A 56,308-nucleotide genomic window follows, 5' to 3' on the forward strand; every position below is an offset into this window, starting at 1 on the left:
AGAGTAAGTCATCGCCAGCTCATTATTCTAAACACCCCCTTCAATAGAAGGGGGTGTTTTTTTATATATAAAAATCGAATTTAAAATAATTAAACCCTTGTAACTGAATAAGAAGCTCCAATCAGTTAATTTATGCCAAAAGATTGATGATTCTTGCAATTAAAAAAACAACAATAAATGTCAGTATGCCTATGAGGATTTAAATAATTTCAGGGACATAGTTGATGCAATACAATCCGATCTATTACACAGATGAACACTTTGCATTTGCAGATGCAGTAAAAAAATTTGTAGAAAAAGAAATTATTCCCTATGTAAATGAGTGGGACGAAGCTGAAACTTTTCCACGAGAACTCTACAAAAAAGCTGCAGAAGTTGGATTGATGGCATCAGGTTTTGATGAAAAATACGGTGGTATCCCAGATACAGATGCATTCTATACTTTATTGGGATGTGTGGAGTTGGCAAAGGCGGCATCAGGTGGGTTAATCGCTTCATTACTTTCACATATGATCGGTGCGCCACCAATTAATAGCTTTGCAAGTGAAGAGGTGAAAGCAGAGGTTTTGCCACAAATCTTATCAGGTGAGAAGATTTCTGCTTTAGCAATTACAGAACCAGGCGGAGGTTCTGATGTTGCAGCACTTAAAACAAAAGCAGTAAAAGAAGGTGATTACTATATAGTCAGTGGTGAAAAAACATTTATTACTTCTGGTATTCGTGCTGATTACTATACTGTTGCCGTTCGAACTGATCCTGAAGGAAAGGGACCCAATGGTATCTCAATGCTACTGATTGATGCCCATACGCCAGGTATTACAAAAACGAAGTTAGATAAAATGGGATGGTGGGCGTCTGATACCGCTCATTTGCACTTCGATCAAGTTAAAGTGCCTGCAAAAAATTTGATTGGTCCTGAGAATATGGGCTTCTTTGTGATTATGAATAACTTCAATATGGAACGTTTTTTCTTGGCTGCGAGTAGTTATGGTTATGCAAAAGTTTGTTATGAAGAAGCTCTAGATTGGGCTCAACAGCGACGTACTTTTGGTAAACGCTTGGTAGATCATCAAGTTGTTCGTCATAAATTGGTAGATATGGCAACACGTTTACAAACGACTCGCGCTTTACTTGAAGATACGGCATATAAAATGGGTCGTCCTGAACTTCAAGGGAATGAAATGATTGCACAAATTTGTATGCTCAAAAACGTAGCAACGCAAACTATGCAATTCTGTGCTGATGCAGCCGTTCAAACACTAGGTGGCATGGGCTTTATGCGTGGCATGAAATCTGAACGTATATATCGCGAAGTTAAAGTGAATATGATAGGCGGTGGAGCTGAGGAAATTATGAAAGATTTGGCAAGCCGACAGCTGGGCTTCTAAAAGAAATAAAAAGGTGGATTAAGCCACCTTTTTTAATTGATCAGATATAAAGTTAAGCATTCATTGCCATATCCCAGACGATATTGGTTAACTCATCAAGTGACATTTTCCCTTCTGGATTGTACCAAGTTACGGTCCAAGCGATTGAACCACCAATCAGTCTTCGCCAGATAAAAGGATCGTGCTTAATTTTGCCTTTGTCATGTAATACCTTGATGACACTCAGCCATATCCCTTCATAATCATTTCTTAATTTTAATAGTTTCTTCTGATTTTCCTCAGAAAGTGAAAACCATTCATAGACCAATACAGCCATAGCGGAACCTGTATCCCCAGAGATCGCATCGAGTTCAGCTTTAATCAGAGCCTTGAGTTGTTGCTCTGGATGGTCTGAAGTGGATATGGCACTTTCAAGGCAAGCGTGATTGTAAATGATGGTTTGTTCCATCACATGCGCCAAAATATCGTCTTTGGTTTTGAAATGATGAAATAAACTTCCAGATTGGATACCAATAAACTGTGCGAGTTCACGAACAGTGGTTTTGGCATAACCTTGTTTATGGAATAAATAAGCTGCCCCCAAAAGTAAACGACCACGTGGTGTATCGTCAAAGCAGGCTATTGGTTGAATTTGGTCAATAGAGGTCGCGATCATCTTGTTATTTTATCCTATTTTGTTTTCTAAACGCGTTGCTTCCATGCAAATTTTAGCGCAATAAGCAGATTTGCAAATAATAATAACATTTTGCACTTTACAAACCAAGCGCTTGCTTGGTAGATTAAGCTCAAATTCTAAACAGAATAATGAGATGGTTATGACAAATATTCAGGACGAACAAAAAATTGTAAAAATTGGCTGTGCTTCAGGTTTCTGGGGAGATACCAACACAGCTGCATTTCAATTGGTACACATGTCGGATATTAACTATTTAGTATTTGATTATCTTTCAGAAATCACCATGTCTATCATGGCAAAGGCCAAAATGAAAGATCCTTCTCATGGATATGCATTGGACTTTGTTAGTCGTGTTATGACACCGCTCATCAACAAAATTGCGGACAAGAAAATCAAAGTTGTAAGTAATGCTGGCGGTGTAAATCCATTGGCATGCCGTGATGCACTTCAAGAAGTGATCAAAAATGCTGGTTTAGATTTGAAAGTTGCGGTGGTACTTGGTGATGATTTAATGGATCAGCACGTTGAACTTCAAAAACAAAATATAAAAGAAATGTTTAATGGTGAGGATCTTCCTCCACATGTCGCAAGTAGTAATGCTTATTTGGGTGCTGTAGGGATTCGTGACGCTCTGGATTTAGGTGCAGACATTGTGATCACAGGTCGTGTCGTGGATTCGGCTGTGGTGATTGGGCCTTTATTGCATGAATACAAATGGGATTTAGCGGATTACGATAAATTGGCACAGGCGGCACTTGCAGGTCATGTGATTGAGTGTGGTGCACAATGTACTGGCGGTAACTTCACAGATTGGCGTTTGGTTGAAGGCTTTGACAATATGGGCTTCCCAATTGTTGAAGTGAAAGCAGATTCATCATTTGTGGTGACTAAGCCAAATGGTACAGGTGGTTTAGTATCTCCGGGTACGGTAGGCGAACAAATTGTATATGAGATTGGTCATCCACAAGCTTATCTATTGCCTGATGTAACGGCTGATTTTAGCCAAGTCAAACTTGAGCAAGTGGGTGTGCATCGTGTACTTGTGACAGGTGCAAAAGGTACAGCGCCAACACAACACTACAAAGTAAGCACGACCTATCCTGATGGTAACCGTGTATTAGTCAGCTTCTTACTTGCAGGGCAGGATGCAGAAGAAAAAGCGTATGCAGTATCAAACGCAATTTTAAATAAAGTTGAGCGTGTAATGGCGCTTCGTTCGATTCCACCATTTACTGAAAAATCAATTGAGATTTTAGGTACAGAAACAACCTATGGTGCAAACCGCCGTGTAGAAAAACCACGTGAAGTTGTAGTGAAAATTGCCGTTAAACATATGTTTAAAGAAGCATGTATGTTCTTTGCTTCTGAGATTGCACAAGCTTCTACAGGTATGGCACCTGCATTAACAGGTATTGTCGGTGGTCGTCCAAAACCATCTCCAGTGATTAAATTATTCTCGTTCTTGGTAGAGAAATCTCAACTAAATGTTGAAGTGGATATCAATGGTGAGCGTCATAAAGTTTCTGTACCACATGGTGAGCTACTTGCTGAAATTCCAACCATCCCAGCAGGGGAAGTGGCAACTTTAACTGGTAACGAAATTGAAGTGCCTTTAGTTCAAGTTGCACATGCACGTAGTGGTGATAAAGGTAACTACAGCAACATCGGTGTACTTGCACGTAAACCAGAATTTTTACCTTGGATTCGTGCATCTTTAACTGAAGCCAATGTTGCGGAATATATGAAGCATGTGTTTGAAGGTGGTAATGGTGGCGAAGTACGTCGCTATGAATTGCCGGGCTTAAATGCACTTAACTTCTTGTTAATTGATGCGCTTGGTGGTGGTGGTGTTGCGAGCTTACGTATTGATCCACAAGGCAAAGCATTTGCACAACAATTATTAGATATACCGGTAAAAGTTCCTGCAAATTTATTGTAAGCCAGCGTACGGGCATCATCTGATGCCCAAGCAAAATAAAAAAAACAATTGATTCATATATGGAAGTGTAAGTAATGGGTTATCAGTCGATATTTAGAAATGATGCATTTGCTGGCAAAGTCGTGATTGTCACAGGTGGTGGCTCGGGCATTGGTCGTTGTACGGCGCATGAGCTTGCATCACTTGGTGCGCAAGTGGTGATTACAGGTCGTAAGATCGAAAAACTTGAAAATGTGATTGCTGAAATCACTGAAGATGGTGGTCGTGCACATGGCATCGTGTGTGATAACCGCGAAGAAGAACAAGTTAAAAAAATGATTGCGGAAGTGATCGAAAAATTCGGTCGTATTGATGGTTTAGTGAATAACGCAGGCGGTCAGTTCCCATCAACATTAGAAAGTATTTCTGCCAATGGTTTTGATGCTGTCATCCGTAATAACTTACATTCGACCTTTTATCTTATGCGTGAAGCCTATAACCAGTGGATGGCAAAAAATGGTGGTGCCATCGTCAATATGGCAGCAGATATGTGGGGCGGTATGCCGGGTATGGGGCACTCAGGTGCAGCACGTTCAGGTGTTGATAACCTGACCAAAACGGCTGCGGTGGAATGGGGTAAATCAGGTGTGCGGGTAAACTGTGTGGCACCTGGTTGGATTATCTCATCAGGGATGGATACCTATTCAGGCCCTGTCGCAGAATTCATTATCCCTAACCTTTCTAGCAATGTGCCTTTACAACGTATGGGAACAGAGTCGGAAGTATCTTCGGCGATTGTTTATCTATTATCTGACGCTGCCAACTTTGTTTCAGGGATGACAGTACGTATCGATGGTGCGGCTTCACAAGGTACACGCGTATTCCCATTATCATCTGCAGAAAATAGTGAGTCTTATAACGGCTTCCACCGTGCATTTATTCCAGATGTACTAAAGAAAAAAGACGAAAAGAATTAATCGAGATTATAAGGAACAAGGAGGAAACGGAATGGCAGTGATTCAGTCCGAAGTTGCAGTAGGAAGCGAAGTATTTGAACAGAATAAAGCGAAATTGCTCGAGCAAATCGAAGAGATTCGAGCGATTCAAAAAAGTGCGCTAGATCGTTCTTATAAAGCTAAGCCTAAGTTTGATAAAAAAGGAAAGATTTTACCGCATGAGCGTGTACGTATGTTGCTCGATGCAGATTCTCCATTTGTAGAGTTGTGTGGTCTTGTGGGTTACAAGATGCATGATGATAAAGATGGTTCAGAAGCAGGTGGCGGGATCATTGCAGGGATTGGTTTTGTAAATGGTACACGTTGTATGGTGGCTGCCAATAACAGTGCGATCAAAGGCGGTACGATTGCTCCAATGGGTGTACACAAAAGCCTTCGTTTACACCAAATTGCGTTAGAGCAAAAATTACCAATCATTACTTTAGCAGAAAGTGGTGGTGCAAACTTAAACTACGCAGCAGAAGTATTTACTGCTGGTGGTACAACATTTGCCAACCAAGCACGTTTATCTGCAAAAGGGATTCCACAAGTTTCTGTAGTCCATGGTAACGCAACAGCAGGTGGTGCATACCAACCGGGTCTTTCTGATTATGTGATTACTGTACGTAAGCAAACTGAAATGTTGCTCGCAGGTCCGCCATTGTTATTGGCTGCAACAGGTGAAGTCGCAACTGCTGAAGAATTGGGCGGTGCGGAAATGCATGCTCAAGTGGCAGGTACAGCAGAATACTTGGCAGAAAATGATGCCGATGGTATCCGAATCGCACGTGAAATCTTTAAGCATTTAAACTGGAAAGAGCAAGTTAAGCTTGAAACACCAGAATATAAAGAGCCACGTTATTCAGCAGAAGAATTACTTGGCATCATTCCATCAGATCCAAAACAACCTTTGGATATGAAAGAAATCATTGCACGTATTGTTGATGATTCTGATTTCTTCGAATTTAAAAATGAGTATGACTCACATACGGTATGTGGTTGGTCGCAAATTGGTGGTATGCATTTAGGCATTATCACTAATAATGGTCCAATTACCCCACAAGGTGCAGCAAAAGCAGCGCAGTTTATTCAGTTATGTGAACAAACACGTCGCCCGATTTTATTCTTGCACAACACCACAGGCTTTATGGTGGGTACAGATGCAGAACAAAACGGCATCATCAAACATGGTTCTAAGCTGATCCAAGCGGTTGCCAACTGTACAGTGCCGAAGATTTCGATCATTGCTCATGGTTCATACGGTGCAGGTAACTATGCGATGTGTGGTCGTCCACTTGGCCCACAATTTATCTTCTCATGGCCGAACTCTCGTGTTGCGGTAATGGGCGGTGCGCAAGCAGGTAAGGTACTTCGTATTGTTGCGGAAGCGAAACAACGTGAATCTGGCATGGAGCCAAATGAGCAAATGTTGGACTTCTTAGAACAATCGACAGCAATGAAATTAGAGTCGCAATCGACTGCATTATTCAACACAGCGATGTTGCATGATGATGGCATTATCGACCCACGTGATACACGTAAATTGCTGATTTTCTTATTGCAAACCATTAATGAATCACAAGCACGTGAGTTGAATCCAACACGTTTTGGTGTGCCAAGATTCTAATCAATCCCTCTTGCGGAATATATTCCTCATCCCTTTAAAAAGTGAGGAATACCCCCTCTTTTTAAAGAGGTGAGAAGCATGGATTCGCAAGGTATATTAAAGATTAAAAAACAAATATTGAAATTTTAAGGAAGACAAAAAATGAAATTTACTGAAGAACATGAAGCGCTACGCCGTACAACACGTCAATTTGTAGAAAACGAAATCAACCCATATACAGCAGAATGGGAAAAAGCGGGTCAATTCCCAATCCACGAAGTATTCAAAAAAATGGGTGATTTGGGTTTATTAGGTATTTGTAAACCTGAAGAAAACGGTGGTTTGGCACTCGATTATTCTTATAACCTTGTTGTTGCAGAAGAATTAGGTCGTATCAACGTGGGTGGTGTTGCACTTGCGATGGGTGTACAGACTGACATGGCTACTCCTGCAATTGCACGTTTTGGTAGCAAAGAATTACGTGATGAGTTTTTAACGCCAGCAGTTGCAGGTGAAAAAGTTGCAGCTATTGCAGTATCTGAAGTTCAAGCAGGTTCTGACGTTGCAGCACTGAAAACCACAGCAACTAAAGATGGCGATGACTACATTATCAATGGTCATAAAATGTGGATCACAAACTCTCTACAAGCAGACTTTTTCTGTTTGTTAGCGAATACATCTGATGGTAAACCACACTTTAACAAGTCAATGATTGTTGTTCCTGCAAATACACCGGGTATTACATTCTCTGAGCCATTAGAAAAGTTAGGTATGCGTTCTAGTACCACTGCACAAGTGTTCTTTGACAACGTACGTGTGCCACAACGTAATTTGGTGGGTCAAGAAGGCATGGGCTTTATGATGCAAATGCTTCAGTTCCAAGAAGAGCGTATGTGGGGTGCAGCTAATGCAATGGGCGGTATGTTGCAATGTATCGAAAAAACAATTCAGTACACTAAAGAGCGTACAACTTTCGGTCAGCCATTAATTGATAACCAATATATCCATTTCCGTTTTGCTGAGTTAATGACGGAGATCGAAGCACTGAAAGCATTAACCTATCGTGCTTGCCAATTGCATATCGAAGGCGAAAACGTAACGCAAATGGCATCTATGGCAAAACTAAAAGCGGGTCGTTTAACGCGTGAAGTTGCAGATAGCTGCTTACAGTTCTGGGGTGGTAATGGCTTTATGGCTGATAACCCAGCTGCTCAGTTCTACCGTGATGGTCGTTTAGTATCTATTGGCGGTGGTGCGGACGAAATCATGCTTGGCATTATCTGTAAGATGATGGACATCCTTCCTGGTAAGAAAAAATAAGCAGGAGATCTGATATGACATTATCAAGTTCAATTGCCAATTTAGAGGTTGATGGCAGCATCATCCTAGAGCAAGACGGTGGCATTTTAACCTTATGGTTAAACCATCCTGAAAGCCGTAATGCCATGAGCCTAAAAATGGTGGAATCCATTCAGGCTGTATTTACAGCAATTAAAGATGATGTGTCTGTACGTGCAGTGATTTTGCGTGGTAAAGGCGGTCACTTCTGTGCAGGTGGTAACATTAAAGATATGGCAGCGATCCGTGCTAAAGCAATGGAAGTGGGCAACAACACACCTTATACCGAATTTAACCGTACGTTTGGTGCGCTGATTGAGCAAGTCGATCAAGCACCACAAACGGTTGTGGCTGTACTTGAAGGTGCTGTACTCGGTGGTGGTTTCGGTTTGGCATGTGTCTCTGATGTTGCAATTGCGCATGCAGAAGCACAATTTGGCTTACCTGAAACTGGCTTAGGGATTTTACCTGCACAAATAGCACCGTTTGTGGTGACACGTGTTGGCTTAACTCAAGCACGTCGTTTAGCCTTATTAGGTATGCGCTTTAAGGGTCAAACCGCTTTAGAGGTGGGGATTGTGCATCAAGTGGTTGCAGATGAAGTTGAACTTGCATCAGCACTTGAAGAAACCATTACCCAAATTAAACGCTGTGCGCCATTGGCATCGCGTGCAACCAAAGCATTATTACATCGTACCACCAAAGAAGAATTGGGGCCGTTACTTGATGATGCAGCACGTCAATTTGCAGATGCCGTGGCAAGCGCAGAAGGAATGGAAGGCACAATGGCGTTTATTCAAAAACGCCAACCAAGCTGGGCAGAATAAACCACATTCCAACGCCTGTATGAATGTGAATTAAAAAGGATACGCTCCTCAAGATCAGAGGAGCCTAAAAAATTGGTGGAACTATGGCGTTTACAAAAGTATTAGTTGCAAACCGTGGTGAAATTGCTGCTCGTGTGATGCGTACAGCAAAAGCCTTAGGTTACGAAACCGTTGCTGTGTACTCAGATGCCGACAAAAATGCGCGTCACGTACAAGTCGCAGATGAAGCGGTTTATATCGGTCCTTCAAAAGTATCAGAATCTTATTTATCGATTCCAAATATTATCGAAGCATGTAAGAAAACTGGCGCAGATGCGGTGCATCCGGGTTATGGTTTCTTATCAGAAAATACTGATTTTGCTGCAGCATGTGCAGAAAATGGCATTATCTTTATCGGTCCACCTGCAGGTGCGATTGAGCTCATGGGTAGCAAGCGTTTGTCTAAAATCGCCATGATCGAAGCAGGCGTACCATGTGTACCGGGTTATGAAGGCGACCAACAAGATATCGACTTTTTAGCAGATCAAGCGAAGAAAGTAGGCTTCCCACTGATGGTAAAAGCATCAGCAGGTGGTGGTGGACGTGGTATGCGTCTTGTTCACCAAGAAGTGGACTTGCTTGAAGCTTTAAAAACGGCACGTTCTGAAGCAGAAAATGCCTTCGGTTCGGGTGAGTTGATTATCGAGAAAGCAGTGATTGCACCTCGCCACGTGGAAATCCAAGTGTTTGGTGATACGCATGGTAACTACGTGTATTTATTTGAACGTGATTGCTCGATTCAACGTCGTCACCAAAAAGTGGTTGAAGAAGCACCATGTCCAGTTCTTACAGAAGAAACACGTCAAGCGATGGGTGATGCAGCAGTTGCAGCAGCCAAAGCTTGTAACTATGTGGGTGCAGGTACGGTTGAATTCTTGCTAGATCAATCAGGCGAGTTTTATTTCTTAGAAATGAACACACGTTTGCAAGTAGAGCATCCTGTAACAGAAATGATCACAGGTCTTGATCTTGTAGAATGGCAGCTTCGTGTGGCAAACGGTGAAACATTACCGCTCAAGCAAGAAGAATTGACTATGAATGGTCATGCCATTGAAGTGCGTTTATATGCAGAAGACCCACGCCAAGACTTCTTACCACAAACAGGCAAAGTATTACGTTGGCAACCTTCGGATTTAGAAGGCGTACGTATCGATCACGGTATGATGCCAACTGATGAAGTTAGCCCATTCTACGATCCAATGGTGGCTAAAATCATCGTACATGGCAAAACACGTACCGATGCGATTCGTTTACTTGCACGTGCTGTAAATGATTCTGTACTGTTAGGTGTAAACAGTAATAAGGAGTTTTTAGTTAACTTATTACGTCATCCACTTGTGGTGGAGGGTGATGTGAACACTGGTTTTATTCAACAGCATTTCCAAAGTGATGTGAGTTTGAATAAACAGAGTCTAAATTTAGAAAGCTTAGCATTGATTGCAGCGTTGTTGATAAATGCATCTGCGCAAACAGATTGGAACACAGGAGTTTCTTCAGCATTACCACTGAAACTTCGATATGATGATCAAAAGTTAGATCTCATTGTGCATCGTGATGGTCGTTCAGTGAGTGTTGAAACCTGTGGTGAAAGCCAGTCGATTGAGGTTGTAGCGCAAAATACACAGCAATTGATTTATAGCATTAATGGAATTCGACGTCGAATCGACTATGTTCTTGATGGTAATTTTGTTTATTTAGATCGCGCGAATGGCAACGTCATGGTGGAAAATATTACCTATTTACCACCTGAGACTGCCGATGTGGCAGGGGATGGTAAAATTCGTGCCCCAATGGATGGTGCAATTATAAATGTCATTGCTCAACCTGGAGAGCGTGTAACTAAAGGGCAAACATTATTGATTCTTGAAGCGATGAAAATCCAACAGCAAATTAAGTCAGATGTCGACGGTGTTGTGGGTGAAATCGTAGGACAAGTTGGTCAGCAAGTGAAAAAACGTCAAATCTTGATGAATATTGAGGTTGATGCTGAATAAGCAATAAAAAAAGCCATCTAACGATGGCTTTTTTTATGACCGGATTTATGCAAATACTGTTTGTACGGCACAGTAAAGCACCCAAAGAATTGCAATCGCAACTACAGGTTCTAAAACTTTTGCCCAAGTTGGTGTAGCCACTACTTCTGGCTCAGCAACATCGTGGTGATCATGTTGAACTTGATTGACCATGTCATGAAACTCCTTCATCGTTTGGTCTAATGATATCTCTTCTTGAATGACAGGTTGAGAACCAATCAACTCATTTAGGTTATTTGTTAGCCAAACCCAATCTTTTGCTTTACCAGAGAGATGTTCAACTTGACCCTGAAGTAATTCATTCATGCCTTGTAGTTGATAATGACCTGTTACATCAAGTTGTTTAAGTTCATTAAGCTGTAAGGTCAAAATCTCTGATGTCGCAGTTTCAAGTTCTTGATGAGACAGCGTAGACTGATTATGTTGAGATGTCGTCAAATGCCGTGCGACTTCTTGAATATAAAGTTGGTCAGCGGCATGAATTTCTTGGTATATTTTTTTTTCGTCTTTACGCCATAGGCTGATGAGTTTACCTAAAGCTAAGATATTTAATTCATTGAGATATTCATGCCGTTGTTCAGCTGGATACTGTTTCAACAGCTGAGGCTTTTGAATTTTGGTCTGCTCAGCAAAATATTGTACTAAATCAAAAGCCATTCAACTCTCCTGTAAGTTTTTTCAATCCAAAATTCTTAAACTCGGTTTTTTCTTTGGTGCTTCATTTTCTTGATTTTGTTGCTGTTTAGATTCTATCGGATTTTCATCCGTTTGTGCATTGGCATATTCATCAGGATCAAAGAATAATCCTTGACCATTTTCTTTTGCATATAACCCGAGTACAGCATTGATTGGCACATAAATATCTTTGGAAACACCACCAAAACGTGCAGAAAAGGTAATCGCTTCATTGCTCATGTGTAGTTGATGCACAGCATGTGGCACGATATTTAAAACAATCTGACCGTCTTGAACGAACTGTGTAGGTACATCGGTATAAGGCTGTGTGGCATCTACCAGTAGATATGGGGTGAGATTGTTATCGCAAATCCATTCATAAATCGCACGTGCTAAATACGGGCGAGTTGGACTTAATTTGATTTCTTGATCAGACATGTGACTCACTCTTTTGCTTTTTTAAGCGGATTTTAATTCAGGACTATAACGATTTTTTTCCTGAACCGTCATGGACTTAATGAAGGCTGGACGACTGAAAACACGCTGGCAATATAAATAAAACGGGCGGCATTGTTGCTTTGGAAGCTCAATACCCATCGTTCTTAACCGTATAAAAATCGGTGCCAACATGCAATCTAAAATTGTAAATTGTTCAGACATGAAATAAGGATAGTGCTGAAACAAAGGTGTCAGCGAGATAAGCGTATCTTTTAACTTTTTTTGGGCTGCCTTTTGTGCGTCAACATCAAGTGTGTCTGGGTGGCGCAACATATCATCTGCAAGTTTTAACCAGTCATTTTCAAAACGCCATATATATTGGCGTTGTTCTGCACGTGGAGCAGGAGCATCTGCATATAACTTATTCTGACGATAGCGATCATCTAAATATTCAGAAATGATGGATGTATTGAAAAGTTTTAACTCATTTTCAATCATCATCGGGAGTCGATTGTATGGATTTAAACTCGCAAGATCCTCGTTGTCTTCGTCGACAATAAATAAATTATGTTTAATTTGTTTTTCTGCCAGTAAGAAGCGAATCCAATGCGATCGAAAGTCATCTGCATGACTATAAATGGTGATGCCTTGTAATGGGGTGGTTTCGACTGACATATTCCAATCAAAGTATTAATGAATAGATAAGGATACTAAAAATGCACGCTAAAATCATCGTTTAATGAGCGATGCATATTAAAACACTTGAATTTTATATTGAGTCGTATTTATGTCTGGAACGTTTTTTTTAATTTTTATCCTTGTATTGTTGAAATTTAATCTTTAGCTTTTTATCCAAAGCGATATAAAAAGCCGATCTTTAAATCGGCCTTGTGCACTAATGTATGATTCCACTCCACCATTGACGGACGTCGCGATTGTTAGTTAATGCACTTGTGTCGCCAGGTCTAAGTTTATAGCCACACTTGTAAACCATTGAGAATTTTTGACCTAAAGATCGATGTACCAGACTGTTATTTTGTACAGGATATCCATCTGAGCATCCAACTAACTCTAATGCTTTATTTATGTTTTCATATGAAGACATTAATCTTTGTATGGGTCCATCACAAACATGCTTACCCGTATTGGATTGCCAACACACGGCTAAAGCATCTATCGATTGTGAGTTATTTGCTTGTGCAATATTGGATGTACCTAATATTGTAGCGGCTACGGCGAATGATAAACATATTTCCCTATTTAACATTTTTATCCCTTTAATTTAAAAAACTGCATGAAAGTATTTTTTAATAAAGTTGTAAAAAGTTAACAATCCTCAAATTGGAGATGATTAAGCATATATTTGTTTAAGTCAGTCAAAATAGAGCAATAAAAACTAGCGTCTTTTTATTGATATCAGCGTTTAATATTCATTTTAAAGTATCGTGTACGACTGATTTTCATGAGTAAGGGAAAATATAAAGATGAAAAAAAAACCTTGGCATAAGCCAAGGTTTTTTTGTCCGAATTCGGAAAACGAATTAACGTTTAGAGAATTGTGGACGTTTACGAGCTTTACGTAAACCAAGTTTCTTACGTTCAACTTCACGAGCATCACGAGTAACGAAACCAGCTTGACGAAGAGCAGGTTTTAAAGTTTCATCAGCAGCGATCAATGCACGAGTAATACCGTGACGGATTGCGCCAGCTTGACCACCGATACCACCACCAGCAACAGTGATGTAAAGGTCATATTTCTCAGTAGCATCTAAAAGCTCTAGTGGTTGACGTACAACCATACGAGCAGTTTCACGACCGAAGTATTGTTCTAAAGAACGGTTGTTAATAACGAGTTTACCAGTACCAGCAGATAGGAAAACACGTGCAGTTGCGGTCTTACGGCGACCTGTACCATAGTTAGTAGCCATGTGCTGTATCCCTTAGATGTCCAAAACTTGTGGCTGTTGAGCTGTGTGAGGATGCTCAGCACCAGCATACACTTTCATTTTCTTGATCATAGCATAACCAAGAGGACCTTTTGGCAACATGCCTTTTACAGCGCGTTGGAAGATTTCTTCTGGCTTGTGAGCAACTAATTTTTCAAAGTTAGTTTCACGGATACCACCAGGGAAACCAGTGTGGCGATAGTATTTCTTATCAAGTGACTTATTACCAGTTACTTGAACTTGCTCAGCATTGATAATTACGATGTAATCACCAGTGTCAACGTGAGGAGTATAAGAAGTTTTGTGCTTACCGCGTAAACGACGTGCGATTTCAGTCGCAAGACGACCTAAAGTTTTGCCAGAAGCATCAACAACGTACCAGTCGTGTTGAACTTCAGCTGGCTTAGCGCTGAGAGTTTTCATTAACCACTACCTATTATAGTTGGTTTGGACGGTGGAATCTGTCCAAACAAAAAGGAGAGCGAATTCTAGCGGAAAAACACTAGAACCACAATCAAAATATTAAGATTTCGAGGGGCATATTCTATTTAATTTAGATTGAAAAGTATAGCGGTTTATTTAATCAATTTCGTTTGTAATGAGGAAATAATCATAATAATAGCTCGGAGTTTTGATGAGTTCACAAAATAATAATGATCGTTTCTCTCCTCCTGTTCGTCATTCAGATTTATCTTCACGCCATGATCAAATCAAAGTGAGCAAGGTGACGAAATTTTTGACCGGATTTTTATTCATTTTTCTCGGAATATATTTAGTGTTAGCATGGTGTTTGGCGCTATTTATGGAATCGATGTTTTAAGTGTCATTCTTATATATTCAATGTATGCACATTTTATGATTTTCCCTTGGATCATCTATTTAATCAGTGGCTTTGGTTTCTTGTGCATTAAAGATTCAGCATTTTATTCAGCGCGTTCAACGATTAGACGCATTCTTTTGTTGGGTTTGTTCTTCGTCATCGTGATTGTATGTGTATCCGAAGTCGCTCATGCTTTGGGTCTATTAGATGCAAGATTTCGTATGGATTGGCGCTAAAAGACTCAAAAGAACGATTAAAAAAATCAGAGGGCTAAGATTTTACCATTTTGGTATTGTTGAACATCGTACATTCGATCTGTATTAAAATAATAAAAATCCTTGAATGATGATCGTTATGCTTCCTTTGTATGTCACCAGCGGTGAGCCTGCTGGAATTGGTCCTGATATCTGTTTAAGCCTTGCGCAACGTTTGGATGAGCGTCCACTCGTCGTGCTTGCTGATATACAAATGCTCAAGCAACGTGCAGAAAAACTTCATCTTGAAGTTGAAGTGATTGAGTATCAAGGGCAACAAACATCGTCAAAAGTGGGTCAGCTTTTTGTGGAACATATTCCTTTAAATGAAAGTGTAGTACTGGGTGAGTTAAATGTTCAAAATGCGAGTTATGTCTTAGAACAACTCCGCCGTTCTGCAGACTATGCGATGTCAGGTAAAAGCGTTGGCGTGGCGACAGCACCTGTACAAAAGTCAGTGATCAATGAGGCAGGTATTCATTTCAGTGGTCACACTGAGTTTTACCAAGAGTTTGCTGGTGTATTACGCGTGGTCATGATGCTGGCAACCAAAACCTTACGTGTTGCACTTGCAACCACGCACTTACCCCTTCGTGCGGTTGCGGATGCGATTACAGCTGAGCGCTTGCATCAGGTCATCGACATTCTAATTCATGATTTAAGATCAAAATTTAAAATCGAATCTCCCAAAATTTTGGTGTGCGGTTTAAATCCTCATGCAGGTGAAGATGGTTATTTAGGAGTGGAGGAGATCGAAGTGATTAATCCTGTACTTGAACGCTATCGTGCGCAAGGGATAGACATGAGTTTATGTCTGCCTGCAGATACCTTATTTACACCAGAAAATTTAAAAGATGCCGATGCAGTTTTAGCCATGTATCACGATCAGGGATTACCTGTGTTAAAATCGCAAGGATTTGGTGAAGCCATTAATATTACTTTGGGCTTGCCGTTTATTCGCACCTCTGTCGATCATGGCACAGCACTCTCCCTCGCAGGTACTGGACTTGCGAAAAGCTCGAGCTTACATGTGGCTGTGGACTTAGCGCTCGATTTAGCGCGTCAGTGATCTTGTCTTAATTACACGTTGGAAATCTTTATGTATCAGATTAATGCCTTAAACCCGAAAGATGAAGGGCATCACACGCGTAAGCGTTTTGGTCAAAACTTCTTACATGACCAACGTGTCATTGCCAAAATTGTGCGTTCGGTGAACCCGCGTACTGGTGACAATATTGTTGAAATTGGTCCAGGTCTTGCTGCTTTAACATCGCCTTTAATTGGTGAATGTGATGCTTTGACTGTCATTGAATTAGACCGTGATTTAGCAGCTGGATTACCCGGTCGTGTACCGCATCCTGAACGTTTAACTATTGTGGAAACTGATGCTTTACGCTACGACTTCACTGAATTGTTTGATGGTCGTCCGTTGCGTGTTGTCGGTAACTTACCTTATAACATTTCTACGCCTTTGTTATTTCATCTCTTAGAGTTTGGTGACAAGGTCAAAGACATGCACTTCATGTTGCAAAAAGAAGTGGTCGATCGTATTACGGCATCACCAAATACCAAAGAATATGGTCGTTTATCAGTCATGATTCAGTACTACTGTAAACCGACATTCTTGTTTGAAGTGCCACCTGGTTCGTTCAACCCACCACCCAAAGTAACTTCTGCGGTATTTCGCTTAGAGCCGTATGATGTAAAACCAATAGTGGCGAAGAATGAAAAAGCCTTGGCACGTTTAGTCTCCCATGTATTTACACAACGCCGTAAGACACTTCGCAACAGTTTAAAAGGCATGTTGCAAGAGGAAGGATTTGAAAAAGCTGGTGTTGATCCAATGGCGCGTCCAGAAACATTAACACTTGCTCAATTTGTTGCACTTGCAGATCAAATGGTAGATGCATAAATGGCTGGTGAAAACATTCGATATAATTACGTGATTGGTGATGTTCAGGGCTGTTTTGAAGCTTTGAAAATGTTACTCAAGGAAATCAAATTTGATCCTGATCAGGATTTTTTATGGTTTGCGGGTGATTTAGTCGCACGTGGTGAAAACTCGATTGGCGCTTTACGTTTTATCAAGAAACTGGTCGATCGAGGCGTTGCTGCGACAGTCTTGGGTAATCATGATTTGACCTTGTTAGCGTGCGCAAGGGGCATTAAAGAGATTAAAGAGAAAGACAATACTCGTGATGTGATTGATGCGATTGACAGTGATGATTTAATCGACTGGTTACGCAAACAACCCTTATGTTTATGTCCAAATGAAAATATTGTCATTACACATGCGGGTATTCCACATATTTGGACAGTAGAGCAAGTGAAACAGTTTGCTCAAGAGGTTGAAACGGTTATTGCGCATGATGATTTTGATGTTCTGGATGCATTTTTGAAAGAAATGTATGGTAAAGAACCTACATTATGGTCAGATGATTTAACAGGACATGAGCGCTTACGATGTATCGTGAATTATCTAACCCGTATGCGTTTGACTGATCCAGAGGGTCGACTTGAATTTAGTTTTAAAGACGCTTTAGATGAGCCGATGCCAGCTGGCTATCAGCCATGGTTTGAATATGAGTCAAAAGCTGCTCAAACTCATCAAGTCATTTTTGGACATTGGGCTGCCTTACAGGGCAGAACAATATCTGCGCATATTCAGAATGTTGACGGTGGTTGTGTCTGGGGCAATCAATTAATGGCGTATCGTCTTGAAGATCAGCAAATGTTTGCTGTAGATAATCCTATGTTTGCATAGAATCATCTACTTTAGGTCGTTTTCGTCTAATAAAAAAGCCACTCATCAGTGGCTTTTTTATTTTCAATCGTGGGTAAATCAAGAGGTCGCTTTTAAAAAGTGAATAAAAGTAGGGAGCCAAACGGCTGTAAACGTTGCATTTACCGCCATACCAAATGCAGCATAACGACCAGCTACACTGCCTCGTTGCCAAGCTTGAGCTGTCCCAATCGCATGGGCTGCTAAACCGAGTGCTAAGCCTGAGGCACGCTCATCATTAATATGACGTAGTATGAGTGGTGAAAAAGCTGCGCCAATCACACCAGATAAAATAACGATTAAAATGGCTAAGCTAATTGGTGCATGGAGTAAGGTCGCAATATTAATTGCGATTGGTGTTGTCACTGCACGTGTAGCGAAAGCCATAATGGTCGAATCTGCCATATGCAGTAGATACGCTAAGCCCATAGGCAATGCGACAGCACTGACACTAGCAAACACTAATATTCCTAAAATGCCTTTTAGTGGTAAATCGTCATAACGCATTGCTGCAAGTGGGATCGCGAGAGCCACTGTGACGTATCCTAATAAATGATCAAAAATCGGATTGACATCTTTCATGTAGTGATCATAAGGAATACCAATAATCAGTAAGATGACGATCACAAAGAACATCCCGAATACAATTACAGGAATCTGTGGTACGACACGGTTACAGGGTTTTGAAATTAAATAGGCGAATAACGTAATAGCAAAGCCGATTAAAATTGCGAGCATATTTCTCTCCTATAACCAGCGTTTTGCCATTTTGGCGTAAACCCAAAGTGGAATAAGTGTACTTAACGTGAGTACGAGTAAAAAAAGAGGAATTTCTTTACCCATATGAACCAACATAACCAATGCCCCAGCACTAATTGGTAAAAATGCGAAAGCACTTTCTTTCATGATTTTATTATTTACATCGACAACTCTGGTTGGAAGAGTGCCAAATCTACGCCAAGCAAACAGTACAAGTAGTAAGGAAAGCAACCCGACAAGATTGCCCAGTTCGGGATGATTCAATTGAGTCATAAGCCAAACTGAACCTTCTCGGAAGCCAATAATAAGCACTATGGTGCCAATCCATGCTGGCCAATCTATCGTTTTCATCCACTGCATCATGATTATACTTTTAACATTATTTATCACGTTTTAACTGATTTATGATTTGATTTCAAACTCTTCTAAAGGTCTTTTAAATTGTTGCGCCTTATCACCAAGAATTTGATCAATTGGTAAATGTGCTTGTTTTATAAGTTGCTCTAATTTATGTGGCGCAATTTGAATATTTAAAATCAAATGACCTAGATCATCATAATGTTCAGACTGAATCACATTTAATTCATACAGTTGATTGCGTAATTTGCCATATTCAGGTCTGAGTGTGAGTTCAAATTGTTGTATTTGCCCCATTAAACACTCTTGAACGGCTTGTCGCAGTAAATCTAAACCTTGACTTGAGTGTGCTGAAACATAGACTCGATCAGGCAAATTGGGAGAAGCATAAATGATTTTAGGCTCTTCACCCGTTTGATCAATTTTATTGTATACGCGTAATATTGGCACCTGAGCCCCAATTTCTTTCAGGACTTTTTCAACAGCATCAATTTGCTCAAGCTTGTCTGGACTATTTGAATCGATAACATGCAAAAGCAAAGTCGCCTCAAGTGTTTCTTCAAGGGTTGCTTTGAATGACTCTACTAAGGAGTGTGCAAGATTGCGAACGAATCCCACTGTGTCAGCCAAGACCAATGTTCCAATGCCATCCCAATTTAATCTTCTTAAAGTTGGGTCAAGAGTTGCGAACAATTGATCTGCTGCATACACATCACTTTCAGCAAGAATATTAAATAGGGTGGATTTTCCTGCGTTGGTATAACCGACTAGAGACACTGTTGGAATAGACGCTTTTTGACGCGCTGCACGACCTTGGATTCGTGTCTGGCGGACTTTTTCAAGTTTGTCTTTAAGCTGGTTTATGCGGAGGCGGAGTAAACGACGGTCTGTTTCTAATTGTGTTTCACCTGGACCACGTAAACCAATACCCCCTTTTTGGCCATCTAAGCCCATGCGACCACCCACTAAACGTGAAGCGAGATGGTCTAACTGAGCCAATTCAACTTGTAGTTTACCTTCATGTGTTCGTGCGCGTTGTGCAAAAATATCTAAGATAAGGCGAGTACGATCGATGACCCGACATTGAATAACACGCTCGAGATTACGTTCTTGAGATGGTGTGAGGGAATGATCGAAAATGACAATATCAGCTTCTACCGCTGCAACAAATTCGGCGATTTCTTCAGCTTTACCCGAACCAATAAAAAATTTAGGGTCAGGTTTAATACGTTGAGCTTGTATATGTTCAAGAATCTCTGCACCAGCAGATTTGGCCAATAAACGAAATTCTTCTTGATCAAGATCTTCTAATATTTGGACATTAACACTCACCAAGACCGCACGTTCATTTGCTTGATTTTGTCCAGTAACTTCCACTCAGCTAATACTCCACATCAAAACTCTAGTGTAGAGGAAATTGAACAATTGAGGGAAATAGATTTAAATTAACCTAAAGCAGTTTTGAACATAAGTATAAACGCCAGCATAAATAAAAAGACGCCACCGACAATTGATGCCAATGAGAAGAGTGCCGACCAGATGGGAATGACTTGATTTGATGGTGATTGAGTTGTAGTTTGCATAATTTTTAAATCTATAAATTCGATTTAAAAATTATATTTTATTGGGTATTTGAATTGAAATTGAATTTTCAAATCTATGTATACGGTTTTTATAATCAATGCATCTCTGGTGAGCTCAGTATAGAATGGAGCTATAGTGGATAACGCCTGTTATTATTCAGTGAAATAATTTATGACAACATTAACGCCTAAAAAACTCAATTTATTTTCAAAAACAGCGCTATATAGCCAAAAAATCATCTCAGGTACTGCTGCTGTCACTGAAGGGTTTTATTTAATTTTTAGGCATCAAATGTATAAAAATCCGAATAATCCAAACAATACTCGCTATGTACAACATTTTTGCCGTCGCTTATGCAAAGTTTTTAATATCGATTTACAAGTACATGGCAACATTCCTCGTGAACCCGCATTATGGGTGAGCAATCATATCTCTTGGTTAGATATTCCTGTATTAGGTTCGAGTGCGCGTGTATTTTTCTTAGCAAAAGCAGAAATTGAAAATTGGCCGATTTTTGGGAAACTTGCCAAGGGTGGTGGAACACTGTTCATTAAACGAGGTTCAGGAGATTCGGTCCGTATTAAAGAGCAAATCACAGAATTTTTGAAGCAAAATATTCCTGTCTTATTTTTTCCAGAAGCAACCACGACTGATGGAACTAAAGTCAAAAAAGTGCATGGAAGACTTTTAGCTGCAGCTATCGAGGCTCAAAAACCAGTGCAAGTTTGTTTAATCTGTTATGTCAATCAAGAGGGGGAGTTAGATCAGGTTGCTCCCTTTATTGGAAATATTGGATTTACAGCGCATCTCAAAGCAGTATTGGAAATGCCTCAAGTCGTTGCACATTTAACAGCTTTGCCCACGATTGATGTTACTGGACATACAGTTGAAAGCTTAACGAGAGAAGTGCAACTCAGAATGCAGGAAGGATTGGAAGTATTACATCAAAAAGTACTCAAAGCTTAATCAGTAAAAGCAGGGATCATGATGATCCCTGCTTTTACATGAATCCTTCGATTGGCAACCAGGAGATAACTTTCAAGCTTGCTTTTTGCCACCATTTCATTTTTGGTTCTTTGGTATAGATTTTAATACCTTCAGGTGTCGCTTGTTTCCAATTAATATTATTTTGTGAATCTAGAACTAATTTATAGGCATATTTTTTTAGGTTCTGATCCATGGTTTTATGCACAGCTTGCGCTAGGGGCTGGCTGTTTAAAATGACGCCTATTTCAGTATTTAAATTGGCTGAACGTGGATCAAAATTAAATGATCCGATAAATACTTGCTTATCATCCAAAGCCATCATTTTTGCATGTAGGCTTGAGCGACTCAGCCCTTTAAGGCTCACTTTGGACTGCTTAGAAATTTCAATATTATTTTTATTTTGGAATTCTTCTGGCAAAGCAGGGAGGAACTCATATAACTCTACGCCGTTTTGCAGTAAATCTTGACGGTATTTCGCATAAAACGCATGTACAAGTGCAACATCATTGGCTTTAAAAGAGTTGGTCAGTACACGAACTTTAACGCCATCTTGTGCGATTGCACTTAAACGTTGCTCACCCTTGCGCTCAGGAACGAAGTAAGCGGAAATGATATCGACACTTTTTTCTGGTTTCTCTAAGCGTTCAACCAGTTGAAAGTTGAGATGTTCTTCTTTCTTAGCTTTCGCTTTGATTTTTTCAGGAGAATCTTTGATGACTTCTGCTTTCACCCAATCCAGCTTAATTTCTTGATTGAGCCAACGATCAAAATCATGAGATTCACGAGTAATTTCAACATAACTACGTACAGCACCATCATCAAAGTGCTCTTGCAGTTGCTGTTTTAAACCTTCATAGCGCAATGTATATTGTTGATGATTGACAATATTTTTAACTGGATAGGCATATTCATGATTCCAGTACTCATCAAATGAGTGTGTAATATCACTTACTGCATGACCGACAAGCATGACATCAACATCTGAAAATTGATATCGGTCACTGACATTGTAGTATTGATTACTCATATTTCGGCCGCCAATCAGGGTAATTTGATTGTCAGCTGTAAACGTTTTGTTGTGCATCCGTCGATTGATACGTTTCAGATCCAAAATCATATCAACGGGTCTAAGGCGTCGGAATTTATAAGGATTGAATAACTTTACGTCAATGTTTTGATGTTGATCCAGCGCGAGATAAATACTTTCCATCGTCTTAGCGTTATTGTCATCCATTAACAATCTGACTTTTACACCACGATCAGCAGCTTGAATGATTTTATAAAGAGCCAATGCACCTACACGGTCGTTATCCCAAATGTAATATTGAAGGTCGAGTGTTTTTTCGGCTTTCTCAATTAATTGAAAACGTGCAGCTATCGCTTCGATTGGATCATATAAAACATGAAAACCTGTTAATTCAGGATTCTTAATTTTCAAAGGTTCGACAATTTGCGCCAATGAAGTGTCATGAGTGTCGATGTCATACGCATATTGAGGTGCAACAGCTTGTTGAGTGGGTAAAGTTGAGCATGCGGGTAAAGCAAGAATCAAACATGAACTCATAATGAAGCGCATTTTAAAAGATGTTTTCTTTTGGCGATTCAATTGTTGAGATTGATTCTTTTCCATGTGATTTGCTTGCATAATCTATTCTTTGAACTCAATGTGCTAAAGTATAAAGAGCACCATTTAAAAGATAAATGAACCACTCAGATTATTCGTCTGATTTAATGAAAGAGATTGAATATGTGGACAACAAATAACATCCTTGCTGCGTTCTATATTATTTTCTCGCTCTTCGCTATTTGGGGAGTCACGCAAGCATGGATGAGCCAATCTCGAACTGAAACCATACATCCATTTAAAGCCTTTGTTCATCTCTTGGCATTTTATCTTTCTTATTTACTTGTTCCGTTGTGGTTTTTTAGTATTTTTGCTACTTGGCAAGGTATATTTTCATTGCATGAAGGTGTGTTTATTTTCTTGTTGAGCAGTGTATTGATTTATGCACGTTTCATTGAGCCACATCGTGTAGTAGTGAATAACCTGAGTTACAAGTTAAGTTCGGCGCAACCCTTTAAACATCCGATTAAAGTGGCATTAATTGCAGACTTACATATTGGATTGTTTTCTGGGCATGAAAGACAACTGAAAATTATCGTGAATAAGATTAATCAAGCTCAACCAGATTTAGTGGTTGTGGCAGGTGATTGGACCTATGAACCAGAAAATAAGCTGGCAGAAGAGCTCCGAGTATTAAGAGAAATTCAAGCGCCTGTCTATTCTGTGAATGGTAATCATGATGAGCAATATCCAGGTCCACCGATTCAGGCATTATTAAAAGATGCGCTAGCTTCAAATCAGGTGATGGATATTGAAGGTAAGATTGTTGAGTTTGATGAGTTTAGATTGATTGGTGTGGGGGATTTGTGGGCAGGTAAGGCTGACATGCGGGATATGCCTGATTTACCACAAGATAAGCCGTGGTTAATTCTGTCACATAATCCGGATACGGTGGATATGGTGCCAAAATTGCCAACTCATCCGTTGATGTTGTCAGGGCATACTCATGGGGGACAAGTGGAGCTTCCGTGGTTGACAGATTACATCATGAAAAAAGTGTCTATCTTGGGTCATAAACGTGGTTTATATAAGCATGAACATGCCAATGTTTATGTGTCCGTAGGTACTGGCATGGTAGGTGTCCCATTCAGATTCAGAGTACCACCGATGATTGATATCATTGAGCTCAGCTAATAAAAAAACCGGCTTAAGCCGGTTTTTTTATTAGCTGAAAGCATCAAATTTGATTATTCACATCATCATGTTTCGTTTCGCGAATCATGAGGAAAGCAATCAGCGAAAGGATTGATGCAGCCGTCAAATAATAGCCTACTGCAGACAAACCATATTCAGTTGCCAATTTCGTTGCAATCAAAGGTGCGAAAGATGCACCAAAAATACCAGCAAGGTTAAATGTTAACGCCGAACCAGTATAACGCACCGATGTCGGGAAGATTTCTGAAAGTACTGTACCGATTGGACCATAGGTTAAGCCCATAATCGCAAGACCAATACATAAGAATAAGAACACAATCAGTGTGCTTCCTGACTCCAACATGTCCGCAAAGAAAATACCAAAAATAGCAGAAATTACACACACCGCGATCGAAGTGGTTTTACGACCGAACTTTTCCGCAAAAATTGCAGAAAGGGGAATAAATGCTGCAAAACAAAGCGTTGCAACCAACTGAAGTTGTAGGAACTCTTCACGAGAGTAACCTAATTGTTTTGTACCCCATTGCAAAGCAAATACAGTGGTTAAGTAAAAAACTACGAAAGTACAAATGGCTGCAATCGTTCCGAGTACAAGCATTTTTGAATGCTTTTTAAAAACTTGTACAAAAGGAACATTCACTTCTTTTTGTTTATCAAGCACGTTTTGGAATGCTGGCGTTTCATGCAACTTTAAGCGAATCCACAAGCCTACAATCACCAATAAGGCACTTGAAATAAATGGAATACGCCATCCCCATGACATGAATGCTTCTTCACTCATGAATGCCCCAAGCGTAAGGAAAGAGCCTGTGGCAAGGATGAAGCCGATAGGTGCACCAAGTTGAGGGAACATACCGTACCAAGCACGTTTGCCTTCTGGCGCATTTTCAGTTGCGAGTAGAACTGCACCTGACCATTCGCCACCTAAACCTAAGCCCTGACCTAATCGGCACAAAGCTAAAAGTAAGGGTGCCACAATGCCAATTTGCGCATAGGTTGGAAGTAAACCAATCGCAACGGTAGAAAGCCCCATGGTTAGCAAGGCTGCCACTAAGGTTGCTTTACGACCGATTCGATCTCCCAAATGACCGAATAGTGCGGCGCCGATAGGACGTGCGATGAATGCGATTGCAAAAGTTGCTAATGATTGAATCGTTGCTGTCATAGGATCTGTGCTTGTTGGAAAGAACAAGTAGGGGAAAATTATGACCGCAGCTGTTGCGTAAATATAAAAATCGAAGAACTCGATGGTTGTACCAACGAGGCTTGCAGTTAATACCCGAGTTTTAGAGTTTGCGGGCTGAGCTTGTTGTGATGCTGTATTAGACGCCATGAGAGACCTTACACTTACTAAAAATAAAAAACTTAGATTTAATAGCGTAATCTTTTTAAAAAAGGCGTAATTTCTTAAAAAAATACGAAATACCAGCTTGCTCTACGGTGTTAGGGTTGCTAGACGATGTAGTTAAAGTGGTTATAGCACGTAAAGATAAATAGACAGGAAATGTGATCCTGCACCTATCAATACAAAAATATGCCAGATAGCGTGAGTGTATCTTACCTTTTTTAAGGCATAAAACAATGCGCCTATGGTGTAAGCAAGACCACCAACAATAAGGAAGGTTAAACTTTGATCAGATAAATATGTGCGCATATCATCGATCACAAGTAATGCTAACCATCCCATTGCGAGATAGGCAAAAAGCGATATTTTTTGAAAATGGTGAATAAATACCAATTTAAATAAAGTGCCAATCGCCGCAATTACCCAAAGTGCAATTAATAAATAGTGAGCTTTTTGCGTTGGTAAAGCTATAGATAGAAAAGGCGTGTATGTTCCTGCGATGAGATAATAAATAGCCGTGTGGTCCAATTTTTTAAACCAACCCCGACGCTCAGGTGTTTCCGCAAAATGATAAAGACTAGACGCCGTAAAGAGTAGAACTAAACTAAGTCCATAAACCCAAAGCCCGATCCATTGCGCCAAAGGATAAGCAGCACCTTTTATAATCAATAAAATGGCACCGATGACGGCCAAGACAGCACCAATGGCATGACTGATGAAATTAATTTTTTCTTCTAATGGATCATACGAAGCATGAGATGCTTTCATTGTTCACTTACACATTTAATTATACACCTGTATCGTAATTGAATTTTGCTTTTCGCGTAAGACGCATTAAAATTTAATAGCATTTCTTTTTTTGGCACTGTTTATGACCGTTTCGGCATCTTCTACCCCACAAGAGCAACAATTTCTTGAAGCATTTCATCAAGCTTTAGCATCTCAGCGTTTTGATCGTATGATTCTGAGCCAATATCAGGGCGAGATAGAGGCTTTAGAGAAGATGACTATACGCATGATTCGATTACAAGATGAATGGATGCTGAATGTTCTGTATCGCTTTAAAACTCAAGATGTGACCAAAAATTTTCCAATTGATGAAGCTGATCCGTTGGTAAGTAACTTAGTCAGTGAATGCAAACAAGCCAATCTTTTTACATTGGACAGCGAGTTGCAGCTCAAGAAAAATAAGAAAAAAGCGATCTTAACTCAAAGTAAAAAGGCTTCAGTCTCCAAGATCATTGAAAAATCACACGACCGTCAAAAACACCGTTTTGTTGAGCAAGAAAGTTATTTTCTTCAACCGTTGGGTATTACGGATCAAAAAGAACAAATTATTCCCAGCATGGCGCGTAAGTGGAAACAGATTAATAAATTTGTTGAGATCTGCTCCGGTGCATTAAACCAAATTCAAGTTGATCAGCAGCTCAACGTTGTCGATTTTGGCTCAGGTAAAGGTTATCTCACCTTTGCACTGTATGACTACTTACAAAAAAATGATTACAATCCTTATGTTACAGGTGTGGAACTGAACGAGAAAATGGTTCAATTCTGTCAAGATGTTGCCCGTAAATCAGATTTTAAGCATTTAGATTTTTTCCAAGGAGATGTACGAACTTACTCGCCTGAAAAACTCGATGTCATGATTGCGTTGCATGCCTGTGATGTAGCAACTGATTTTGCGATTCATACCGGTATTCGATTGAATGCGCAAATGATTATGTGCGCGCCGTGCTGCCACAAAGAATTGAGACCTCAAATGCAAAGTCCCTCTGTATTAAAACCAATGTTGCAGTTTGGTATTCATGAGGGGCAACAAGCTGAAATGTTGACAGATACAATTCGAGCGCTATTGTTAAAAGCCTATGGTTACGAGACAAAAGTTTTTGAATTTGTGGCTTTGGAACATACCAGCAAAAATAAAATGATTTTAGCCACCAAGCGAAAAGATTTTAACGCACCAGATCAGCAAGTGTTGGATCAAATCATTGCATTAAAAAATATGTATGGTATTCAAAAGCACTCATTAGAGTTGCTTCTAAAAGGTGAGTGGGAGCAACAAAATATTGGTGAAAAGTGCTAACACACCTTTGGGAATTAACATATGAGTAATGTCTTCGATGTTCAAGTAGGTTCATGGTCGCAATTAAAGCTCTACGCGATGCAGATACGAGAGCAAGTATTTATTCTGGAACAACAAATTTCACCTGAAGACGAATGGGATATGGAAGATGAGACATCGATTCACTTTGTTGTTTTCCATGAAGATGAGGCAATCGCCACGGCTCGACTACTTCAAAATCATAGTATTGGAAGGGTAGCAGTCATAAAGGCTTATCGAGGAAAAGGTGTTGGGTTTGAGCTCATGAAATTTATAATTGAGTCCGCTCAAAGGGAAAAGCGACCAACCTTGAATCTTTCTGCTCAAGTTCATGCATTACCATTTTATCAACGTTTAGGGTTTGAGCCCCAAGGTAAGGAATACTTAGATTGTGGTATTCCTCATGTTTATATGACGATGCAGCTTGAATAAAAAAACGGAGCCAATGCTCCGTTTTTTCATAACAAATATCAATGACTATGTGAACCTGATTCACCATCATGTTTATGACTGTGTTCGCCCATTGCTGCGTGTTCTTCTTCAGTCATATTGTGTTCAGTTGCACTAGCTTGAGCAGCTTTGTTGGCTTCGATTTTTGCTGCTGCTTCTTCAGACATCACAGGTGATGCTTTGAATGCATGATGTTCACTGGTTTCTGTTCGTTGTTTACTTGGCATATAGTCAGGTTCATTTTCAATGGCTACATAGAAAATCACCATAAATATAATACTTAAAATGATCGCGATAATTAGCGCTTTCCAACCCCAAGGAGATTTTTCTGGTGAAGAATGATCAGTCATAATGCTATACCAAGTTGGGTAAAATGAATCTGAGAATATGTTACTTTATAACACAGAATAGAAGTATAGAAATGTTCACAACAAAATATTGTTGTATTTATAAGCATATTTTAATGATCACTATGTAAAAGCTGAAATGTTCGAATAGATCAGGCTTAGTGATATAAATGCCATAATTGATGCTAATAATTTCATAATGATATCCATTTTTCTTTGAGAACATAAATATTTCATAATGATGATAGCCAAAGAAATATACAGTCCTCCAATCAAAACTAAGACGAACATTGTCGCGACATATACACTAAAGATCTGCTCTAAACTGAACATGGTATTGGAGGAAAGAAATGGGGGTAATAGTGCAATGTAAAACGTCATCGTTTTAGGATTGCTCATTGTGACAAGTAGGCCTTGTCCATAGGAGGTTTTGTAAATTTTTTTATTTGTCGGTGAAAAGTTGAAATGATTTTGTTTCATTTCACGGACATTGGATGCCCAAATTTGTATTGCTATGTATAGTAAATAAAATGCACCAATGATGATAATGATCTGAATAATTTTAGGATTTATAAATTGGTGAAGAAATTTAATAAAGATAAGAGATAAGGTTAAATATAAGAAATCACCTGTGATTAATCCAAATAGAGTAAACCAGCCATGCATTTTGGTATTTTTAATTGTATTAATTAGAATTGTGATCATACCTGGCCCGGGTACAGCGGCAGCAATAGTCAGAGCTAAAAGATAAGTGCAAAAGTTTTGTTCTACAAACATGGATATCTTGTTTTTTGTGAAGGTAAGAACATTTTCAATCAAATACAAAGCACAAAGTGATCGTTTTCGTTTGCCTTTTCTATTGATTGAGGTATATCCTTTCTATAAATAAAATAAAAAAGGTTAGAATTTTCATTATGAACTTTGATAGATTTGACAAAAAAATTTTAAGACTACTTCAACAAGATTCACGAGTGACCAATCAAATACTGGCGGAACAAGTCGGTATTTCTCCATCACCATGTTGGCGTCGTGTTAAACGATTAGAAGACAAAAAAATTATCAAAGGATATGGTGTTAACCTTGATAGAAGAAAAATTAATTTGGGTGTAATGGTCTTTATACGAGTGTCAATTGATAGACATAGTGAAGTTGAAGCCAAAAAATTTGAAGAAAAGGTTCTAGAGTTAGATAACGTAGTCGCTTGTTATAGTATTGGCGGAGATGCAGATTTTTTGCTTCAAGTTGTGTCTCGAGATCTCGATACTTATGCAGATTTTGCTATGAAAACAATTAGAAGACTCCCTGGTATCAAGGAAATGCAGAGCATGTTTACGCTCAAAGAGATTAAGACTTTTAAGGGATTTCCAGTTACTTTAGATTGAAAAACCTCTCCGAAGAGAGGTTTTTAGTTTATATCAATCAAATCGACTGACCAGACTGAACTTTGTCCTTGAGGAGTTGAGGTGCTTTAAAACGCTCACCATACTTCGCTTCAAGCTGATTCGCGCGGTCAAGCGCTTGTGCGAGTCCATATTGATTGAGGAACTGTAAAGCGCCGCCAGTCCAAGGGGCGAATCCTATGCCAAAAATAGAACCGATATTTCCATCAATGACAGACTCTAAAACACCCTCTTCAAGACAACGTAAGGTATCTAAAGATTGCACAAACAAGAAGCGATCAATCATTTCTTGCTCAGAAATATCAGTCTCTTTCGTCCAATGGTTTAAACCATCCCAAAGGTATTTTTTACCACTTTCAGGATATTCATAAAAACCAGCACCAGCAGCTTTCCCTTTACGCCCAAACTCATGGATCATTTGCTTTAAAACATCTTCAGCAGGGGAGTATGGTAAATCTTTGCCTTCAGCCTGAAGCGCTTTACGCGTTTCGTTGGTCACATGCTCAGACAAGGTTAATGCGACTTCATCTTGGATTGCTAATGGACCGACTGGCATACCTGCTTTTAAAGCAGCCATTTCAATTTTGGCTGGATGTACTCCCTCAGCCAGTAAACGCAAACCTTCGTTGACAAAAGTACCAAATACGCGGCTGGTGAAGAAACCACGACTATCATTCACAACGATAGGTGTTTTTCCAATTTGTTGAACATAATCATAGGCTTTAGCTAGTGTCTCAGCTGAAGTCTCTTTACCTTTAATAATTTCAACCAACTGCATTTTATCAACAGGGCTAAAGAAATGCAGTCCAATAAAGTTTTTCGCATCTTTACTTGCTGTTGCAAGACCTGTGATCGGTAAGGTGGATGTATTAGAAGCCATCACACCGCCGTCAACTAAATATTGCTCAGCTTCTTGAGTTACTTTGGCTTTGAGTTCTTGATTTTCGAATACAGCTTCAATGATTAAATCACAGCCTTGTAGATCAGATGCATTCGCTGTAGGGGTAATGAGAGATAAAATTTGTTCGCGTTTTTCAGCAGTCATTCGACCTTGTGAAACACGTTTATCTAACAGTTTTTGACTATACGCCTTACCTTTTTCTGCATTTTCAATCGATACATCTTTAAGGACGACTTGAATCCCCTTAATCGCTGTCGAGTAGGCAATGCCAGCCCCCATCATTCCAGCGCCTAAAACACCTACTTTGGTCGCTTGCCATTTTGCAGGCTCTTTAGGGCGGCTTTCACCTGATTTGATTGCATTCAGTCCATGCCAGAAAGTACCAATCATGTTTTTCGCAACTTGACCAGTTGCCAGATACGTAAAATAGCGAGACTCAATAGTTAATGCAGTATCAACATCTACCTGAGCACCTTCAACGGCAGCAGACATAATGGCTTCAGGGGCTGGATAGCAACCTTTTGTTTTGTCACGCAACATTGCTGGTGCAATCGCAAGGACTTGAGCCACTTGAGGTGATGATGGCGTACCACCTGGAATTTTGTATCCTTTAACATCGAATGGTTGTTGAGATTTTGGATTTGCTTTAACCCAAGCAATCGCTTTATCCATGAGCTCTTGTTCAGAATCAGCCGTATCTTGAATTAAGCCTAGAGATTTTGCTTTTTCTACACCAAATTGTTTACCTTCCATTAAGAAAGGAAAAGCATTCTGCAAGCCGAGCAGTCGTACCATACGCACGATACCACCGCCACCTGGTAACAATCCTAAGGTAACTTCAGGTAGACCAAATTTCGCTTTAGGATCATTTAATGCAATACGAGCATGACAGCCTAGTGCGATTTCCCACCCACCACCGAGAGCTGTTCCATTTAATGCAGCAACAACAGGTACACCCAAGGTTTCAATATATCGGAATTCCGCTTTCATTTTTTGGATCATGCCAAAGAATTCAGAGGCGTGTTCTGGTTGAGCTTGAATCAACTCATCCAAATCACCGCCTGCAAAAAAGGTTTTCTTTGCAGATTTAAAAATGATACCTGTAATGCCAGATTCGGCTTTCAGTTTTGTTACCGTCTCTTCCAAAGCAACTCGGAAATCTGCATTCATGGTATTGGCAGACTGATTAGGTGAGTCTAAGGTGAGAATAACAATGCCATCAGCATTTTTTTCAAATTGAATTGCACTCATTATTCTTCTCCTTATACCAATTCAATGATCGTTGCGATACCCATACCACCACCTACACACAGTGTAGCCAAGCCACGTTTTTTACCTTGACGTTCAAGTTCATCGAGCAACGTACCTAAAATCATAGCACCTGTCGCACCGAGTGGATGACCCATTGCAATTGCACCACCATTTACATTGACTTTTGCAGGATCGACATTGAGTTCATTAATAAAGCGCATTACTACAGCCGCAAACGCCTCGTTCACTTCAAATAAATCGATATCATCAATGGTTAAGCCAGCTTTTTCCAAAGCTTTGCGTGCCGCAGGTGCTGGACCAGTTAACATGATTGTTGGATCAGTTCCGACAAGCGCAGTTGCTAATACTTTGGCACGTGGTTTTAAGCCTTGTTCTTGAACCGCTTTTTCAGATGCAAGTAGAACAACAGCAGCGCCGTCTACAATGCCTGAAGAGTTTCCTGCATGGTGAACGTGATTAATCTTCTGAGCTTCTGGATATTTTTGTAATGCGACTGCATCAAATCCCATACCACCCATCATTTCAAAGCTTGGATTTAATTTGGCTAAGCCTTCAACGGTAGTCGTTGGTTTGATGAACTCGTCTTTATCTAAAACGACAACGCCAGCTTTATCTTTTACTGGTACAACTGATTTATTGAAGTAACCATTCACTTGAGCCGCTGCTGCTTTCTTTTGGGAATCTGCAGCAAAAGCATCTACATCAGCACGAGAGTATCCATCTAAAGTTGCGATTAAATCAGCACCAATCCCTTGTGGAACAAAGGTAGATTTCAGGTTTGTTTCTGGATCGAGTGCCCATGGCCCGCCATCGGAGCCCATTGGAATACGCGACATTGACTCTACACCACCTGCAACGACAACATCTTCCCAGCCTGAACGAACTTTCTGTGCAGCAAGATTGACAGCTTCTAGTCCTGAAGCACAAAAACGGTTGATTTGAACGCCTGCTACATCATCATTCCAGCCTGCAGCAATTGCAGCAGTTTTAGCGATATCACCGCCTTGATCACCAATTGGAGTTACACAACCCAGCACGATGTCATCGACTTTAGAAGTATCGAGTTGATGGCGAGTTTGAAGTTCATTTAACAGCGTTGTGAGTAATGTGATTGGTTTTACTTCATGTAAAGAACCATCTTTTTTTCCTTTTCCGCGTGGTGTGCGAATGGCATCAATGATGTAAGCCTCGCTCATAATAGTTCCTTTTTTATAGGTTGAAATTGTTATGGTGTTTTGAGTGTAGATGATCTATGTGATTGTGCAATGACGAGAACGGATGAGTCGTTTGATATTTTTGGTCACTGAAAAATTAAGTGTTTTAAATTGTGAAATGAAAGTTTTTGACGAATTAAAAAAAATTTGTATTGCGAATGCTTTGATTATAATTTTGCTATATCAAATCTTTGGCGCTTGATATGGCAAGCTTTACACCATAAGAACCTTCATCATCTTTATCAACATACCAACCACCGTTAATTACAGCGGGCACTTTTTTATTGATAATCTGCCCTTTCAGCTTTTCAGCTTCTAATTTACTTAAATAGCCAACTGTTAATCCGTTGATTTCAACTTTGATTGCATTTGGATCGTATTGGTTAAATGGTTCTGACAGAACATGAGCAGTACATTCATGAAATTTAGATACAGCTTTTTTTTGACCAGCTATTTTAAGTAAATTTTTTTGATATGCATTTTCTCCGACAATATTATAAGTGTACTGTATATCAGCTTGAGGTCGAGAGCTGTGCGATTTTACACTGTAAAAATAAATTGCTATTCCAATCAAAATTGAGATTAAGATTGCAGTAAGTGTCATCTTATTATTCCTTTAAATATTACGAATATTTTAATTTCAACTTGAATATTTTTGTTAAATAAGCACTTAAATCCATATGTAAAAAAAAGCCTGAACAATGTCAGACTTTTTTATGTTTGAATAAATTAATGATAACCATGTAATTGACGATACAGTCCTGGTGTTACCCCTGTCCACTTTTTAAATGCTCGGTGGAAAGTACTGGTTTCACTAAAGCCGACTTGTTGTGCCACATCTTCTAAAGTTAAAGATGGGTTTAACAGTAAGTGAATTGCAGCGTCTCGACGTAAGGCATCTTTTACACCTTGATAGCTCTTACCTTCAGCAGCTAAGCGACGGCGAAGCGTCTGTGGTGATAAATAAAGCATGGCTGCAACATCATTTAATGTTGGCATTTCTTCACCAATTTGGCTCTTCAATACTTCACGAATACGTGATGTGAGCGAATTGGTATTTTTGAATTTCACCAACAGTTTCGCTGGAGCACCTTTTAGAAACTCTTCCAAGGTGTTTTCATCTTGGCGAATTGGAAGATCTAAGTAGTCTGCAGCAAATGTGATTTCAGTACGAGCTGAATCAAATTGGATTACTGGCGCAAAAAATAACGCATCATATTCATCTGCATGTTGTGGGCGTGGATATGAAAAATGTACACGCTCTAACGGGATACGACGCTCAATGAGCCACGATGCCAAACCATGCCAGATCATGAGCATACTTTCAGTAATGAAATGGTCAGGATCCATTGTTTTTGGAATGAGTGGAACTAAGCGTGCTTCATGCTTATCGCGCTCTAAAGTCACAGACCACTCATCACCAAATAACTTGTAGAACTGTGATGATAACTCAAGCGCATCACCTAAAGTTTTGGCATGTATGATCAATTGACACATGATCGCAAAGGTCCCTAAGCGACGTGGCTGGATATCAAAACCAACGTGTTCATCTTGGGTGACCATCCACAGCATTTTAACAAAGCGTGTGTACTGCTCAGGAGAAATACGTGCTTTAGGTTGGCGGAGTAGTTCAGCTTCAATGCCGACATGTGAAAGTAAAGTGTCAACATCCATCCCTAGACGTTTTACCCCAGTCAGGGCTGCATTCACAAAATGGATACTTATCGTATCGCGACTCATGTTAAATCCTTCAGTCTCTTTGATGTTCACTGCTACTTGACCTAAATGACACAAAAAATAATTTAATTGGCAATTATCACTAGAGTAATTGCTCTTTTACATCATAAATTGCCGAAATGATCAAGGTAAATGGCTGAACATGACATTGTTAATCTTGTTTTATATTTCTATTATGGGTGAAAAATCAACATATTCTTGGTGAAAATAACAATGACAGCTGCATTAAAGGGATTGAAAGTTTTAGATTTTTCCACATTATTACCCGGACCCTTTGCGACCTTGTACTTAGCAGATCTAGGGGCAGAGGTGGTCCATATAGAGTCACCAAATCGACCAGACCTTGTCAGAATGTTGCCACCTTATGCAAATGGTCAAGCCACGGCGCACAGTTATTTGAATCGTAACAAGCAGTCGATTGCCCTAGATTTAAAAGATAGTCAGAGTATTGAACTCATTAAATCAAAAATTTCAGAATACGATATCGTCATTGAGCAGTTCCGTCCTGAAGTGATGCGACGTTTAGGACTCGACTATCAAACTTTATCTGAAATAAACCCACGTCTGATTTATTGTTCAATAACAGGATATGGGCAAACAGGTTCTTATAAAGATAAAGCGGGACATGACATTAATTATGTTTCACTTTCAGGGATTGCTGGACATTCAGGTCGACAGGAAAATGGACCACCACCAATGGGGATTCAAATTGCAGATGTCGCAGGCGGTTCTTTACACGCAGTGATCGGCATTTTAACAGCCGTGATCGAAAGGCAACGAAGTGGTTTAGGTCAATATATTGATATCTCTATGACGGATTGTGCGGTGACTTTAAACAATATGGCCGCGGCAGCTGTACTTGCAGGTGGGCAGAATCAGTACCCTGAAAATGAACATCTGAACGGGGGAACATTTTATGACTATTATCAAACGCAAGACGGGCGCTATATCTCAATTGGAAGTTTAGAACCTCAATTTATGACAGGTCTGGCAACTGTATTAGAACTGCCTATCTTATTGGAAAAAGGAACTTCATTTGATGTTGAAGATCGAAAAGCAGTCAAGACTGCCATCGCTGATAAAATCAAGGAAAAAAGTTTTGATGTATGGCGTAAAACATTTTCTGAATTAGACGTATGTGTAGAACCTGTGTTAAATCTAGACGAAGCTCTGACGTCAGATTTGGCTCAACAACGTGCTTGGACAGTAGATGTACCTCTAAGGAAAGATGCAAATGAGGTAGAAAAACAGTTGGCTTGCCCAATTAAATTTTCAAGATCCAAGGCACAGTATCATTATATCGGCCAAACCCTGGGTGAAGGGAACTGGTAGTCAAAGTATTGAATATATGAAAAAAAAGAACCGATCTGTATCGGTTCTTTAATCTATGTTTTCATACAGTAAATGAAATACTTTAGACTAAAGTCTATAATTGTCATGGAATGAAATTAGGCTGAGTCCCAATGGATTTAATTCAAGTAAATGGTCAACCGCGCTATGGGCGTTTTACAGAATTGCCAAGTGCAATTTCTATCTCAAAATATATTTATAAAACGCCATATGGCAAAGTGCTCAAAGGATGGAGAAAAAAACTTAAATATAAGAAATTTAAGTTTTGTAGTATCCAACATGAGCATTACAGCATTGGGATGGCTATCGTCGATATCGCTTGGGCGGGACATGGTTTCATCTATATTTATGACCATAACACCGGACAAGTCGTCGAGTGGAATGCGATTAATGTATTGGCACACAGTACGGTTCTAGATGAACAGCCACTATTTAATCATAGCCATTTTCAACATGGAAAAATCCAACTCGATATCCAACATGCCAATGGTGTTCGTTATATCAAAGTGATCAAACATGGTGAAGAAAAACTGTCTGCACGAATCTTTTGTGCTGGAACAGATCCTTTGTCGATGTGCAGTCCTACTGGTATAAATGGTTGGACCTATACTCAGAAACTAACTACATTGGCCGTTGAAGGGTATTTCATTAATAAACAAAAAGAAAAAATTGAATTTAACTCACGAACTTTTGCTTCGCTTGATGATACTTGCGGTTTTCTAAGACCTGAAACGGCTTGGTTTTGGCTATCTTCTAATTTTTGGGATGCGCAAGGAAACCGTGTGGGTTTGAATCTTGCCTCTGGCGTGAATGAAAGCTTTGGCAATGAAAACTGTTTGTGGATTAATGGACGCCTTTATGCGTTGACGGATGTTCTTTTTGAAATGCAAAATGATCAGATGTGGACCATACGATCTATGGATGACAAATTACAATTGACCATTGAAACAGGCTGGCGCCGTTATGAAAATCTTAATCTTAGAATGGTAGGCAGCCAGTTCAGTCAGTGGCAATCTAAAATTACGGGTTTTATTATTTCAGATGATGGTCAGCATATTGAGCTTAATCAAGAGTATGGACTATTAGAGCAACATTACGCTAAATGGTAACGGCGTCATAACAACAAAAAAGTCCGATTGATCGGACTTTTTTTACATTCTTTTTTATATCGCAGCTTCCCAAAAAGCTTCACCTGCTTGAAATGGATCTTGAGTTTCAGCGAGCGTATCAACCCAAACTTGGTATTGATGAATAATAGGGTGTTGATTTGGGTGAAAATCAGCTTTAAACCAGTCTAAATATTCTCGTTTTTTTGCCGTTAAAATGCCATCTTTTCCAAGCAACCATTTCAAGCCTTGAGCAAACATTTTTAACCTTTCAATTCGAGTAAAACCATCTTGTTTGAGAAGTCCATGTGTTCTTTGCATGGTAAATCCAAACATCATAAGCGTAACTAAAACCAAGGCGGTATAACGTGTAAGGTTTGAAGTCTGCGCTACCTCGATCATAACATCATAAGCAACATCGCGATGTTCCATTTCTTCAATACTATGCCATGCAAATAAACCCCGGACAAAAGGATGTGCATGGGCCATCGTACTTTTATGACTGAAAAATGTCGTTGCCATTAAAGCGGTTAAGTGTTCGCATGAAGCGGTGATCGCAATATTAAAACGATCAGGATACCTTTTTAACGCATGTTTGAAACGTTGATTGACTTGATGAATATATTTTTCAATCGGCATACCTTGCTCAATTAAAATTTTATTCATTTTGTCATGGGCAATACCGTGTTGCGCTTCTTGTTGAATAAAGTCTTTCACACGTTTGGCTAAGACAGGATCTTTAATATGCGGTTGAAATAGTCGGACACACTGTATGAAATATCGTTCTCCATCTGGAAATGTCAAACTCAAAGCATCAAATACACGTGTTTTAAAAGGATCGTTGTTAAACCAAAATCGTGGTACTTCGTTGAGTCGGAAATCAAGGTGCTTACGAATCACTGGATGGTATGTGGTAATTGCATTCATTTTATTTTTATCACTTATGCAGAAAGAACAAGTATGTAAAAAAAATCACATTAAGGTCATTATCTCTACAGGACAAAAGAAGAGAGAAGGAGATTAAAACTGTAAGTAATGTTGGCTAAATCATCCGAATAAAAATGATTTAGCCAGTAATAGAAATACTATCGAGCTGCTTGCCAGAATGCTTCACCAGCTTGAATTGGATCATTGGTCTCGGCTAATGTTTTTACCCATACATCATATTGGGCAATCACAGGATGTTGGCTTGGATGGAAGTCTTTTTTAAACCAATCTAGGTATGGACCTTTCATTCTCGTTAACATGCCATTTCGACCGATAAACCATGGAAGTCCTTTGACGGTCATTTTGAAACGGTCTAAACGACTAAATCCGTCATACTTCAACATGATATTGGCACGATAAGTTGTAAATCCAAGCATCATGAAAGTTGTAAATGCCAAAGCAAATTGTCGAGTAAGTTCTGGAACATCACCGACTTGTTTCATGACATCAAAAGCCACATCACGATGCTCCATCTCTTCGATAGCATGCCATGCTAAAAGCGCGCGCACATAGGGGTGAGCATCTTCAAGGGTTGCTTTTTGACTATAAAAAGTATCAGCCATTAATGCAGTTAAGTGTTCGGCTGCAGCAGTCATGGCAATATTATATTGAGGTGAACGACGTGTCAGTTCGAATTTAAAAATTTTGTTAAGAACCTTAATAAATTGATCGACAGGCATACCTTGATCTTTCATGACCTGATTCATCTTGTCATGCGCAATTCCATGCTGTGCTTCTTGTCGAATAAAATCTGCGACGCGTTTTTGTAATTCAGGGTCTTTGATTTTATCTCTAAATAATCGAACTGATTCAATGAAGTAGCGCTCTCCGTCTGGGAAAGTTAGACTCAATGCATCAAACATACGGGTTTTGAATGGATCTCCACCAAACCAAAAACGAGGAATTTCTGAGAGCTTGAAATTGAGATTCGTGCGTACGACAGGATCAACCTGATATTTTACCAATGCGTTCATCTTATTTTCATTCATCCGCTTTAGATCGTTTAAGTATGTATGGCATTGGTCTGATTGTTTTGACAGTACTTGCCATTTTTTATACATTTTACGACAAATGAAAATGAATAAAGTCAATTTTGCCTAAAGGAATAGTGCATCGTGAAAGATATTCAAATACCCAATGGATATTTCCATTTATGGCAAACATTTATTCAAGTGAAACAGCTCGATAAAGAGATAAAGACTGCGTTAAATCAGGATGTTGATACGCTGAATAAAATTTTGGCAGCACCGATTGCCATGCAATCATCATATTCTTTTTTCTTAAAACTTAACTCTCTCACGCAGGTTTATTTGAATCGCGCCAATTATATTTTTGAAATGGCTCAATATGTGAAACCTGAGCATTTTGGTGTGCTTGGATATATGGCGACACGAAGTGAGACGGTGGCGGAAGCACTGAACTATATTTTAAGATTTAGCCGCTTGGTGATTGATGGTGAAGAGATTACACCCATGCAGATTCACCAGAACGGTGAAATACTGATTTTAAGCTGGCCGTTTATTTGTGATGACTATAATTTTATCAATGAGCTGACGAATGCCATGATGGTTTCATTGGCAAAGCAAATATTAGTGCATGATACCTTTCCACTGTATAAAGTGATCATGGCGCATGAAGCTATCGCACCATTGTATGAATATCAAAAGTTCTATGGTTGTCAGGTAGAGTTCAGCCAAGTTGAATATCAGTTTCAAATTCGCACTCAGGGGTTGCAGCTAAAACCCCAACAAGCAGATCCTTCACTTATGCAATTGTTGGTTCAACAAGCGGAAGAGGCGATTGCATCAAAACCCGTGCAATCGAGTCTTGATCGGCAACTCCACTTAATTATTGCTGAGTATTTGCGTATTCGTCACGAAGCGCCAAAGATTGAAGATATTGCGACAGAATTATGTTTGTCGGTGAGGACTTTGCAACGACAATTAAAAGATCGCGGAACATCATTTAAACGCATACTTGAGCAAGAGCGGATGTCACAATGTGAGCGCCTATTAAATCAGGGGCTAGAGTTAACGGATATCGCAGTGCAACTCGGTTACTCAGATCAGTCTGCGCTTGCTAGAGCATTTAAAATGTATAATGGAATAACGCTGTTGCAGTTTAAAAAACAACTTAAACAACGACCAACTCACCACCATAATCTAAGTTAGATTATGGAAATAAAAAAGGTAAGCATGTAGCTTACCTTTAAAGACTTCACTTTTATGCCAGTCTAAAATTGATTCATCTGTATTTTGGGATATCTAAAAGCAATGGAGAGTATAGCAATCACCGCTAAGATCCAGCAGTAATAAACGTTTTGGATCATTTCCATTGGCGATAATTTTGCAATTGAACATGCCAATAATAATTGTGCGCCAAACGGAATTAAGCCTTGAACAACACAAGAAAAAATATCCAACAAAGCAGCCGAGCGTTTTGGGTCAACACCATATTCTTTAGCAACTTCACGTGCCATATCGCCAGATAGAATAATGGCAACCGTATTATTTGCCACAAAGAAATTAGACAAGATTACCAGAAGGCAGATTCCGATTTCACCAGCTCTTTGCGTTCCCACTTTGAATAAACGCGTAAGTTGATAAATGCGTTGTATTAGCCACTCTAAGCCACCTTCTTTTCGCATAAGGGCAGAAATACCACCGAGTAACATTGAAAGCAATGCGACTTCAAACATGCCCAAAAAGCCATCGTAAATCGCAATATTTAATTTAAGTAGGTTAAAGTCGGGGGCTTGAATCAGACCGACGAGTCCAGACATAACAATGCCCAGCATAAGTACAGCCAACACATGTAATCGGGTAAAAGCCAAAGCAAATACAGCTAAATAAGGCAAAATCAGCCAAAAATTATAGTCATTGAAAGAAACTTGTTGCGTATCACGACTCATCACAAAATAAATCAAAATCGTGAAAAGTGCTGCTGGTACTGCAATCCATACATTGACTTTAAATTTATCTTTTAGTTCTACACGTTGACTACGAGTTGCGGCGATAGTGGTATCTGAAATCATTGACAAGTTATCACCAAACATGGCTCCTCCAACCACAGCACCAATCGCAACAACAGGATTTATATCGGTGACTTGAGTGAAGCCAAATGCGATCGGCGCACAAGCAGCGATAGTACCCATCGAGGTGCCCATCGCAGTAGCAATAAACGCTGAAATAACAAAGAGCATTGGCAGGACAAAAGCCGAAGGAATGAGAGATAAACCTAATTGTACTGTTGCATCAACACTACCAATGGCACTACTAATACTGGCAAAAGCACCTGCCAGCATAAAGACCATAAACATTAAAATAAGATTAGGATGGCTTGCCCCACGGAGAAACTCATCTATACCTGTATTTAATTTGCCACGATAAAGTAATACCGCAAGAATGAGGGCAGGGATAGCAGCAATGGGTGCTTTAATTTGGTAGAAGGCAAACTCAGTGCCAATCAGAGTGTGATAAATACCGCTGCCCAAAAAAATGGCTAAAAACACAATAAGCGGTAGAAGGGCAAGCGCTCGCGAAGAAGCTTTGCCTGGGGAGATTGTGGTCATAACATAAGAAATAAAAGAGTAAGCATGTATAGTATAGAACAGCTTTGGCTAATTCAGAAAAGTTAAAATGTAAGTGCTAAGCTATTTGTTTTTAAACATTTTTAATCAATAAACATAAGTTCATATAAATATTCATGATTTAGAAAAAACAGAAAAAATCGAGCTTTTTGATCATTGTTAAAAAAATCAAAACATTGATAAATATGCACTTGGAATACTTAACTGAAAAGAGTGTTTGGTGCTTTTCATCACACTCTGTTCAATGAGTAAAAAATAGCGTTACAATGGGCCGTCTTGTATTTTACAAAACCAACTCCTCAATTCTATACAATTCAAGGAAAGTACATCCCTATGTCACGTTTAGCCACACGATTTGCACAGCTTAAATCTCAACAGCGTAAGGCTCTAGTTTCTTATGTCATGGCAGGTGACCCTCATCCACACGTAACGGTTCCTTTGTTACATCAAATGGTGGAAGCAGGTGTGGATGTAATTGAACTTGGCTTACCATTTTCAGATCCAATGGCCGATGGTCCAGTGATTGCACTTGCGGCTGAGCGTGCATTGGCAGCCGGTACAAATACATTGGATGCATTGGAAATGGTCAAGCAATTCCGTGAAAAAGACACAGATACACCAGTGGTGTTGATGGGTTATTTGAATCCTGTAGAAGTCATTGGATATGAAAAATTTGTATCAACTGCTCATGACTGTGGTGTGGACGGTATTCTGTTGGTGGACTTACCACCTGAAGAAGCACAAGCGCTCGATGTTGTCTTGAAAAAGTTTGATATGGATCAGATCTTCTTGTTGGCGCCAACATCTACAGATCAACGTATTCAACATGTCGCTAATCAAGCGAGTGGTTTTATTTATTACGTGTCTTTGAAGGGTGTAACAGGTGCAGCGACTTTAGATGTGAATGAAGCTGCTCAACGCATCGAAAAAATCAAGTCGATGACGGATGTACCTGTTGGTGTAGGTTTTGGTATTAGTGATGCAGCCTCTGCAAAAGCAATCGGAAGCGCAGCGGATGCGGTCATTGTTGGTAGTGCTTTTGTTAAACCATTTGCACAGACAACTCCTGATCAAGCAGTTGAACAGGCGGTCAATAAAGTCAAGGAGCTTCGAGCAGCGCTCGATGAGTTAGTATGAATCAAGAAGTTAAATCAGGGAAAACTTTAGCACCTGCAACACCTTGGACAGATCGTTCAGTACCAGGTATTCAAATCCCTGATCAACAGCAATCGTTAAAAGCGACGTTTACTGAGCCTACGATTGAATGTCCAGAATGTCATGCTCTGGTGACTCGTACGGCGATGTCTTTCAATGCTTATGTTTGTCCTCAATGTGATGAGCATTTAAAAATGAAAGCACGTGACCGCTTAAATTGGTTCTTTGATCAAACCGCAAAAGAATTAGGTCAAGAGTTTGTTGCAAAAGACCCACTCAAGTTTGTCGATAGCAAAGCTTATCCTGTGCGTATGAAAGAAGCACAAGAGAAAACTGGCGAAACTGAAGCACTCGTGGTGATGGAAGGGCAAATCAAAGGTTTATCATTAATCGCTTGTGCATTTGAATTTGATTTCATGGGCGGTTCAATGGGTACGGTAGTTGGTGATCGATTTGTACAAGCAGCAGAGCGTGCGATTGAAACCAAACAGCCAATGATTTGTTTTGCTGCCTCTGGTGGTGCTCGTATGCAAGAAGGAATGCTTTCTTTAATGCAAATGGCACGTACATCAGCTGCGATTCAAAAAATGAAAGATGCTCGTATTCCGTACATTGTTGTACTAACTCATCCAGTATATGGTGGTGTGACCGCATCTTTAGCCATGTTGGGTGATGTGCATATCGCTGAGCCTAAAGCAATGATTGGTTTCGCTGGTAAACGTGTCATTGAACAGACTGTACGCGAAAAGTTAGAAGAGCCGTTTCAACGTGCTGAATTCTTGCTTGATCATGGTGTAGTCGATCAAATTGTTCATCGTCACGCATTACGTGATACAGTTTATCGTATCGTAGCGAAATTGATGAATTTGCCTTGAACCTCACTGCTCCACTCAGTACAGATAATTTACAAACATGGCTCGATTATTGGAGCCATGTTCACGTTACAGGAATTGATTTAGGGCTTGAACGCGTCATTCCTGTGGCTGAAAAATTGGGCGTTACACACCCGCAAGCGAAAGTCATTACTGTCGCTGGTACGAATGGTAAGGGTTCAACAACCACAACCTTAGCTTCTATTCTGAATGCTCAAGGATATCAAGTCGGTTTGTATCAATCTCCGCATATCTATCGTTTCAATGAGCGTGTAAAACTCGCAGGTCAGGAAGTTTCAGATGAGCTTCTGATCGAAGCATTTGTTCAAGTTGATCAAGCACGACGTGAATGTGATTTAAGTTTATCTTTTTTTGAAGCAACAACCCTTGCAGCTTTTGTCATCTTCAAACAACAGAAATGTGATGTTTGGGTATTGGAAGTTGGACTTGGGGGACGTTTGGATGTTGTGAATGTCGTTAATCCAAATGTTGCGGTCATTACCAATATTGGATTGGATCACACAGATTGGCTGGGTGACACCATTGAAAAAATTGCTTTTGAGAAAGCGGGTATTATTCGTCCAGATATTCCAGTCATTTTTGGTGGGCAACAAATACTTCCAACATCAATTCAGGATAAAGTCATTGCATGTAATGCGACGCTGTCATGTCTAAATCAGGATTATTTTTATCAAGCAAATGGTGATGGTAAAACTTGGACATTTTCAAGTTCAGCACTGACCTTAAAATTACCATGTGGTCAGTTGGCCCTAGATAATGTTTCTACTGCCGTGGCTGCATTATTGGTCAGTGGATTGAAAATTTCTCAAACTGCACTAGAGCAGGGCATTATTCAAGCACATTTACCAGGTCGATTTGAAATAAGGGAAATCGCAGGAAAAACAGTGATTTTCGATGCGGGACATAATCCGCATGGTGTAGAATTTTTGTTAAAGCAATTGCGAAATTATTTAGAATACAATAAACAGTACACAGAAGTTATCGCTGTGTTTTCGATGTTAGCGGATAAAGATATAGATTCAGTCGTTAATTTATTGAAAAACACGGTATTTATGTGGAAAATTGCGCCGATGGATGTGCCTCGTGCAGCACCATTAAAACAATTAAAGTCAGCGCTTCAAGGTGAGACAGTACAACAGTATTCAAATGTACAGGTCGCATTTAAATCAGCACTTGAAGAAACAAAAAATAATCAGCTGATTTTGGTGTGTGGTTCGTTTCATACCTTAGAAGCGGTCTGGGAGTATTTAGAGAATGTCAATGAATAACAAACAACGCTGGATGGGTGGTGTTGTTTTATTGGGTGGTGGTGTTTTATTGGCAGCATTACTTCTAAAAGGCAAAGAAGAGATCCACCAAAATAATGTTGAACAACCGGTTGAAGCTGTTCAACAAAAAAAGAATGAACCTGAAGCAGTACAACTTCAACCTCTCACAGTTGATGTGGAAACTGAAAAGCGTTTACTTGAAGAGCAACGACGTGCTCGTGAGAAAGCTGTGGCAGAGCAAGAGGCGCGTGCTGCTGAATATTTAAGAATGCAACAAGAGGCCGAAGCTGAAGCCGCACGTCGCGCTGCTGAAGAATATGCTGCAATGAATGCTCGTCGAAACGCTGCTCAGCAAAGTTCAGACAATATTCCTCCTGAATTGGTTGAGGATGAAGCTGAAAAGAAAAAGCGTTTGGCTGAAGAAAATCGCATAGCTGAACAGAAGCGTTTAGCTGAGCAAAAAGAACAACAGGCGAAATCCTCAGAAGAACAAAAGCGTAAAGCCGAAGCAGAAAAACGTGCAGCTGAAAAGAAAGCAGCAGAGCAAAAAGCTGCTGAGGAAAAACGTAAAGCAGAAGAAGCGAAGAAGAAAGCTGAAGCTGATAAAAAAGCTGCAGAAGAGAAAAAACGCAAAGCTGCTGAAGAAGCGAAGAAAAAAGCTGAGGCAGAAAAAGCTCGTGATCTGCTGGAAAATGGAGATCGTCAATGGATGGTTCAAGTGGCATTGGCTGCGAATGAGGCGAATGCAGATGCGCTTGCGGCTAAGCTTCGTGCCAAAGGATATAAGGTAACGAAGAGTCCAACGTCGAAAGGTATTCGAATTATGGTTGGTCCATCTAAAGATCGTGATTCGGCAGATGCGTTACGTAAGAAAATTAACAGTGATGCAAGTTTAAATATGAAATCAGCATGGGTGATTGATTGGGTACCACTGGATAAGCGTCAGTAGTTTCTTGCTTTGTTTTAGAAAAAAGGATTCAAACTATAATTTGAATCCTTTTTTAAATTAATAGGTTAAAGAATATAAGCCATAATCAAAAAAAAGCCTATCTGAGGATAGGCTGAACGCTGAAACTTGATGGCTCGTCAAAATTAATCAAGATCAGGTTGAGGTGTTAAACGTAGATAAGGTGTCACTGCCTTGTACCCTTTAGGGAAGCGTTGTTGAATTTCATTTTCGTCTTTAATAGAGGGAACAATCACAACATCTTCACCATGCTGCCAGTTTGCAGGGGTTGCCACTTTATAGTTATCTGTTAACTGTAATGAATCTATAACACGTAAAATTTCATGGAAGTTGCGACCAGTTGACGCTGGATAAGTAATAATCAAGCGTACTTTTTTATTTGGATCAATGATAACAAGAGATCGGACGGTTAGGGTCTCGCTGGCATTGGGATGGATGAAATCATATAAAGTCGAAACTTTACGATCCTGATCAGCAATGATTGGGAAATTTACCGTGGTAGACTGAGTTTCATTGATATCTTTAATCCAACCATGATGTGATTCAACATCATCTACAGAGAGAGCAATCGCTTTAACATTACGTTTTTCAAACTCGTTTTTTAGCTTTGCTGTAAAACCTAATTCCGTCGTACATACGGGAGTGTAGTCGGCAGGGTGTGAAAATAAAACTCCCCAATGATCTCCTAGAAAATCATAAAAATTAATTACTCCTTCACTTGATTGCTGTTCAAAGTCTGGAGCGGTGTCACCTAAACGTAATGCCATATAAACCTCTATTTTTATCAAAACCTTAATGTGCTGAAATTAATATGGCGGAAACTCTTTATAATTAAAAATAGTGTTTTTTTATTTAGTTATGAAAAAAACAGATTTATTTGAATGTCTGAAGGCAAATAAACGTTCATAAATTTGAATTTGAACGATATATATTTCTGATCAAATTTGCTACATTAACTCGCCGTTGCTCATGCGTCATGGAAAATAATCCAGAAATTTTTTGATTGCATTTGTTTAAAACCCTTGTACTTCAAATTTCTAGCACCATAATAACGTTTGAGAAAAATCATTTTGATAAGTAAGTTTTAGAGAGTCTATATGTTGGCAAGTCTGATCGGAGGAATCTTCGGTACTAAAAACGAGCGCGAATTGAAGCGTATGCGTAAAATTGTCGAGAAGATCAATGCGCTCGAGCCGACGATATCTGTGTTAAGTGATGCAGACTTATCTGCAAAAACAGAAGAATTCAAACAACGTTATAAAAACGGCGAAAGTCTTGATCGCTTGTTACCAGAAGCTTTCGCAGTATGTCGTGAAGCTGGTAAGCGTATTATGGGTATGCGTCATTATGACGTACAGTTGATTGGTGGTATTACCCTACATGAAGGTAAAATTGCAGAAATGCGTACAGGTGAAGGTAAAACCCTAATGGGTACTTTGGCTGTATATTTAAATGCAATTAGTGAACAAGGTGTTCACGTTATTACTGTCAATGATTATCTGGCGCAACGTGATGCTGAGTTAAACCGTCCACTTTATGAATTTTTGGGATTATCTGTTGGGGTGATCTACTCCATGCAGAATCCTGTCGAAAAAGCAGAAGCTTATCGAGCAGACATTACCTACGGTACAAACAACGAATTTGGTTTCGACTATCTTCGCGACAATATGGTGTTCTCGTTAGCCGAGAAAAAACAACGTGGTCTTGCCTATGCGATTATCGATGAGGTTGACTCAATCTTAATTGACGAAGCACGTACTCCACTTATTATTTCGGGTCAAAGCGAAGATTCCTCACAACTTTACGCGGCAATGAATGCGATTCCGCCAAAGTTACATGCTCAAAAAGAAGAAAAAGTTGCAGATGGTGGGCACTTCTGGATCGATGAAAAGCAACGTTCAGTCGAAATTACAGAAGCTGGTTTTGAAGCCATTGAAAGTGAACTTATTGCGATGGGTTTATTGGCAGAGGGTGAAAGTCTATATTCTGCAGCCAACTTAAATCTTGTTCATCATGTCACAGCTTCTATTCGTGCACATTACTTGTATCATCGTAACGTGCATTATATCGTCCATGACGGTGAAGTGATTATTGTCGATGAAAATACAGGTCGTACGATGCCTGGTCGTCGTTGGTCTGAAGGTTTGCATCAAGCGGTAGAAGCAAAAGAAGGTTTAGAGATTCAACCTGAAAACCAAACGCTTGCAACGACCACATTCCAAAACTATTTCCGTTTATACCGTAAACTTTCAGGTATGACAGGTACAGCAGATACTGAAGCTGCTGAAATGAAAGAAATTTATGGCTTAGATGTGGTGTTGATTCCAACCCATCGTCCAATGATTCGTAAAGATCTGAATGACTTAATTTATTTGAATCGTAATGGTAAATACAATGCGATTATTGAAGAAATTAAGAAAATTCATGAAGCTGGTGTTGCACCGATTTTGATTGGTACGGCAACAATTGAAGCTTCTGAAATCTTATCGGATAAACTGAAAGAAGCGGGTATCGCACACGAAGTACTGAATGCCAAACAGCATGAGCGTGAAGCGGATATTATTGCACAAGCTGGCTCTCCACGTGCCGTGACTATTGCGACCAACATGGCAGGGCGTGGTACGGATATCTTGCTCGGTGGTAACTGGAAAGCGAAACTGGCGAAAATTGAAAATCCAACTCCTGAAGATGAAGCACGTTTAAAAGCAGAATGGGAACAAAATAACCAACTGGTGCTGAATTCTGGTGGTTTACACATTATTGGTTCTGAACGTCATGAATCTCGTCGTATTGATAACCAATTACGTGGTCGTTCAGGTCGTCAAGGTGATCCAGGTGTTTCGCGTTTCTTCTTATCGTTAGAAGATGATTTGATGCGTATCTTTGCGGGTGATCGTGTCGTCGCAATGATGCGTGCAATGGGTCTGCAAGAAAATGAAGCCATTGAACATAAAATGGTGTCTCGTTCGATTGAAAACGCCCAACGTAAAGTTGAAGCGCGTAACTTCGATATTCGTAAGAACCTGTTGAAGTATGATGATGTAAATAACGAACAACGTAAAATTATTTACTCACAGCGTGATGAAATTCTGGCAGAAAGTACTTTGCAAGAATACATCGAGTCAATGCATGAAGAAGTGATGAAAGGGGTGATTGAAACGTATATCCCACCTGAATCAATTCATGATCAGTGGGATGTCCCAGGTCTTGAATCTGCATTACGCTCAGACTTTAATATTGATCTTCCTGTGCAGCAATGGTTGGATCAAGATCGTCGATTAGATGAAGAAGCATTAGCACGTCGTATTACTGATGAGGTTTTACAACGCTATCGTGCGCGTCGTGAACAAATGGGTGCTGAATCTGCAGCAGTGTTAGAACGAAACTTTATGTTAAGTTCTTTAGATCGCCACTGGAAAGATCATTTAGCAGCGATGGATTATTTACGTCAAGGTATTCATTTACGCGGTTATGCGCAAAAGAATCCTGAGCAGGAATATAAGAAAGAAGCATTCAATCTGTTTGTAAATATGTTAGCTGTCATTAAGTCTGATGTTGTGACAGATCTTTCATTAGTACGTTTACCAACGCCTGAAGAGCTGGCAGAAATGGAAGCACAGCAGCAAGCTCAAGCTGAAGCGATGCAACTTTCACTTTCTCATGCTGAAGTTGATGGTTTAACAGGTGAGCAAACAGTTAATACTCAAGAATTGGATCAGAATGAAGTTGAGATTACGCCACCTCAAAGCCGTAATGCACCTTGTCCATGTGGTTCTGGTTTAAAATACAAGCAGTGTCACGGTAAAATCTAAATTTCATGAAGCAGAACTTAGGTTCTGCTTTTTTTATTTTATTATAGTGCTTGGTCAGTTCATGTGAATAAGCATTGCCAATTTTCTCAGTTAATGCTATTTAATTTTGCATGATTGAATATATGGAAGCGACAATGAAAAAAATACTAAAACCGGCTCTATTTGCAGTTTTTGCTTTACCAGCTTTTGCATTTGCCAATACTGATACAAAAACTGTACCTCTAGCGAAAGTTCAAGCAGCTGCGGGTGTTACTCAAGCACAAACTGAAGTTAAAAATGACTCCACAACGGTGATAAGTCCTCGCACTGGTATTCGTTACACACTTGGTAATACAGCTGGTCGACCAATCATTCTTCAAACAGCTGCAATAGCACCAGCAACTCCAGCTACAGCAAATCGTATTGTTGCATCAAATCCAGCTCTTTCAAGTTCAAGTCAAGAAAAAGCAAAACAAGCCTTATTGGAACAAACTGTATCTAATTAATTTTAGAATTTCGTACAAAAGCCAGTCTTTGACTGGCTTTATTGTTTTTAGGGATCGAGATTTATTTCAAATCATTCATTTCAATCAACCCTAATGCCTTATTCACTCGATTTTTTTTCTAATTTCTAATAAGCTTAGCCATCATTTTTTTTAATTCGGACAATCAAAAATGGCGGTGGGTGACGTATCAATGCCACAAATGCATGTGGTAAAGGGTGTAAGAATTGGCTCAGCAGAAGCGTATGTACGTTACCCAAATCGACGTGACTTGGTTGTATTTGAATTTGCACAAGGCACTCAAGTTGCAGGTGTATTTACCCAAAATGCTTTTTGCGCAGCGCCAGTACATATTTCAAAACTGCATTTGTCTCAAACAAATCCACGTTACCTTGTAATTAATACAGGCAATGCGAATGCAGGTACTGGTCCTACAGGTATGAAAAATGCAAAGGACACTTGTGCTGAATTTGCCAAAATTGCTGGTGTAAATGAGAACGAGGTTTTGCCATTCTCAACAGGCGTAATTGGTGAACAATTACCAATGGAGCGTTTGATTGCTGGGTTAAAACCAGCATTTGAGAGTCTTGAAGATGATGTATGGCCTCAGGCAGCATCAGGTATTATGACGACGGATACTTTACCTAAGGGGGCTTCTGAACAATTTGAAATTGACGGGGTTGTTTATACAATGACGGGGATTTCAAAAGGTGCAGGAATGATCCGTCCTAATATGGCAACAATGTTGTCTTTCGTAGCGACAGACGCGCCTATTGCTCGTGAATTGGTTCAAAAACTATTAAAAACCACGGTTGAACAATCATTTAATCGCATCACGATTGATGGTGATACATCTACTAACGACTCTTGTATTTTTGCAGCAACTGGTCAAGCAGGTGGTGCTGAAATTACATCTAAAGAAGATGCTGGTTACTCTGTTGTTTTAGATGTACTTACACGTGTCATGAAGCGCTTGGCTCAGTTGATCGTTCGAGATGGTGAAGGTGCAACCAAATTTATAACTGTTTCAGTTGAAGGTGGTGCAAATACGCAAGAGTGTTGTGACATCGCTTACAGCATTGCACATTCACCTTTGGTAAAAACAGCGTTCTTTGCTTCTGACCCTAACTGGGGGCGTATCTTGGCTGCAATCGGTTATGCTGGTGTCCCAGATTTAAATGTCGACAAAATCCAAGTATGGTTAGATGATGTCCAGATCTGTAAAGATGGTGGTGCAGCGGCAGATTACACAGAAGAGGCTGGTGCTAAAGTAATGAATCAATCAGAAATTACTATCCGCGTTGATTTGGGCCGTGGTTCTGCCAAAGATACGGTTTACACCTGTGATTTGTCATATGATTATGTCAAGATCAACGCAGATTATCGTTCTTAAATAAATTAAGCCTCCCTGTTGAGGCTTTTTATTTATCAAATTTTAATGATTGGTCAAATCCAATCGGTGTGTAATTGCTTATATTGATAAGCGCTATGGATAGAGATGCAAATAATGAATGATGCAACCAATTTAATTGCAAATGATGCGAAAGCAATTGTTCAAGCTCATTTAGACCTGATTGGTGAATCTAACAATCAAGATTTAACACCAGAGTTAAAGCAGCAAAAATTTGCTGAGATCCAGGCTGAATTGGAAAAGCGTAATGCGGTATTGGTTGCTCATTATTATTGTGATCCGGTCGTACAGGAGCTTGCGGAGCTTACTGGTGGTTGTGTTTCAGATTCACTTGAAATGGCACGTTTTGGACGTGATCATGATGCGACAACACTCGTTGTGGCTGGTGTGAAGTTTATGGGTGAAACTTCTAAAATTTTATCACCTAACAAAACCATTTTAATGCCTACTTTAGAGGCAACTTGTTCACTCGATCTAGGTTGTCCTGTAGATGAGTTTACCAAGTTCTGTGATGCTCATCCTGATCATACTGTTGTGGTTTATGCAAATACCTCAGCTGCGGTAAAAGCACGTGCAGATTGGGTGGTAACATCAAGTTGTGCTGTCGAAATTGTTGAGCATTTAGATAGTTTAGGTGAAAAAATTATTTGGGCACCTGATCAGCATTTAGGACGTTACATTCAAAAGAAAACTGGAGCGGATATGTTGCTCTGGGATGGTTCTTGTATCGTACATGAAGAATTTAGAGCACGTGGCATCGCTCAGATGAAAGCCATCTATCCTGATGCTGCAGTTTTAGTACATCCTGAATCACCAGAATCGGTAATTGATGTTGCTGACGCAGTAGGAAGTACCTCACAATTGATTAAAGCTGCAAAAGAACTACCGCATGAAACAATGATTGTTGCGACCGATCGCGGTATTTTTTATAAGATGCAACAAATGGTGCCGAATAAGACTTTGATTGAGGCTCCTACGGCAGGTGAGGGGGCGACTTGTCGTTCTTGTGCACACTGTCCATGGATGGCAATGAATGAATTGGATGGCATTTTGCATGTTTTACGACATGGTGATCAGGAAGTGCATGTTGATCCCGCTTTAGCAGAGCGCGCTAAATTACCATTAGATCGAATGTTAAACTTTAGTGCGTCATTAAAGCGTTAATATTAGTCAAAATGCTTGATAAATATACATTTGAAGTGTTTTTTTGATTTTTTTTGAAGATAGGTGTTGACGTTATCCAGCGTCACGCCTAGAATGCACACCGTACCGAACGATACATCAAACGATAAGTTGAACGGTACAAAAGCTGAGATGAATCGGAGTATAGCACAGCCTGGTAGTGCACCTGGTTTGGGACCAGGGGGTCGTAGGTTCGAATCCTACTGCTCCGACCAATTCTTCAAGGCAAAGGTTTTCCAATGATCTCGCAATCATGGGTAATGCGCCTGTAGCTCAGTTGGATAGAGCATCCGCCTTCTAAGCGGATGGTCACAGGTTCGAATCCTGTCAGGCGCGCCATTGGTCGCTTGATTTTATAGAACCAAATTTTGTGATGGTGGATGTAGCTCAGTTGGTAGAGCCCCGGATTGTGATTCCGGTTGTCGCGGGTTCGAATCCCGTCATTCACCCCAACACAAACCGATGTAATCGGAGTATAGCACAGCCTGGTAGTGCACCTGGTTTGGGACCAGGGGGTCGTAGGTTCGAATCCTACTGCTCCGACCATTTATTTCATTATAAATGGTCAGATAAAATATACCGCGTTAAGCGGTTTTTTTATGTCTGATTTTTACTGTTAAAAAAAGATCCTATCAGGATCTTTTTTGTTGAATGTTTAAGGCACGATAATAACAGCAACGCGTCTATTTTCTGCATGGGCAGCGTCAGTATTTGCAGTATTAATAGGTTGGGTTGAACCGCGACCAATAGTTTGGATATGAGCAGGGTTAAAACCCTCTTCGATAAAAATAGTGCTTACGCTTCGGGCACGGCTTTCAGAAAGTTTAAAATTATAATCTGGATTGCCAATAAGATCGGTATGACCGACGATACGGACTTTCTTTAAATTGTATTTTTGTAGTTGTGCTGCGAGATGTTGAATCTGTTCACGATTTTTTTTAGAGATTTCAGCCTGATCGAAATCGAAAAGAAGTCGTTCGGGTAGTCCCAAACTCCAACCTTCCTCTGTGAGTACGAAACCTTGTTGTTTTAACATTTTTACTTGTTTATAGCTTAAAGATCCCATACCCAAGCATGCGCTTAATCCTATACAAAGAATGCTCATGATAAAAAGTTTGAAACTACGATTGAGCATAGGTATTAATCCTCAGTAAAAACTCTATTGTTGAAATATGTGCCAATGATGTTTTAGATTCTTCGCTTTGTACATCGCTTGGTCTGCTTGAGAAATTAAGTCCTCTGGGTTATGAGCTTCTTTAGCCAAAGCAATACCAAGACTAAAACTAAAATGAATTGATTGTCCGTTATATTTTAAGGGCTCATCAGAACATTTTATAAGATTTTCGGCGATCGAAATTAAGTGATCCACCTGACTGACAGGACTTAGGATAATTGCAAATTCATCACCGCTTAATCTTGCGACAAAATCATTTTGACGAGTGTTTTGTTTTAATCGTTTAGCCATTTCTTTCAACACTTCATCCCCTACTAAATGACCATATTGATCGTTAATAGACTTAAATTTATTGTTATCTATAAAAATCAAAACAGTATTTTCAAGTTTATCAGGCTGATCGAAAAGGCTACACAAAACTTTATAAAAGTAATGTCGGTTTGGTAATTGTGTTAATTCATCATGTTGTACTTGATAATTAAGCTGAGTATTTTCAGACTGTAACTGATTGTGCCAAGATTGAATTTCTTCTAATAGTTGATTAAATACTGAGTTTAGATGATGAAATTCTTGAATATCATTTTTTGGAAAGCGGAGATTATATGCTTTTTGTTGACTCACTAATTGTGCTGTATGAATAATTGGTGATATAGAATTCATAATATGACGATAGGTTGCATTAACCGACCACCATAAGGCGAAAATCATAAAAAGCATACCTAAAATCAAGGCTAAGCAAATCTTGATAATGAATAAAATGATATCTTGAGAACTGCCGAATAGATGAAGCTCACCGACCAATTGTCCATTGTGAGTAACTTCAATTTGAATCGGCTTAGAAAAAAATAATCCATCAAACCAAGTTTGAAGTTCTGAATGGCGATCTATCAGTTTACTGCTTTCAGTTATTTTAACTTTACTGCTATCCAATACTTGGATAAGGCGAATTGAATGTTGTTGTGTGTACTCGTGTAAAATATTGTCTAAAGTGTATTTATCTTGGAAAACAAGAGCAGGTTGAATGCGTTCCGCAATTGTGCGACTCACTAAGGTTAAGTTTTGATTGGCGTATGATTTCACCGTAAAAATTGAAATCGTTGCAAAAATTAAAGTGCAGATCAAAAAAGTAATCGCAAAAATTAAAAATTGTGATCTTCTAAATAGTGATTGGAGTGAAGTTAATCCAAAAAATTTATCAATCATCTGAATTACTCCATTTCTGTGCAAGAAGTAATACACGAGGATCAACGTGGATTTTGGTTTTTGCAAGACTGTCTAAATTGACTTTAAATTTTGTAATACCTGCTTTATTGCTATAGAGACAGAAAACACTTCCAACCTCGCAATCTTCATTATTTGTTGAAAATGAGAGAATTGACTTATTTAGTGATTCTCGGATGAGTTTTTGTTCGACTGTTGGAGAAGATTTAGAGAAAAATATAACATCACAATTGGTCTTGTTTAATTCATAATCATGAATATTTTGTGCTTTGATATTTGAATTTTGCTTTTGAATAGTTTGATTAAACTCTGCTAATGCCACAGTGTTATCAATTAGACATAAATCTGGTTGTGGAGATGAAATTTTGGCATAGCTCAAAATAGATAGAGTCATTTGATAAATGTTCTGGTTGGAATTGGCATGGCTAAAGCTGCACATCAAAAGCAGTAGGGAGATCAATACGGCTTTTTTGATTTTAAATATAGCCATTTAGTAACATAGTTCTAGTCAGTTAAATAATAGTGACTATTCTAATCTAATTTTAATAAAGTTAAAGTGTTCGATTTTTTATCAATATCATAGTGAATGGTGTGAATTTGACTATTAAATGCCCACTCAACACTCATAATTTAAAAAAATACTAAAATATTGAAAAAAGAGGTTGCATTGGATATGAAATACTGTAGAATGCACATCCATCGGCGGTGATGTTGATTAAAACTTGTTGAAAAACAAGGGTTTA

The 56,308-nt window shown here is 39.5% G+C and carries 52 protein-coding genes and 4 tRNA genes; 31 read left to right on the forward strand and 25 right to left on the reverse strand.

Going from position 1 to position 56,308, the window contains the following annotated elements; all coding sequences use genetic code 11:
- The first annotated feature begins 224 nt into the window (after positions 1 to 224).
- Positions 225 to 1,388 carry an acyl-CoA dehydrogenase family protein gene (locus tag AC1M9J_RS13500; RefSeq protein ID WP_481596605.1) on the forward strand — a complete coding sequence of 388 codons (1,164 nt, stop codon included), beginning with the start codon at positions 225 to 227 and terminating at the stop codon, positions 1,386 to 1,388.
- Positions 1,389 to 1,440: 52 nt separating this feature from the next.
- Here AC1M9J_RS13500 and AC1M9J_RS13505 read toward each other — a convergent pair whose 3' ends face one another.
- Positions 1,441 to 2,043 (reverse strand): TetR/AcrR family transcriptional regulator, encoded by a 603-nt coding sequence (locus tag AC1M9J_RS13505; RefSeq protein ID WP_035269534.1) that lies wholly within the window; start codon positions 2,041 to 2,043, stop codon positions 1,441 to 1,443.
- Between the two features lie 160 nt (positions 2,044 to 2,203).
- On the opposite strand from AC1M9J_RS13505, the gene AC1M9J_RS13510 reads away from it, so the two are divergent.
- The 6 genes from AC1M9J_RS13510 (at position 2,204) to AC1M9J_RS13535 (ending at position 10,781) form a co-directional block, all read left to right on the forward strand.
- Positions 2,204 to 4,003, forward strand: a complete 1,800-nt coding sequence (locus AC1M9J_RS13510) for an acyclic terpene utilization AtuA family protein (RefSeq protein ID WP_481952498.1) — start codon at positions 2,204 to 2,206, stop codon at positions 4,001 to 4,003.
- 74 nt (positions 4,004 to 4,077) lie between these two features.
- Positions 4,078 to 4,959, forward strand: a complete 882-nt coding sequence (locus AC1M9J_RS13515) for an SDR family oxidoreductase (protein ID WP_481596607.1) — start codon at positions 4,078 to 4,080, stop codon at positions 4,957 to 4,959.
- 31 nt (positions 4,960 to 4,990) lie between these two features.
- Positions 4,991 to 6,604, forward strand: coding sequence for an acyl-CoA carboxylase subunit beta (locus AC1M9J_RS13520; protein ID WP_179999828.1), 1,614 nt, complete (start codon positions 4,991 to 4,993; stop codon positions 6,602 to 6,604).
- 141 nt (positions 6,605 to 6,745) lie between these two features.
- Positions 6,746 to 7,903 carry an acyl-CoA dehydrogenase family protein gene (locus tag AC1M9J_RS13525; protein WP_481596609.1) on the forward strand — a complete coding sequence of 386 codons (1,158 nt, stop codon included), beginning with the start codon at positions 6,746 to 6,748 and terminating at the stop codon, positions 7,901 to 7,903.
- Positions 7,904 to 7,917: 14 nt separating this feature from the next.
- The gene (locus AC1M9J_RS13530; RefSeq protein ID WP_481596610.1) at positions 7,918 to 8,748 is read left to right on the forward strand and encodes an enoyl-CoA hydratase/isomerase family protein; all 831 of its coding nucleotides are present in this window, start codon (positions 7,918 to 7,920) and stop codon (positions 8,746 to 8,748) included.
- An 83-nt stretch (positions 8,749 to 8,831) separates the two neighbouring features.
- Positions 8,832 to 10,781, forward strand: coding sequence for an acetyl/propionyl/methylcrotonyl-CoA carboxylase subunit alpha (locus AC1M9J_RS13535; protein WP_481596611.1), 1,950 nt, complete (start codon positions 8,832 to 8,834; stop codon positions 10,779 to 10,781).
- Positions 10,782 to 10,826: 45 nt separating this feature from the next.
- Here the strand turns inward: AC1M9J_RS13535 and AC1M9J_RS13540 are convergent, their stop codons facing one another.
- The 5 genes from AC1M9J_RS13540 to rplM all read right to left on the reverse strand — a co-directional run bounded on the left by AC1M9J_RS13540 (position 10,827) and on the right by rplM (position 14,302).
- A complete protein-coding gene (locus AC1M9J_RS13540) occupies positions 10,827 to 11,477 on the reverse strand; it encodes a hypothetical protein (protein ID WP_481596612.1) in 651 nt (216 codons plus the stop codon).
- Between the two features lie 21 nt (positions 11,478 to 11,498).
- Positions 11,499 to 11,933, reverse strand: a complete 435-nt coding sequence (locus tag AC1M9J_RS13545; RefSeq protein WP_035269488.1) for a ClpXP protease specificity-enhancing factor — start codon at positions 11,931 to 11,933, stop codon at positions 11,499 to 11,501.
- 21 nt (positions 11,934 to 11,954) lie between these two features.
- On the reverse strand, positions 11,955 to 12,608 hold the full coding sequence (locus tag AC1M9J_RS13550) for a glutathione S-transferase N-terminal domain-containing protein (RefSeq protein ID WP_481596613.1): 654 nt from the start codon (positions 12,606 to 12,608) through the stop codon (positions 11,955 to 11,957).
- An 866-nt stretch (positions 12,609 to 13,474) separates the two neighbouring features.
- Positions 13,475 to 13,861, reverse strand: coding sequence for a 30S ribosomal protein S9 (gene rpsI / locus AC1M9J_RS13555; protein ID WP_035270019.1), 387 nt, complete (start codon positions 13,859 to 13,861; stop codon positions 13,475 to 13,477).
- Positions 13,862 to 13,873: 12 nt separating this feature from the next.
- The gene (gene rplM / locus AC1M9J_RS13560) at positions 13,874 to 14,302 is read right to left on the reverse strand and encodes a 50S ribosomal protein L13 (protein WP_035270016.1); all 429 of its coding nucleotides are present in this window, start codon (positions 14,300 to 14,302) and stop codon (positions 13,874 to 13,876) included.
- Between the two features lie 360 nt (positions 14,303 to 14,662).
- On the opposite strand from rplM, the gene AC1M9J_RS13565 reads away from it, so the two are divergent.
- From AC1M9J_RS13565 to AC1M9J_RS13580, 4 genes are all read left to right on the forward strand, one after another.
- Positions 14,663 to 14,935 (forward strand): hypothetical protein, encoded by a 273-nt coding sequence (locus tag AC1M9J_RS13565; RefSeq protein ID WP_481952499.1) that lies wholly within the window; start codon positions 14,663 to 14,665, stop codon positions 14,933 to 14,935.
- 118 nt (positions 14,936 to 15,053) lie between these two features.
- A complete protein-coding gene (gene pdxA / locus AC1M9J_RS13570) occupies positions 15,054 to 16,022 on the forward strand; it encodes a 4-hydroxythreonine-4-phosphate dehydrogenase PdxA (protein ID WP_481952508.1) in 969 nt (322 codons plus the stop codon).
- 30 nt (positions 16,023 to 16,052) lie between these two features.
- A complete protein-coding gene (rsmA, locus tag AC1M9J_RS13575; RefSeq protein WP_035270009.1) occupies positions 16,053 to 16,865 on the forward strand; it encodes a 16S rRNA (adenine(1518)-N(6)/adenine(1519)-N(6))-dimethyltransferase RsmA in 813 nt (270 codons plus the stop codon).
- A complete protein-coding gene (locus tag AC1M9J_RS13580; RefSeq protein WP_180028601.1) occupies positions 16,866 to 17,717 on the forward strand; it encodes a symmetrical bis(5'-nucleosyl)-tetraphosphatase in 852 nt (283 codons plus the stop codon).
- A 78-nt stretch (positions 17,718 to 17,795) separates the two neighbouring features.
- Here AC1M9J_RS13580 and AC1M9J_RS13585 read toward each other — a convergent pair whose 3' ends face one another.
- From AC1M9J_RS13585 to hflX, 3 genes are read right to left on the reverse strand one after another with little or no spacing between them, the layout of a single operon-like run.
- Positions 17,796 to 18,473 (reverse strand): LrgB family protein, encoded by a 678-nt coding sequence (locus AC1M9J_RS13585; RefSeq protein WP_035270007.1) that lies wholly within the window; start codon positions 18,471 to 18,473, stop codon positions 17,796 to 17,798.
- A gap of 9 nt (positions 18,474 to 18,482) precedes the next feature.
- The gene (locus tag AC1M9J_RS13590) at positions 18,483 to 18,854 is read right to left on the reverse strand and encodes a hypothetical protein (protein ID WP_092768555.1); all 372 of its coding nucleotides are present in this window, start codon (positions 18,852 to 18,854) and stop codon (positions 18,483 to 18,485) included.
- Between the two features lie 42 nt (positions 18,855 to 18,896).
- Positions 18,897 to 20,228, reverse strand: a complete 1,332-nt coding sequence (gene hflX / locus AC1M9J_RS13595; RefSeq protein ID WP_481596616.1) for a ribosome rescue GTPase HflX — start codon at positions 20,226 to 20,228, stop codon at positions 18,897 to 18,899.
- A 378-nt stretch (positions 20,229 to 20,606) separates the two neighbouring features.
- Here hflX and AC1M9J_RS13600 point away from each other — a divergent pair, with 378 nt between their 5' ends.
- A complete protein-coding gene (locus tag AC1M9J_RS13600) occupies positions 20,607 to 21,401 on the forward strand; it encodes a lysophospholipid acyltransferase family protein (RefSeq protein WP_481596617.1) in 795 nt (264 codons plus the stop codon).
- 34 nt (positions 21,402 to 21,435) lie between these two features.
- Here AC1M9J_RS13600 and AC1M9J_RS13605 read toward each other — a convergent pair whose 3' ends face one another.
- Complete coding sequence (locus AC1M9J_RS13605) at positions 21,436 to 22,998, reverse strand: phospholipase D family protein (protein WP_228143135.1); 1,563 nt, start codon at positions 22,996 to 22,998, stop codon at positions 21,436 to 21,438.
- Positions 22,999 to 23,169: 171 nt separating this feature from the next.
- Here AC1M9J_RS13605 and AC1M9J_RS13610 point away from each other — a divergent pair, with 171 nt between their 5' ends.
- Positions 23,170 to 24,180, forward strand: coding sequence for a metallophosphoesterase (locus AC1M9J_RS13610; protein WP_035270000.1), 1,011 nt, complete (start codon positions 23,170 to 23,172; stop codon positions 24,178 to 24,180).
- A 43-nt stretch (positions 24,181 to 24,223) separates the two neighbouring features.
- On the opposite strand, the gene AC1M9J_RS13615 is transcribed toward AC1M9J_RS13610, so the two are convergent.
- Positions 24,224 to 25,534 (reverse strand): MFS transporter, encoded by a 1,311-nt coding sequence (locus tag AC1M9J_RS13615; RefSeq protein ID WP_035267948.1) that lies wholly within the window; start codon positions 25,532 to 25,534, stop codon positions 24,224 to 24,226.
- Between the two features lie 141 nt (positions 25,535 to 25,675).
- The gene (gene trhA / locus AC1M9J_RS13620) at positions 25,676 to 26,314 is read right to left on the reverse strand and encodes a PAQR family membrane homeostasis protein TrhA (protein ID WP_481952500.1); all 639 of its coding nucleotides are present in this window, start codon (positions 26,312 to 26,314) and stop codon (positions 25,676 to 25,678) included.
- 103 nt (positions 26,315 to 26,417) lie between these two features.
- On the opposite strand from trhA, the gene AC1M9J_RS13625 reads away from it, so the two are divergent.
- Positions 26,418 to 27,629 carry a class I SAM-dependent methyltransferase gene (locus tag AC1M9J_RS13625; protein WP_481952501.1) on the forward strand — a complete coding sequence of 404 codons (1,212 nt, stop codon included), beginning with the start codon at positions 26,418 to 26,420 and terminating at the stop codon, positions 27,627 to 27,629.
- Between the two features lie 21 nt (positions 27,630 to 27,650).
- On the forward strand, positions 27,651 to 28,079 hold the full coding sequence (locus tag AC1M9J_RS13630) for a GNAT family N-acetyltransferase (RefSeq protein ID WP_481952502.1): 429 nt from the start codon (positions 27,651 to 27,653) through the stop codon (positions 28,077 to 28,079).
- Positions 28,080 to 28,117: 38 nt separating this feature from the next.
- On the opposite strand, the gene AC1M9J_RS13635 is transcribed toward AC1M9J_RS13630, so the two are convergent.
- Together AC1M9J_RS13635 and AC1M9J_RS13640 are read right to left on the reverse strand one after the other, a co-directional pair.
- Positions 28,118 to 28,447, reverse strand: coding sequence for a hypothetical protein (locus AC1M9J_RS13635; protein ID WP_481587995.1), 330 nt, complete (start codon positions 28,445 to 28,447; stop codon positions 28,118 to 28,120).
- Positions 28,448 to 28,567: 120 nt separating this feature from the next.
- Positions 28,568 to 29,221: a LysE family translocator gene (locus tag AC1M9J_RS13640; protein ID WP_481952503.1), complete on the reverse strand. Its 654-nt coding sequence runs from the start codon at positions 29,219 to 29,221 to the stop codon at positions 28,568 to 28,570.
- Between the two features lie 137 nt (positions 29,222 to 29,358).
- Here AC1M9J_RS13640 and AC1M9J_RS13645 point away from each other — a divergent pair, with 137 nt between their 5' ends.
- On the forward strand, positions 29,359 to 29,826 hold the full coding sequence (locus AC1M9J_RS13645; protein ID WP_481596622.1) for an Lrp/AsnC family transcriptional regulator: 468 nt from the start codon (positions 29,359 to 29,361) through the stop codon (positions 29,824 to 29,826).
- 37 nt (positions 29,827 to 29,863) lie between these two features.
- Here AC1M9J_RS13645 and AC1M9J_RS13650 read toward each other — a convergent pair whose 3' ends face one another.
- From AC1M9J_RS13650 to AC1M9J_RS13665, 4 genes are all read right to left on the reverse strand, one after another.
- The gene (locus tag AC1M9J_RS13650) at positions 29,864 to 31,996 is read right to left on the reverse strand and encodes a 3-hydroxyacyl-CoA dehydrogenase NAD-binding domain-containing protein (protein ID WP_481596623.1); all 2,133 of its coding nucleotides are present in this window, start codon (positions 31,994 to 31,996) and stop codon (positions 29,864 to 29,866) included.
- Between the two features lie 11 nt (positions 31,997 to 32,007).
- Complete coding sequence (locus AC1M9J_RS13655; RefSeq protein WP_481952504.1) at positions 32,008 to 33,213, reverse strand: acetyl-CoA C-acetyltransferase; 1,206 nt, start codon at positions 33,211 to 33,213, stop codon at positions 32,008 to 32,010.
- Positions 33,214 to 33,409: 196 nt separating this feature from the next.
- Positions 33,410 to 33,835, reverse strand: coding sequence for a hypothetical protein (locus tag AC1M9J_RS13660; protein WP_481592333.1), 426 nt, complete (start codon positions 33,833 to 33,835; stop codon positions 33,410 to 33,412).
- A gap of 125 nt (positions 33,836 to 33,960) precedes the next feature.
- Positions 33,961 to 34,971, reverse strand: a complete 1,011-nt coding sequence (locus AC1M9J_RS13665; protein ID WP_092768523.1) for an AraC family transcriptional regulator — start codon at positions 34,969 to 34,971, stop codon at positions 33,961 to 33,963.
- A 210-nt stretch (positions 34,972 to 35,181) separates the two neighbouring features.
- Here AC1M9J_RS13665 and AC1M9J_RS13670 point away from each other — a divergent pair, with 210 nt between their 5' ends.
- Both AC1M9J_RS13670 and AC1M9J_RS13675 read left to right on the forward strand, forming a co-directional pair.
- Positions 35,182 to 36,300, forward strand: a complete 1,119-nt coding sequence (locus AC1M9J_RS13670) for a CaiB/BaiF CoA transferase family protein (protein ID WP_481598018.1) — start codon at positions 35,182 to 35,184, stop codon at positions 36,298 to 36,300.
- A gap of 131 nt (positions 36,301 to 36,431) precedes the next feature.
- A complete protein-coding gene (locus AC1M9J_RS13675) occupies positions 36,432 to 37,427 on the forward strand; it encodes a DUF2804 domain-containing protein (RefSeq protein ID WP_481952505.1) in 996 nt (331 codons plus the stop codon).
- A gap of 54 nt (positions 37,428 to 37,481) precedes the next feature.
- Here the strand turns inward: AC1M9J_RS13675 and AC1M9J_RS13680 are convergent, their stop codons facing one another.
- Complete coding sequence (locus AC1M9J_RS13680) at positions 37,482 to 38,351, reverse strand: metal-dependent hydrolase (protein ID WP_481952506.1); 870 nt, start codon at positions 38,349 to 38,351, stop codon at positions 37,482 to 37,484.
- A 158-nt stretch (positions 38,352 to 38,509) separates the two neighbouring features.
- Positions 38,510 to 39,385 carry a metal-dependent hydrolase gene (locus AC1M9J_RS13685; protein ID WP_035267930.1) on the reverse strand — a complete coding sequence of 292 codons (876 nt, stop codon included), beginning with the start codon at positions 39,383 to 39,385 and terminating at the stop codon, positions 38,510 to 38,512.
- Positions 39,386 to 39,526: 141 nt separating this feature from the next.
- Here AC1M9J_RS13685 and AC1M9J_RS13690 point away from each other — a divergent pair, with 141 nt between their 5' ends.
- Positions 39,527 to 40,582, forward strand: a complete 1,056-nt coding sequence (locus tag AC1M9J_RS13690; protein ID WP_481590896.1) for an AraC family transcriptional regulator — start codon at positions 39,527 to 39,529, stop codon at positions 40,580 to 40,582.
- 62 nt (positions 40,583 to 40,644) lie between these two features.
- Here AC1M9J_RS13690 and AC1M9J_RS13695 read toward each other — a convergent pair whose 3' ends face one another.
- Positions 40,645 to 41,982: a Na+/H+ antiporter NhaC family protein gene (locus AC1M9J_RS13695; RefSeq protein ID WP_481592336.1), complete on the reverse strand. Its 1,338-nt coding sequence runs from the start codon at positions 41,980 to 41,982 to the stop codon at positions 40,645 to 40,647.
- Between the two features lie 351 nt (positions 41,983 to 42,333).
- Here AC1M9J_RS13695 and trpA point away from each other — a divergent pair, with 351 nt between their 5' ends.
- From trpA to AC1M9J_RS13715, 4 genes are read left to right on the forward strand one after another with little or no spacing between them, the layout of a single operon-like run.
- Positions 42,334 to 43,137 carry a tryptophan synthase subunit alpha gene (gene trpA / locus AC1M9J_RS13700; RefSeq protein WP_035267926.1) on the forward strand — a complete coding sequence of 268 codons (804 nt, stop codon included), beginning with the start codon at positions 42,334 to 42,336 and terminating at the stop codon, positions 43,135 to 43,137.
- A complete protein-coding gene (gene accD / locus AC1M9J_RS13705) occupies positions 43,134 to 44,030 on the forward strand; it encodes an acetyl-CoA carboxylase, carboxyltransferase subunit beta (RefSeq protein ID WP_035267924.1) in 897 nt (298 codons plus the stop codon). The genes trpA and accD overlap by 4 nt, the downstream gene beginning before the upstream one ends.
- Positions 44,027 to 45,316, forward strand: coding sequence for a bifunctional tetrahydrofolate synthase/dihydrofolate synthase (folC, locus tag AC1M9J_RS13710; protein ID WP_481592338.1), 1,290 nt, complete (start codon positions 44,027 to 44,029; stop codon positions 45,314 to 45,316). Before accD ends, folC begins: the two co-directional genes overlap by 4 nt.
- The gene (locus AC1M9J_RS13715; protein WP_481596628.1) at positions 45,303 to 46,265 is read left to right on the forward strand and encodes an SPOR domain-containing protein; all 963 of its coding nucleotides are present in this window, start codon (positions 45,303 to 45,305) and stop codon (positions 46,263 to 46,265) included. Before folC ends, AC1M9J_RS13715 begins: the two co-directional genes overlap by 14 nt.
- A gap of 143 nt (positions 46,266 to 46,408) precedes the next feature.
- Here the strand turns inward: AC1M9J_RS13715 and AC1M9J_RS13720 are convergent, their stop codons facing one another.
- The gene (locus tag AC1M9J_RS13720; protein ID WP_481596629.1) at positions 46,409 to 47,050 is read right to left on the reverse strand and encodes a peroxiredoxin; all 642 of its coding nucleotides are present in this window, start codon (positions 47,048 to 47,050) and stop codon (positions 46,409 to 46,411) included.
- 330 nt (positions 47,051 to 47,380) lie between these two features.
- On the opposite strand from AC1M9J_RS13720, the gene secA reads away from it, so the two are divergent.
- From secA to AC1M9J_RS13760, 8 genes are all read left to right on the forward strand, one after another.
- Positions 47,381 to 50,095 carry a preprotein translocase subunit SecA gene (gene secA, locus AC1M9J_RS13725; protein ID WP_092768537.1) on the forward strand — a complete coding sequence of 905 codons (2,715 nt, stop codon included), beginning with the start codon at positions 47,381 to 47,383 and terminating at the stop codon, positions 50,093 to 50,095.
- A gap of 134 nt (positions 50,096 to 50,229) precedes the next feature.
- A complete protein-coding gene (locus tag AC1M9J_RS13730) occupies positions 50,230 to 50,580 on the forward strand; it encodes a hypothetical protein (protein WP_092768561.1) in 351 nt (116 codons plus the stop codon).
- Positions 50,581 to 50,749: 169 nt separating this feature from the next.
- Positions 50,750 to 51,970 (forward strand): bifunctional glutamate N-acetyltransferase/amino-acid acetyltransferase ArgJ, encoded by a 1,221-nt coding sequence (gene argJ / locus AC1M9J_RS13735; protein ID WP_481952507.1) that lies wholly within the window; start codon positions 50,750 to 50,752, stop codon positions 51,968 to 51,970.
- A gap of 114 nt (positions 51,971 to 52,084) precedes the next feature.
- Positions 52,085 to 53,152: a quinolinate synthase NadA gene (nadA, locus tag AC1M9J_RS13740; RefSeq protein ID WP_481590904.1), complete on the forward strand. Its 1,068-nt coding sequence runs from the start codon at positions 52,085 to 52,087 to the stop codon at positions 53,150 to 53,152.
- A gap of 156 nt (positions 53,153 to 53,308) precedes the next feature.
- A tRNA-Pro gene (locus AC1M9J_RS13745) sits at positions 53,309 to 53,385 on the forward strand.
- A 47-nt stretch (positions 53,386 to 53,432) separates the two neighbouring features.
- Positions 53,433 to 53,509, forward strand: a tRNA-Arg gene (locus AC1M9J_RS13750).
- A 37-nt stretch (positions 53,510 to 53,546) separates the two neighbouring features.
- A tRNA-His gene (locus AC1M9J_RS13755) sits at positions 53,547 to 53,622 on the forward strand.
- A 17-nt stretch (positions 53,623 to 53,639) separates the two neighbouring features.
- A tRNA-Pro gene (locus AC1M9J_RS13760) sits at positions 53,640 to 53,716 on the forward strand.
- Between the two features lie 109 nt (positions 53,717 to 53,825).
- On the opposite strand, the gene yfiB is transcribed toward AC1M9J_RS13760, so the two are convergent.
- The 3 genes from yfiB to yfiR are packed head-to-tail and all read right to left on the reverse strand — an operon-like array spanning position 53,826 to position 56,055.
- The gene (gene yfiB / locus AC1M9J_RS13765; protein ID WP_035267906.1) at positions 53,826 to 54,305 is read right to left on the reverse strand and encodes an outer membrane lipoprotein YfiB; all 480 of its coding nucleotides are present in this window, start codon (positions 54,303 to 54,305) and stop codon (positions 53,826 to 53,828) included.
- A 24-nt stretch (positions 54,306 to 54,329) separates the two neighbouring features.
- Positions 54,330 to 55,547, reverse strand: a complete 1,218-nt coding sequence (gene dgcN / locus AC1M9J_RS13770; RefSeq protein ID WP_481596631.1) for a diguanylate cyclase DgcN/YfiN — start codon at positions 55,545 to 55,547, stop codon at positions 54,330 to 54,332.
- The gene (gene yfiR / locus AC1M9J_RS13775) at positions 55,540 to 56,055 is read right to left on the reverse strand and encodes a regulatory sequestration protein YfiR (protein WP_481592344.1); all 516 of its coding nucleotides are present in this window, start codon (positions 56,053 to 56,055) and stop codon (positions 55,540 to 55,542) included. Before yfiR ends, dgcN begins: the two co-directional genes overlap by 8 nt.
- Between the last annotated feature and the right edge of the window lie 253 nt (positions 56,056 to 56,308).

This window comes from Acinetobacter sp. ANC_7588 (genome assembly GCF_056783995.1).

Bases quoted from the DNA above. Each gene is read 5' to 3' on its own strand.
- AC1M9J_RS13500 (WP_481596605.1), top strand. From the start codon at position 225: ATGCAATACAATCCGATCTATTACACAGATGAACACTTTGCATTTGCA.
- AC1M9J_RS13505 (WP_035269534.1), bottom strand. From the start codon at position 2,043: ATGATCGCGACCTCTATTGACCAAATTCAACCAATAGCCTGCTTTGAC.
- AC1M9J_RS13510 (WP_481952498.1), top strand. From the start codon at position 2,204: ATGACAAATATTCAGGACGAACAAAAAATTGTAAAAATTGGCTGTGCT.
- AC1M9J_RS13515 (WP_481596607.1), top strand. From the start codon at position 4,078: ATGGGTTATCAGTCGATATTTAGAAATGATGCATTTGCTGGCAAAGTC.
- AC1M9J_RS13520 (WP_179999828.1), top strand. From the start codon at position 4,991: ATGGCAGTGATTCAGTCCGAAGTTGCAGTAGGAAGCGAAGTATTTGAA.
- AC1M9J_RS13525 (WP_481596609.1), top strand. From the start codon at position 6,746: ATGAAATTTACTGAAGAACATGAAGCGCTACGCCGTACAACACGTCAA.
- AC1M9J_RS13530 (WP_481596610.1), top strand. From the start codon at position 7,918: ATGACATTATCAAGTTCAATTGCCAATTTAGAGGTTGATGGCAGCATC.
- AC1M9J_RS13535 (WP_481596611.1), top strand. From the start codon at position 8,832: ATGGCGTTTACAAAAGTATTAGTTGCAAACCGTGGTGAAATTGCTGCT.
- AC1M9J_RS13540 (WP_481596612.1), bottom strand. From the start codon at position 11,477: ATGGCTTTTGATTTAGTACAATATTTTGCTGAGCAGACCAAAATTCAA.
- AC1M9J_RS13545 (WP_035269488.1), bottom strand. From the start codon at position 11,933: ATGTCTGATCAAGAAATCAAATTAAGTCCAACTCGCCCGTATTTAGCA.
- AC1M9J_RS13550 (WP_481596613.1), bottom strand. From the start codon at position 12,608: ATGTCAGTCGAAACCACCCCATTACAAGGCATCACCATTTATAGTCAT.
- rpsI (WP_035270019.1), bottom strand. From the start codon at position 13,861: ATGGCTACTAACTATGGTACAGGTCGCCGTAAGACCGCAACTGCACGT.
- rplM (WP_035270016.1), bottom strand. From the start codon at position 14,302: ATGAAAACTCTCAGCGCTAAGCCAGCTGAAGTTCAACACGACTGGTAC.
- AC1M9J_RS13565 (WP_481952499.1), top strand. From the start codon at position 14,663: ATGGTGTTTGGCGCTATTTATGGAATCGATGTTTTAAGTGTCATTCTT.
- pdxA (WP_481952508.1), top strand. From the start codon at position 15,054: ATGCTTCCTTTGTATGTCACCAGCGGTGAGCCTGCTGGAATTGGTCCT.
- rsmA (WP_035270009.1), top strand. From the start codon at position 16,053: ATGTATCAGATTAATGCCTTAAACCCGAAAGATGAAGGGCATCACACG.
- AC1M9J_RS13580 (WP_180028601.1), top strand. From the start codon at position 16,866: ATGGCTGGTGAAAACATTCGATATAATTACGTGATTGGTGATGTTCAG.
- AC1M9J_RS13585 (WP_035270007.1), bottom strand. From the start codon at position 18,473: ATGCTCGCAATTTTAATCGGCTTTGCTATTACGTTATTCGCCTATTTA.
- AC1M9J_RS13590 (WP_092768555.1), bottom strand. From the start codon at position 18,854: ATGCAGTGGATGAAAACGATAGATTGGCCAGCATGGATTGGCACCATA.
- AC1M9J_RS13600 (WP_481596617.1), top strand. From the start codon at position 20,607: ATGACAACATTAACGCCTAAAAAACTCAATTTATTTTCAAAAACAGCG.
- AC1M9J_RS13605 (WP_228143135.1), bottom strand. From the start codon at position 22,998: ATGCGCTTCATTATGAGTTCATGTTTGATTCTTGCTTTACCCGCATGC.
- AC1M9J_RS13610 (WP_035270000.1), top strand. From the start codon at position 23,170: ATGTGGACAACAAATAACATCCTTGCTGCGTTCTATATTATTTTCTCG.
- AC1M9J_RS13615 (WP_035267948.1), bottom strand. From the start codon at position 25,534: ATGGCGTCTAATACAGCATCACAACAAGCTCAGCCCGCAAACTCTAAA.
- trhA (WP_481952500.1), bottom strand. From the start codon at position 26,314: ATGAAAGCATCTCATGCTTCGTATGATCCATTAGAAGAAAAAATTAAT.
- AC1M9J_RS13625 (WP_481952501.1), top strand. From the start codon at position 26,418: ATGACCGTTTCGGCATCTTCTACCCCACAAGAGCAACAATTTCTTGAA.
- AC1M9J_RS13630 (WP_481952502.1), top strand. From the start codon at position 27,651: ATGAGTAATGTCTTCGATGTTCAAGTAGGTTCATGGTCGCAATTAAAG.
- AC1M9J_RS13635 (WP_481587995.1), bottom strand. From the start codon at position 28,447: ATGACTGATCATTCTTCACCAGAAAAATCTCCTTGGGGTTGGAAAGCG.
- AC1M9J_RS13640 (WP_481952503.1), bottom strand. From the start codon at position 29,221: ATGTTTGTAGAACAAAACTTTTGCACTTATCTTTTAGCTCTGACTATT.
- AC1M9J_RS13645 (WP_481596622.1), top strand. From the start codon at position 29,359: ATGAACTTTGATAGATTTGACAAAAAAATTTTAAGACTACTTCAACAA.
- AC1M9J_RS13650 (WP_481596623.1), bottom strand. From the start codon at position 31,996: ATGAGTGCAATTCAATTTGAAAAAAATGCTGATGGCATTGTTATTCTC.
- AC1M9J_RS13655 (WP_481952504.1), bottom strand. From the start codon at position 33,213: ATGAGCGAGGCTTACATCATTGATGCCATTCGCACACCACGCGGAAAA.
- AC1M9J_RS13660 (WP_481592333.1), bottom strand. From the start codon at position 33,835: ATGACACTTACTGCAATCTTAATCTCAATTTTGATTGGAATAGCAATT.
- AC1M9J_RS13665 (WP_092768523.1), bottom strand. From the start codon at position 34,971: ATGAGTCGCGATACGATAAGTATCCATTTTGTGAATGCAGCCCTGACT.
- AC1M9J_RS13670 (WP_481598018.1), top strand. From the start codon at position 35,182: ATGACAGCTGCATTAAAGGGATTGAAAGTTTTAGATTTTTCCACATTA.
- AC1M9J_RS13675 (WP_481952505.1), top strand. From the start codon at position 36,432: ATGGATTTAATTCAAGTAAATGGTCAACCGCGCTATGGGCGTTTTACA.
- AC1M9J_RS13680 (WP_481952506.1), bottom strand. From the start codon at position 38,351: ATGAATGCAATTACCACATACCATCCAGTGATTCGTAAGCACCTTGAT.
- AC1M9J_RS13685 (WP_035267930.1), bottom strand. From the start codon at position 39,385: ATGAACGCATTGGTAAAATATCAGGTTGATCCTGTCGTACGCACGAAT.
- AC1M9J_RS13695 (WP_481592336.1), bottom strand. From the start codon at position 41,982: ATGACCACAATCTCCCCAGGCAAAGCTTCTTCGCGAGCGCTTGCCCTT.
- trpA (WP_035267926.1), top strand. From the start codon at position 42,334: ATGTCACGTTTAGCCACACGATTTGCACAGCTTAAATCTCAACAGCGT.
- accD (WP_035267924.1), top strand. From the start codon at position 43,134: ATGAATCAAGAAGTTAAATCAGGGAAAACTTTAGCACCTGCAACACCT.
- AC1M9J_RS13715 (WP_481596628.1), top strand. From the start codon at position 45,303: ATGTCAATGAATAACAAACAACGCTGGATGGGTGGTGTTGTTTTATTG.
- AC1M9J_RS13720 (WP_481596629.1), bottom strand. From the start codon at position 47,050: ATGGCATTACGTTTAGGTGACACCGCTCCAGACTTTGAACAGCAATCA.
- secA (WP_092768537.1), top strand. From the start codon at position 47,381: ATGTTGGCAAGTCTGATCGGAGGAATCTTCGGTACTAAAAACGAGCGC.
- AC1M9J_RS13730 (WP_092768561.1), top strand. From the start codon at position 50,230: ATGAAAAAAATACTAAAACCGGCTCTATTTGCAGTTTTTGCTTTACCA.
- argJ (WP_481952507.1), top strand. From the start codon at position 50,750: ATGGCGGTGGGTGACGTATCAATGCCACAAATGCATGTGGTAAAGGGT.
- nadA (WP_481590904.1), top strand. From the start codon at position 52,085: ATGAATGATGCAACCAATTTAATTGCAAATGATGCGAAAGCAATTGTT.
- yfiB (WP_035267906.1), bottom strand. From the start codon at position 54,305: ATGCTCAATCGTAGTTTCAAACTTTTTATCATGAGCATTCTTTGTATA.
- dgcN (WP_481596631.1), bottom strand. From the start codon at position 55,547: ATGATTGATAAATTTTTTGGATTAACTTCACTCCAATCACTATTTAGA.
- yfiR (WP_481592344.1), bottom strand. From the start codon at position 56,055: ATGGCTATATTTAAAATCAAAAAAGCCGTATTGATCTCCCTACTGCTT.